The sequence below is a fragment of the Streptomyces sp. NPDC093149 genome (assembly GCF_044754145.1).
In the GTDB taxonomy this organism is placed as follows: Bacteria; Actinomycetota; Actinomycetes; order Streptomycetales; family Streptomycetaceae; genus Streptomyces.
The window spans coordinates 563,684-621,354 of sequence record NZ_JBIVON010000002.1 but is presented as its reverse complement, the minus strand read 5'-3'; the positions used below and the strand labels follow the sequence as shown (position 1 = coordinate 621,354).

The following is a 57,671-nucleotide window of genomic DNA, read 5'->3' as shown; positions in this document are numbered from 1 at the left end:
GTGCGTCCGCGACCTCGGGAAAGCGGACCCGGCGCGACTGCTTGCCCGCCTCCCGGGCGGTGTTGCGCCATTTCGCCAGGGACTTGAGGCCGCGGTCGCCCTTCCACTGCGTGATGCAGCGCGATGCCTGCCAGGGCACGATCGCGTCGACACCGGTCTCCGTCATCGTCTCGACGGCGACCTCGCCGCGGTCGCCCTTGGGCAGGGCCTGGACGACGGTGATACGGGGTGCGGGCCGGGGCTCCTCGTGAACGGCCACCAGGTCGGTGACCACGAGCCGGTCCTTCCCCTCTGCGGCCCTGACGACGCCCTCCGTCCAACGGCCGTGGCCGTCCGTCAGCACGACGTCCTCACCCGCGCGCAGCCGCTTCACCGAAACGGCGTGGCGGCCCTCGGCCCCTTCCAGGACGAACTCGGGCCCGTCGGGAACCTGTTCGACGACGAAGACCGGTGCGGTCACTGCGTACTCCCTGTGCTCACTGCCGTCCGTGCGGCGTCCAGTTCTTCGGCGAGCAGGCCGACCAGCCGGCCGGCGGGCAGCTCGCGTGCCATCCGATGTCCCTGCCCCGCCCACAGCGCCATGCCCTGGGCGTCCCCTGCCCGGGCCGCCGCCTGGCGCAGCCCGGCGGTCAGATGGTGGACCTGCGGGTAGGCGGCCGGGGCGTACGGACCGTGCTCACGCATGAAACGGTTGACCAGGCCCCGGGCCGGGCGGCCGGAGAACGCCCGGGTCAGCGCGGTCCGTACGAACAGCGGGTTGGTCAGTGCCTGCTTGTGCAGCAGATGCGCCCCGGACTCGGGGCAGACGAGGAAGGCCGTGCCGAACTGCGCCGCCTCCGCGCCCGCGGCCAGCACCGCGGCGATCTGGGATCCGCGCATCAGCCCGCCCGTGGCGATGATCGGCAGCTGTACCGTCTCGCGGACCTGGGCCACCAGGGAGAGCAGTCCTATCCCGGTGCCGTCGGTCTGCGGGTCGTCCCGGTGGGTGGACTGGTGGCCGCCCGCCTCCGTGCCCTGGACACAGACCGCGTCGGCGCCCGCCCACTGGGCGGCCTGGGCCTCCTCGGGCGTGGTGACCGTCACAACCGTGTACGTGCCGACTCCGGCGAACGCGTCGAGGGTGTCGCGGGTCGGGCAGCCGAAGGTGAAGGAGACGGCCGGGACCGGGTCCTCCAGAAGAATGGCGAGCTTGGCCTCGTAGCCGTCGTCGCCGCCGCTGGAGTCCGGGTCGCCGAGCGGGGTCTCGTACCAGGCGGCCTCACCGGCGAGCTGGTGCCGGTACACCTCGACGGCGCTCGGGTCGGCGAGCCCAGGCTGCGGCATGAAGAGATTGACGCCGAAGGGCTGACCGGTCAGCCCGCGCAGCTGTTTGATCTCGTTGTACATGCCATCCGCGGTCTTGTACCCGGCGGCGAGGAAACCCAGCCCGCCCGCTTCGGCGACGGCGGCGACGAGCTGCGGACAGGACGCGCCACCCGCCATCGGGGCCTGCACGATCGGATACCGGCAGAGATCGGTCAACACGGATGACATGACCGCATCGTGTCACGTCCCGCGCGCCTCGGCGTGCGCGGCCTGCGGTCCATTTTGCCCTTAAACGCCGGACGGGCTCGGCGAGCGAGCCCGTCCGGCGGTCAGGAACGGTGAGCGGGGACCGTCAGCGGCCGTTGAAGGCGTCCTTCAGCCGGGAGAAGAGCCCCTGCTGTCCGGGCTGGAACTGGCCGGTGGGCCGCTCCTCGCCCCGCATCTTCGCCAGGTCCCGCAGCAGTCGCTCCTGCTCCGGGTCCAGCTTCGTCGGGGTCATCACCTCGACGTGCACGATCAGATCGCCGCGCCCGCCGCCGCGCAGATGCGTGATGCCGCGTCCGTGCAACGGGACGGACTGACCGGACTGGGTGCCGGGCCTGATGTCGACCTCCTCCAGTCCGTCGAGCGTCTCCAGCGGCACCTTGGTGCCGAGCGCGCCCGCCGTCATGGGGATGGTGACCGTGCAGTGCAGATCGTCGCCGCGGCGCTGGAACACCGGGTGCGGCAGCTCGTGGATCTCCACGTAGAGATCGCCGGCCGGACCGCCGCCGGGGCCGACCTCGCCCTCGCCCGCGAGCTGGATGCGCGTGCCGTTGTCGACGCCTGCGGGGATCTTCACGGTGAGTGTGCGCCGCGAGCGGATGCGGCCGTCGCCGGCGCACTCCGGGCAGGGGGTCGGCACGACCGTGCCGAAGCCCTGGCACTGCGGGCAGGGCCGCGAGGTCATGACCTGGCCCAGGAAGGACCGGGTGACCTGGGAGACCTCACCGCGGCCACGGCACATGTCACAGGTCTGGGCGGAGGTGCCGGGCGCGGCGCCCTCGCCGCTGCAGGTCGCGCAGACGACGGCCGTGTCGACCTGGATGTCCTTGGTGGTGCCGAACGCGGCCTCCGCCAGATCGATCTCCAGCCGGATCATCGCGTCCTGGCCGCGCCGGGTGCGCGAACGGGGCCCGCGCTGCGACGACGTACCGAAGAACGCGTCCATGATGTCGGAGAAGTTGCCGAAGCCGCCCTGCCCGAATCCGCCCGCGCCACCGCCGCCGGAGGCGGACAGCGGGTCGCCGCCGAGGTCGTAGACCTGCTTCTTCTGCGGGTCCGACAGCACCTCGTAGGCGGCGTTGATCTCCTTGAACCGCTCCTGGGTCTTCGGATCGGGGTTCACATCCGGATGCAGCTCACGGGCGAGCCTCCGGAATGCCTTCTTGATCTCGTCCTGAGATGCGTCGCGGCGCACGCCGAGTACGGCGTAGTAGTCCGTGGCCACTTACGACTCCGCCAGGATCTGTCCGACGTAACGTGCCACTGCGCGTACCGCTCCCATCGTTCCGGGGTAGTCCATGCGGGTCGGTCCGACCACGCCGAGTTTGGCGACTGCCTCGTCGCCCGAACCGTAGCCGACCGCGACGACGGACGTGGAGTTGAGCCCCTCGTGGGCGTTCTCGTGCCCGATCCGTACGGTCATGCCCGAGTCCTTGGCCTCGCCGAGCAGCTTCAGCAGCACGACCTGCTCCTCCAATGCCTCCAGCACCGGCCGGATCATCACGGGGAAGTCGTGCCCGAACCGGGTGAGGTTGGAGGTGCCGCCGATCATCAGCCGCTCCTCCGTCTCCTCGACGAGGGTTTCGAGCAGGGTGGAGAGCACGGTGGACACGGTTCCCCGGTCCTCGCTCTCGAAGGATTCCGGCAGGTCCTGCACCAGTTGCGGGACGTCCGTGAAACGGCGTCCGACGACCCGGCTGTTGAGCCGGGCCCGCAGATCGGCGAGAGAGGTCTCACCGAACGGGGCGGGGCAGTCGATCATGCGCTGTTCGACCCGGCCGGTGTCCGTGATCAGCACGAGCATCAGCCGGGCGGACGCCAGCGAGAGCAGCTCCACATGCCGCACCGTGGACCGGGTCAGCGAGGGGTACTGCACGATGGCGACCTGCCGGGTCAGCTGCGCGAGCAGCCGAACGGTGCGGCCCACGACGTCGTCGAGGTCGACCGCGCCGTCGAGGAAGTTGTGAATGGCGCGACGTTCCGGCGACGAGAGGGGCTTGACGCCCGCGAGCTTGTCGACGAAGAGCCGGTAGCCCTTGTCCGTCGGGATGCGTCCCGCGCTGGTGTGGGGCTGGGCGATGAAGCCCTCGTCCTCCAGCACCGCCATGTCGTTGCGGACGGTGGCCGGGGAGACCCCCAGCTTGTGCCGCTCGGTGAGCGCCTTGGAGCCGACGGGCTCCTCGGTGCCGACATAGTCCTGGACGATGGCGCGCAGCACTTCGAGTCTGCGTTCGCTGAGCATCGCGCACACCTCCAGCTGTGTTTCCTCGGTGGTTCTCGGACCGTTCCTGTTTCTTTCCCAGGAATCCTCCTGGCACTCTGTCGATGTGAGTGCCAGCAATCCCCCGGCCAGTGTACGGCGGACGAGTGGGGGCCTAGCAAGGGCGACCGGCCACCCTGCCGCGAGACCGTGCAGGTCTTTGCGGATAGCGTCGCGGTATGAACGCCTCTTGGGAAGAGTTCGGCTGGGAGCGACTCGGTCACGGAGTGGGCCGGCGGCGGCTTCCCGGGTGGGATGCGACGGTCGCACTGGTGGCCGGGACGGACGGCGCGCTGCTCTACGACACCGGATCGACGCTGCGCGAGGGGGCGCAGGTGCGGGCCCAGGCACAGGCCCTGCTGGGCCGGAGGGTGACGCATATCGCACTCAGCCACCCCCATTTCGACCATGTACTGGGCACCGCGGCGTTCTCCGGCGCCCAGGTGTACGGAGCGGTCGGCATGGCCGGACTCCTGAAGCGCGGGGCGGACGAGCTGTGCGCCGACGCGGTGCGCCACGGGGTGCCCGAGCACGACGCGGCGGAGGCCGCCGGTGTGCTGGTGGCGCCGCACCACGAGGTGTGCGGCGAGTGGACCCTCGATCTGGGCGGCGGCCGTCAGGTGCTGCTGGCGAACGTGGGCCCCGCCCACAGCGGCCACGATCTGGTGGCGCTCGTCCCCGGCTCCCCGACGGTGGTGCTCTGCGGCGACCTGGTCGAGGAGTCCGGCGAACCGCAGGCGGGCCGGGACGCGATGCCCTCCCGCTGGCCGGCCGCGCTGGACCGGCTGCTGGCGCTCGGCGGCGAGGACGCGGTGTACGTCCCGGGGCACGGGGCGGTGGTGGACGCGGCGTTCGTCAGGGCCCAGCGCGACCGGCTGGCCGCCCTCTTCGGCGTGTCGTGAGGTGTTGTCGTCCTATCGTCATCCGATGCGCAGCTACCAGCCGGACCTGACCCCGCCGTGGAAGAGGTCCGCCCCCGTTCCCGAGGTCCCCGCCGAGCCCGACCTGGTCGTGGAGGAGGTCTCCACCGGATTCTGCGGTGCGGTGATCCGCTGTGAGAAGACGGCCCAGGGTCCGACCGTGACTCTGGAGGACCGTTTCGGCAAGCACCGGGTGTTCCCGATGGAGCCGCGCGGCTTCCTGCTGGAGGGCCGGCTGGTCACGCTGGTACGCCCGTCGGCCGCCGGTCCTGTGCGCCCCACACGCACGGCCTCGGGGTCGGTCGCGGTCCCCGGCGCGCGCGCCCGGGTGGCACGGGCGGGCCGGATCTATGTGGAGGGCCGCCACGACGCGGAGCTGGTCGAGCGGGTCTGGGGCGACGACCTGCGGATCGAGGGCGTGGTCGTCGAGTACCTGGAGGGCATCGACGACCTTCCCGCCATCGTGCGCGAGTTCTCCCCCGGCCCGGACGCCAGGCTCGGCGTCCTGGTCGACCACCTGGTTCCCGGCTCCAAGGAGTCCCGGATCGCGGACCGGGTCTCGGACGCGGACGTACTGGTGGTCGGCCACCCCTACATCGACGTGTGGGAGGCGGTGAAGCCGTCGTCCGTGGGCATTCCCGCATGGCCGGTGGTGCCGCGCGGCCAGGACTGGAAGACGGGCGTGTGCCGCTCGCTGGGCTGGCCGGAGAACACGGGGGCGGCCTGGCAGCGGATCCTTTCCACGGTGCGCTCGTACCGGGACCTGGAGCCGGCGCTGCTGGGCTCGGTGGAGCATCTGATCGACTTCGTGACGGCGCCGCCCGAGTAGCTTCTCCGGCGGCGGCGGCCGGGGGCCGGGGGCCGGGGGCGGAGTCCGCCCCGCTCCCGCCCCTCAGTCCACCAGGTCCCGCACCACCGCGTCCGCCAGCAACCGCCCGCGCAGGGTGAGCACCGCCCGCCCCGCCCCGTACGGCCCGCGTTCCAGCAGCCCGTCGTCCACCGCCCGCCCCGCCGCGGCCAGCCCCGCCGGTGCCAGCAGCGACAGCGGGCAGCCGTCCACGAGCCGCAGCTCCAACAGGATCCGCTCGACCCGGCGGTCCTCCGCGGAGAGGATCTCGCGCCCGGCGCCGGGCGACCGCCCCTCGGCCAGGGCCTGCGCGTACGCCCCCGGATGCTTGACGTTCCACCAGCGCACCCCGCCGACATGGCTGTGCGCCCCGGGACCGGCGCCCCACCAGTCGGCGCCGCGCCAGTACAGCTCGTTGTGCAGGCAGCGGCCCTCGGGCGTACGGGCCCAGTTCGACACCTCGTACCAGGAGAAGCCCGCCGCGGCCATGGCCTCGTCCGCGATCAGGTACCGGTCCGCGTGGGCGTCGTCATCGGTCATCGGGATCTCGCCGCGCCGGATGCGGCGGGCCAGCTGCGTACCCTCCTCGACGATCAGCGCGTACGCCGACACATGGTCCGGCCCCGCTCCGATCGCCGCGTCCAGCGAGGCCCGCCAGTCGTCGTCGGACTCCCCGGGCGTGCCGTAGATCAGGTCGAGGTTGATGTGCTCGAAGCCCGCCTCCCGCGCCTCGGCGACACACGCCTCGGGCCGTCCCGGCGTGTGCGTACGGTCCAGGATCTTCAGCACATGCTGCCGCGCGCTCTGCATCCCGAACGAGATCCGGTTGAAGCCGCCCTCCCGCAGCTCGGACAGATACGCCGGACCGACGGACTCCGGATTGGCCTCGGTGGTGATCTCGGCATCGTCCGCCAGCCCGAACTCCTCGCGGATCGCTCCCAGCATCCGCACCAGGTCCGCGGCGGCCAGCAGGGTCGGCGTACCACCGCCGACGAAGACCGTACGGACCGGACGCGGATCGTCGCCCAGGACCTTGCGGGCCTGGCGGACCTCGTCGATCAGATGGGCCGCGTAATTGTCGCGGGAAGCCAGGGCACCGCCGGAGCCGCGCAGCTCGGTGGCGGTGTAGGTGTTGAAGTCGCAGTAGCCGCAGCGGGTCGCGCAGTAGGGCACATGCAGGTAGAAGCCGAGCGGCCGGTCGGCAGCGCCTTCCAGGGCATGGCGGGGCAGCGCCCCGTCGTCGGGTACGGGTTCACCATCGGGCAGTACGGAAGGCATACCGCCCATTGTCGCTCGCCGCCCGGAAACCTCCGAGCCACGCCCGTGATCAGGGAACGACAGCGTGCACGGACCGCACGGCTCCCTCGGCGACCGCGCCGTCCCGCCCCGCCCGTCCCCTCGTCCTGCCCCTGCTCTCCCCTCGTCCGCTCGTTCTCGTCCTCACCCCGCCTGGAGCACCAGCAGGGCCAGATCGTCATCGGGCGGCCGCTCGGCGAATTCGTGCACGGCCCGCTTGATCCGGTCCGCGATCCCGTCCGCCGACAGGCCGGCACAGTCGGCGAGTGCGAGGGCCAGGCCGTCCCCGTCGTCGAACATGAGCGGCCCGCAGCGCCGCTCCGTCACGCCGTCCGTGACGCACAGCAGGCTGTCGCCGGGCGCCAGGTCGAAGCTCTGGCTCTCGTACGCGACGTCGTCGAAGATCCCGAGCAGCATCTGGGGCTCGGCGGCCGGGCGCACCTCGCCGTCGGGCCGCAGCAGCAGCGGCAGCGGGTGGCCCGCGCTGGCGAGGGTGCAATGCACGCCGCCGTCGGGCAGCGGCACGAGTTCTCCGTACAGCAGGGAGAGGAAGCGGGACTGTCCGGTGTCCGCCGTCTGCTGGCCGCCCGCCGCGGCCACCATGAGCGCGGCCGCCTCGGCGGCCTCCATCGCATCGTCGAGGAGCAGCCGGTTGAGCCGGTCGAGCACCTCGCCGACGCCGAATCCCTCACGGGCCAGCAGCCGGAGCCAGGGCCGGGCGAGGCCGGTGACGACGGCGGCTTCCGGGCCGCTGCCCTGGACGTCGCCGAGGACGAAGCACCAGCGGTCGCCGGGGCACGGGAAGATGTCGTAGAAGTCGCCGCCGACGACCCCGTCGTCGCTGGGTTCGTAGACCAGGGAGCTGGTGACGCCCGGTATGTCGGCCACCTTGCCGGGCAGCAGCGCGCGTTGCAGGATGCGGCTGATGGTGGCCTGCCGGGTGTAGGCGCGGGCGGCGCCCACGGCGAGGCCGACGCGGCGCACGAAGTCCTCGATCAGGGCCGTCACTTCGTCGGGGACACGTGCCAGCCCCTCCCGGCCCAGGAGCACGGCGCCGAGTGTCCGACCGCCCGAGGTGATCCGGTAGGCGAGGGCGGACCCGGCGGCATGTCCGTCGGATTCACCGTCCTCCTCGCCACCCGGCCAGGGCATGGAGACGGGTCCGGTGCCCACCCGCTCGGGCAGCCGGATCGGGCCCTGTTCCAGCGCCGCGCGCAGCGGCCCGGTCTCGGCCTCGTCCCGGTGCCAGACGCTGGCGAGCCGGGGGACGGCCGAGGGACCGCCGTTCTCGGGCTCCAGCCAGACCGCGCACCAGTCGGCGAGTCTGGGCACCAGTAACTGTCCGGCCAGCGCCGCCACGATGTCCTCGTCGAGCTGGCCGGCGAGCAGGTCCGACGCCTCGGCCAGGAACGACAGCGCGCCGCGGCCGGCCCAGTCCGCGTCGTCGCGCAGTGCCCGCCGGGCGGTGGGGGCGAGCAGTTCGGCGGCGCGCAGCCCCTGCTGGAAGCCCGGGTCGTCGGACGATCCGGGGAACGGGTTCCAGTCGTCGACGGGGAGGCGCGCCCAGACGGTCTTGAGGCCGGTGCGGTAGGTGATGCCCCAGCGCTCGGCGAGGGTGCCGACGAGCTGGAGCCCGCGACCGTACTCGGCGGGCCCGTCGGAGACGGTGAGGACCCCGTCCTGCGTCACGTCCGTCGTGCCGCCGTCGTCCTCCTTGCGTTCGCTGCGCACGGCACGGGCCGGGTGGTGGTCGGAGACCTCCAGCACCAGGGCCGCCGCCTCGTCCTCGGTGGTCCCCTCCAGTCGGCAGAGCAGCTCGACGTTGGTACCGGCGTGCACGACCGCGTTGGTGACGAGTTCGCTGACGACGACCTCCGCGTCATCGGCCAGGCGCTCGCTGAAGCCCACGGCCGCCGGCAGTCCGAGTCCGGTCCACTCGGTCAGAGCGGCCCGCACGAAGCGACGGCCGGCGGAGGGTGCGAGGAGGTTTCCGGGCAGGGACGTACGGGCGACCGGGCGTGCGTCCGCATGGTCGGCGGTGGTACCGGGACGCTGAACTATGTCCCGCTGCAAGGGAATGGGCCCCACGGTGCGGCTCCTGACCTGTTCTCGCTCTGTCTGTTCTCGTTCTGTCTGTTTCTCGCTGGGCGCCGCTGACGACACCGACAGAGTGACAGATGGACCATGCCCATAAGCGACGAGTTGCCGAAGTGAGCAGAGAAAGTGAGCGAAGAGGAACCGAGGCAGCCGCACCGTGCGACCGGTCCGCGAGGACCGGCTCCGAGGGGTGTCCCGTGATCCCTGTCGTCGCGCGCCCGCCAGGGGTTGCGGGACAGTTCTCAGGCCTCGCGGGACCCCACGTACATGTCGTCGATGAGGTCCTTGTACTCACGCTCCACGACCGGCCGCTTCAGCTTCAGACTGGGCGTCAGTTCGCCGTGCTCGATGTCGAGATCGCGGGGCAGCAGCCGGAACTTCTTGATGGTCTGCCAGCGCTGCAGCCCCTCGTTGAGCCGTCTCACGTAGCCCCCGATCAGCTCGACGACCTGTGCGGAGGCCACCACTTCGGCGTACGGTTTCCCGCCCAGGCCGTTCTCGGCGGCCCAGCCGAGGATGGCCGGCTCGTCGAGCGCGATCAGGGCGGTGCAGAAGTTGCGGTCCGCACCGTGCACCAGGATGTTGGAGACGAACGGGCAGACCGCCTTGAACCGCCCCTCGACCTCCGCCGGGGCGATGTACTTGCCGCCGGACGTCTTGATCAGGTCCTTCTTGCGGTCGGTGATCCGGAGATAGCCGTCCACGGACAGCTCTCCGATGTCGCCGGTGTGGAACCAGCCGTCCGCCTCCAGCACTTCGGCGGTCTTCTCCGGCAGCCCCTGGTAGCCCTCCATCAGGCCGGGGCCGCGCAGCAGGATCTCGCCGTCGTCTGCGATCCGTACCTCGGTGCCGGGGAGGGGCTTGCCGACGGTGCCGGTGCGGTAGGCCTCGCCCGGGTTGACGAAGGAGGCGGCGCTGGTCTCCGTGAGGCCGTAGCCCTCCAGGATGTGGATGCCGGCACCCGAGAAGAAGTGGCCGATGTCGGGGGCGAGAGCCGCGGAACCGGAGATGCAGGCGCGCAGCCGCCCGCCGAAGGCCTCGCGGATCTTGGCGAAGACGAGGGTGTCGGCGACCTTGTGCTTGGCACCGAGTGCGAACGGGACGGAGGCCGTGCCGGTGCGCCGGAAGTTGTCCTGCGAGACCACCGCGTACTCGCGGGCGACCCCGGCCGCCCACTGGAAGATCTTGTACTTGGCCCCGCCACCGGCCCGCGCCTTGGCGGCGACACCGTTGTAGACCTTCTCGAAGATCCGGGGGACGGCGGCCATGTACGTCGGCTGGACCACCGGCAGATTCTCGATGATCTTGTCGACCCGGCCGTCGACGGCGGTGACGTGGCCGACCTCGATCTGGCCCGAGGTGAGGACCTTGCCGAAGACGTGCGCGAGCGGCAGCCAGAGGTACTGGACGTCGTCCTTGTTGATCATGCCGGTCGCCACGGTGGCCTTGGCCATGTACGACCAGTTGTCGTGCGGCAGGCGCACGCCCTTGGGGCGGCCGGTGGTGCCCGAGGTGTAGATCAGCGTGGCGAGCTGGTCGGCCGTGATGGCGGCGACCCGCTCCTCGACCGCGTCGGGGTGCTTCGCCAGGTGCTCGGCGCCGCGGGCCTCCAGATCGGCGAGGGTCAGGACCCAGCCCTCCGGGTCGCCCTCGGCGGGTCCGGCGCCCTCGGGGTCGATGACGACGACATGGGCGAGGTTCGGCAGCTCCGCGCGCCGCTCACGGGCCTTGGCCAGCTGGCCGGCGTTCTCGGCGATCAGCACCCGGCTCTCGGAGTCGGAGAGGATGAACGCCGACTCCTCGGCGTTGGTCGACGGGTAGATCGTGGTGGTGGCGGCGCCCGCGCACATCACACCGAGGTCGACGAGAATCCATTCCACCCGGGTTCCGGCCGCGAGCGCGACGCGCTCCTCCGGCCGCACACCCAGATCGATCAGCCCGGCCGCGACCGCGTACACCCGCTCGGCGGCCTGCGCCCAGCTCAGCGACTTCCACTCGTCGGGCCCCTCGCCGGTGGCCGCGGGGACGGGGTAGCGGTAGGCCTCCTCGTCCGGAGTGGCCGCCACGCGGTCGACGAAGAGGTTCGCCACGGAGGGCGGTCGGTTCTCGATCAAGGTCTGTGTGTCGCTCACGACATCCTCCGGGCCTGCGGCAGTGCTTCACGACCGGCTGCTGGTTGCTGCTTGTTCCTACGAGTGTTCCTGTGTACGTCCGTGTACTCGGCGGTACGCCTGTGTTCGGTCCTGCGGTGCTCGGTCCCGCTTGTTTAACTGGCGAGTAACTACGAGGCCGTGATCAGGGTAGAGCGCCCGCGTCCGCGGCGTAAGGGGCAATGGGCCGCCGCTTCATAACGAACGGGCCCCTGTGTCGCGGCGCGGTGCGACACAGGGGCCCGTCGGGCCACCACCGGGTGGGGGCGGGGGCGGAGCCGGGGCTCCGGGGAACTCCTCGGCCCCGCGGGGGACGCTACTTCTTGCCCTTGCCGTCCCCGCCCGACTCGTCCGTCGACAGCACGGCGATGAAGGCCTCCTGCGGCACCTCCACATTGCCGACCATCTTCATCCGCTTCTTGCCTTCCTTCTGCTTCTCCAGCAGCTTCCGCTTACGGGAGATGTCACCGCCGTAGCACTTGGCGAGAACGTCCTTGCGGATGGCGCGGACCGTCTCGCGGGCGATGACCCGGGAGCCGATGGCCGCCTGGATCGGCACCTCGAAGTTCTGCCGCGGGATCAGCTCGCGCAGCTTGGCGACGAGCCGCACACCGTAGGCGTACGCCTTGTCCTTGTGCGTGACCGCGGAGAACGCGTCGACCTTGTCGCCGTGCAGCAGGATGTCGACCTTGACGAGCTGGGCGGACTGCTCGCCGGTGGGCTCGTAGTCGAGGGAGGCGTAACCCCGCGTCTTGGACTTCAGCTGGTCGAAGAAGTCGAAGACGATCTCGGCGAGCGGCAGGGTGTAGCGGATCTCGACCCGGTCCTCGGACAGGTAGTCCATGCCGAGCAGGGTGCCGCGCCGGTTCTGGCAGAGCTCCATGATCGCGCCGATGAACTCGCTGGGGGCCAGGACCGTGGCGCGCACGACGGGCTCGTGCACCTTGTCGATCTTGCCTTCGGGGAATTCGCTCGGGTTGGTGACGGTGTGCTCGGTGCCGTCCTCCATCTCGACGCGGTAGACCACGTTGGGGGCGGTGGCGATGAGTTCGAGACCGAACTCGCGCTCCAGCCGCTCGCGGATGACGTCGAGGTGGAGCAGACCGAGGAAGCCGACGCGGAAGCCGAAACCGAGAGCGGCGGAGGTCTCCGGCTCGTACACCAGGGCGGCGTCGTTGAGCTGGAGCTTGTCGAGCGCCTCGCGCAGGTCCGGGTAGTCCGAGCCGTCCAGCGGGTACAGGCCCGAGAACACCATCGGCTTGGGGTCCTTGTAGCCGCCCAGCGCCTCGGTCGCGCCCTTGTTCAGGGAGGTGATGGTGTCACCGACCTTGGACTGCCGGACGTCCTTCACCCCGGTGATGATGTAGCCCACCTCACCCACACCGAGCCCGTCGGCCGGGGTCATCTCCGGGGAGGAGACACCGATCTCCAGCAGCTCATGGGTGGCGCCGGTCGACATCATCCTGATGCGCTCGCGCTTGTTGAGCTGGCCGTCGACGACACGGACGTACGTGACCACGCCTCGGTACGAGTCGTAGACCGAGTCGAAGATCATCGCGCGGGCGGGGGCGTCGGCCTTGCCGACCGGGGCCGGGACGTCCTTGACCACGCGGTCGAGCAGCGCCTCCACACCGAGGCCGGTCTTCGCCGAGACCTTGAGCACGTCCTCCGGCTGGCAGCCGATGAGGTTCGCCAGTTCCTCGGAGAACTTCTCCGGCTGCGCGGCAGGCAGGTCGATCTTGTTGAGCACCGGGACGATGGTGAGGTCGTTCTCCATCGCCAGGTAGAGGTTGGCCAGGGTCTGGGCCTCGATGCCCTGCGCGGCGTCGACCAGCAGGATCGTGCCCTCGCAGGCGGCGAGCGAACGGGAGACCTCGTAGGTGAAGTCCACGTGGCCCGGGGTGTCGATCATGTTGAGGACATGGGTACGGCCCTGGTCCTCACCCGTTTCGGGCGCCCAGGGCAGTCGAACCGCCTGGGACTTGATGGTGATGCCGCGCTCGCGCTCGATGTCCATCCGGTCGAGGTACTGGGCGCGCATCTGCCGCTGGTCGACCACGCCCGTCAGCTGAAGCATCCGGTCGGCAAGGGTCGACTTGCCGTGGTCGATGTGCGCGATGATGCAGAAGTTGCGGATCAGCGCCGGGTCGGTACGGCTCGGCTCGGGCACGTTGGTAGGAGTCGCGGGCACGCAGGGTCCTGATTCTTGAGACGCCGAACGCCGTGTCTCGGGTCGATGTCGGTTCGGTCGGATCGATACGTAGCCTCCATCGTCCCATGGTTGCGGGGCGAAGACCGGTTTGGGCCGGTCGGAGCGGTGCTGGTACCGTTGACAGCTGTGCCTCGCGACTCTCCTGGGCCGTGGGGCGCACATCGAAGATCCAACGAACCTGAAAAGGCTCTTTTCGTGGCGAACATCAAGTCCCAGATCAAGCGGAACAAGACGAACGAGAAGGCGCGCCTGCGCAACAAGGCCGTCAAGTCCTCGCTCAAGACCGCTATCCGCAAGGCCCGTGAGGCTGCCGCCGCCGGTGACGTCGAGAAGGCCACCACGGCCGCTCGCGACGCCTCCCGCGCGCTCGACAAGGCCGTCTCGAAGGGTGTCATCCACAAGAACGCCGCCGCCAACAAGAAGTCGGCGCTGGCCTCCAAGGTTGCCTCCCTCCAGGGCTGAGCTTTTCTGATGTAACCGCCGGAACGGACCAGCGGGCCCTCTCTCCCGTCCCTGCCCGGCCCCCGCGCCGCACACCGAACCTGCGTTCGCCACGCGGGTGCGGCGCACCAAGCGTGAACCGAAGGCCCCGATCTCCGCTCTCCCCCAGAGCGAGACCGGGGCCTTCGGCGTACGGGGTCCCGGTCCGGCCCGCCATCGATCAGTGGGCGGGGTGAACCACCGCGTCCGTCCGTACGGCACCGAGCGACGCCGGCCCGCGCCGGTCGGGACGACCGCGTCAGCCAGGCCCGCGCCCGGTCTTCGGCGGACGACGGCGGTTCGACGACACGACCTACCGCCCCGACCGGGCCGCCCGCGCCACCGCGACCACGGCCTTCTCCAACGCGTACTCGGGGTCGTCGCCGCCCCCCTTGACGCCCGCGTCCGCATCGGCGACCGCCCGTAGCGCCACCGCCACGCCGTCCGGCGTCCAGCCGCGCATCTGCTGGCGCACCCGGTCGATCTTCCACGGAGGCATGCCCAGCTCACGCGCGAGGTCGGCGGGCCGGCCCCCGCGCGCCGACGACAGCTTGCCGATCGCGCGTACGCCCTGTGCCAGCGCACTGGTGATCAGTACGGGCGCCACCCCGGTCGACAGCGACCAGCGCAAGGCTTCCAACGCCTCCGCCGCCCGACCCTCCACCGCCCGGTCGGCGACCGTGAAGCTCGAAGCCTCCGCACGGCCCGTGTAGTAGCGGGCCACGACCGCCTCGTCGATCGTGCCCTCGACATCCGCGACGAGCTGCGAGACAGCGCTGGCCAGCTCCCGCAGATCGCTGCCGATGGAGTCGACCAGCGCCTGGCACGCCTCGGGGGTCGCCGAGCGCCCCAGCGCCCGGAACTCCGACCGTACGAACGAGAGTCGCTCGGCCGGCTTCGTCGTCTTCGGACACGCGACCTCCCGCGCCCCGGCCTTGCGCGCCGCGTCCAGCAGCCCCTTGCCCTTGGCGCCGCCGGCGTGCAGCAGCACGAGAGTGATCTCCTCGACCGGATCGCCCAGGTACGCCTTGACGTCCTTGACCGTGTCGGCGGAGAGGTCCTGCGCGTTGCGCACGATCACCACTTTGCGCTCGGCGAAGAGCGACGGACTCGTCAGCTCCGCGAGGGTGCCGGGCTGGAGCTGGTCGGAGGCGAGGTCGCGGACGTCCGTGTCGGGATCGGAGGCGCGGGCCGCCGCCACCACCTGCTGCACGGCACGGTCGAGGAGCAGGTCCTCCTGTCCCACGGCGAGCGTGACGGGGGCGAGCGGGTCGTCGGTGGAATTCTTTCTGGTGGCCATCGCAGTCCAGCATCCCATGGGGCACTGACAGCCACCGGACTCCCTTGCCCGACCCGTCCCCGGCACGAAGCGCCGCACGACGCCGGAGGAGAACCCCGCCGCCACGGAACTCGCACCGGCCCCGGACGACCTGCGACGCCCGGACACCGCACTGCCGCCTTCGGCGGTCGCCGGTACCCGTGCCCCGAGAGCGTCATGCACATGAACGGCCGTCGGGCGCCCGGCGCCACCCTCCCGGCGAGGCCGTGCCGGTCGGACCGCACGGTGTACGCCGTACGGGAGAATGAGCAGGTGAGCGATGTGAGACATGTGCTGGTGCTGCCCGACCGCGAGGCCGCCGAGGAGGTGGCCGGGGAACTCGCCGACCGTTTCGGGGTGCCCGAGGAGCCTCAACTCGTACGCGACGCGCTGGCGGGCGAGGACGATGCCGAGGACGCCCAGTGGCTGGTGGTCGTGGAGGACCCGGCGGGGCGGCTGGACGCCTCGGCACTGGACGCGTTCGCCGCGGAGTACGAGGGCTGGCTCGAAGCCCCTTAGGGCGCGTATCGAAAGTCCCGCCTGCCAGGCGGCGTCCGGCACGCACGCTCGCTGCGTTGCCGGGCTCGCCCCGATACGACCGGTATCGGGGCGACCCTCCGCCTTGCGATCGCACGCACGAGACGCCGCTTGGCCCGCCCTGCGGGCGGACGACGCTCCTTTCGAAACACGCCCTGGACGTCGTCCTGGGCAGGCGCCGGGTACCTCCGCTCAGCTCTTGGGGACGATCTGGATGTCCATGTCGATGGAGATGCTGGAGCCGACGGCCGCGATGCCGCGTGCCAGCATGGTCTGCCAGGTGAGGGTGAAGTCCTCGCGGTGCAGTTCCGTGGTGGCCCGGCAGGCGGCGCGGGTCTCGCCCTCCAGGCCGTTGCCCAGACCGAGGTACTGGGTGTCCAGCGTGACCGTGCGGCTGACGCCGTGCAGTGTGAGCGCGCCGGTCACGCCCCAGCGGGTACCGCCGCGGTGGACGAAACGGTCGCTGTAGAACTCGAGCGTCGGGTAGCGGCCCACATCGAGGAAGTCGCTGGAGCGCAGGTGGTCGTCGCGCATCTGGACGTTCGTGTCGATCGACGCGGCGTCGATGACCACGTGCATCGCCGAGTCCTCCATGCGGTCGGCGATCCGGATGGCCCCGGCGAAGGTGTTGAACCGGCCGTGGATGCGCGCCATGCCGATGTGCCGGGCCGTGAAGCCGATCTGCGAGTGCATCGGCTCGACCTCCCACTCGCCCGGATCGGGCAGTTGCGGGGGCGTGGACAGTTGCAGGGTCACATCGCCGAGGCTCGCGTGGCCGCCCTCGACGACCGTGGCCGCGCCGTGGAACGGAGTGAAGCCCTCAGCCGTGACGGCCAGTCGGTACTCACCGGCGGGGACTGTGGCGAGGACGCTGCCGTACGGGTCCGTCTCACCGCCGACGACCTTGCGGCCCGCGCCGTCCGTGATGACGAACTCGGCCTGCGGCACCATCTCGTTGACCGGGTCCAGCACTCGGCAACTGAGCACTCCGGCGGTGCGCGGCACCTCAAGTCCGGAGAGGGCGTTGCCGCGCGCGGCACCCGCCGCTCCCTTGTTTCCCAGCCAACGACCGAACATCTTCCACCAACCCCCGGGGGCGATTCACCTTGGGGCCTGGCGGCTGGACGTCCTCGTCAAAGCAGCGGCCCACCGACGAGCATGCATTCGATCACTCTTGTGGCGTTCGAGGCAAACAGAGCGGCTCGCAGGAGCTTGAGTAGAGGTGTTACCGAAGGTCCGAATTGGCCGTTCCGGCTGTGTGCGTCACCGGTCCGTCGCGTCCCGCCGGTGCTGCGGCCGGAAGGATCCGCCGGGTGGCTCGCGGCGTCCGGTGCGGTGCGACGCACGGCGGAGGAGGAAGTCATGGCGGCGCCATGGCGGCCGACGGCGAAGCGGCGAGGCGTGGTGCCGGGGCACGCGAGCCCGGCGCGATCCGAACGAGATCGGGCGACGCCTTCGCGACAAAGCCGAACCGGGATCTGCGGGGCCGCACCACGTGGGTCCACCTCCGTTTCACCCCGTACGCGGTCAAGACGTGGCGGGAGGAGAACGAACCGGCCGGGCGGGACCTCATGGCCGTCGGGGTCCGGCTCGCCCGAGCCGCGGCGACCGCACGCCTGCACGCCTGCACGGCCTCACGCGCGACCGCGCAGGCGGTCGCCGGGGTGGGGCTCACGACCGGCTCACCGCCCTCAGCCCGGCCCCGGCACCCGTCACGGCGATCGCGCCGTCCGTGTCCGTGCGCAGCACCACCGCACCGCCCGCTCCGAGCGCGTCGACGGTGCGTGGGGCCGGGTGACCGTACGGGTTGTCCCTGCCGACGCTCACCAGGGCCAGTCTCGGGTGCGCGCTGCGCAGCAGAGCGGGGTCCTGATGGGCGGAGCCGTGATGGGCGACCTTGAGGACGTCCACCCGTGGCAGCGCGGGACGGCTGCGCAACAACCCCTGCTGGGCGGGAGGTTCGAGGTCGCCCAGCAGCAGCAGGGTCAGCCCGCCGGTCCGGACGTACAGGGTGACGCTGGCGTCGTTCGGCTCCTGCGGCACGGGCCAGGCCCCCGGGACCGCCGATGAGCCGCCCGCCCCGATGGCGCCCGCCCCCGTACCGCCCGTCGGCCAGAGAACCCGCCAGTCGAGCGGCCCGATCCGGCGGCGCTCACCGGGAACGGCCCGCACCAGAGGGACGCGCGACACGGCAGCGGTTCTCCGTACGAACGCGACCTGGTCCGGTGGTTCGTCCAGGCTCGTCGTCTGGATCGCTCCCACCGCCCGGCCCCGCAGCACGCCGGGCAGACCCCGCACATGGTCCGCGTGGAAGTGCGTGAGCACCAGGAGCGGCACCTCGGTGATGCCCAGGTCGCGCAGGCACCGATCGGCGAGCCGGGGATCGGGGCCGGTGTCGACGACCACGCCCGTGCCGTCCCCCGCGGCCAGCACCAGCGAATCGCCCTGCCCCACGTCACACATCGCGAACGCCCAGCCCGGCGGCGGCCATCCGGACAGCACCCGGGTGAGGGGGACGGGGCGCAACACCGCGAGGAGCAGCAGCAGTACGGCGGCCGAACAGACCCAGGGACGGCGCACGACACGACGGGCGCACAGCACCACGAGAGCCGTCAGCGCGGCGAGCAGCAGCGCGCCCCTCCCGCCGCCGGGCCAGTCGATCTCCGCACCGGGCAGGGCCGCCCCGGTGCGGGCCACCGAGGCGATCCACCCGGCCGGCCACCCCGCGATCCGGGCAAGCAGCTCTGCCACCGGCATGGCCACCGGTGCCAGGGCGAGTGCGGCGAACCCGAGAACCGTGGCGGGCGCCACCGCGAACTCGGCCAGCAGATTGCACGGGATCGCCACCAGGCTGACCCGGGAGGCGAGCAGGACGACCACCGGCGCGCACACCGCCTGCGCGGCGGCGGCCGCGGCCAGCGCCTCGGCAAGCCGGGGCGGAACCCGACGCCGCTGCAGTGCGTCGCTCCATTTCGGGGCGATGGTGAGCAGGGCTCCGGTGGCCAGGACGGAGAGGACGAAGCCGTAACTGCGCGCCATCCACGGGTCGTACAGGACCAGCAGGAGGACCGCGGCGGCCAGCGCGGGGATCAGTGACCTGCGGCGTCCCGTGCCGATGGCGAGCAGCGTGATCAGTCCGCAGGCCGCGGCCCGCAGCACGCTCGGCTCGGGTCTGCAGACGATGACGAAGGCGAGCGTGAGTCCGCCGCCGAGCAATGCGGTCGTCCGCAGCGAGATGCCCAACCTGGGTGCCAGGCCTCGACGTTCGGCGCGCGTCGCCGTGCCCGGCGGTCCGATCAGCAGGACGAGCAGGATCGCCAGGTTGGCACCGGAGACCGCCATCAGGTGGGTGAGGTCGGTCGCCTGGAAGGCATCGCGCAGTTCCGGGGTGACCCGTGAGGTGTCGCCGACCACCAGGCCCGGCAGGAGAGCCCGCGCATCGGGATCGAGCCGCTCGGTCGCCTGCCGCAGCCCGCCACGCAGAGCACCCGCCGTGCGCTGGACCGAGGAAGGCGGCCCGGTGACGCGGGGCGGGCCTTTGCCCTCCGGCCGCAGCACGGCGGCATTGCGTTCCCCGTCGTGCCGCGAAGGTGCCAGCCGGCCGCCGACGCGCACGCGCGTGGAGGGGAGCAACTGCTGCCACTGGGCCGTCGATCGGCCGGGCGGGACGATGAGCAGCACCGGCGTGCTCAACCGGGTGACCGCCCCGTCGGGCCCGGTCAACGCCGTGATCTCGGCGTCCATGAGGAGCGAGGCGGGCATGCTGTGATCGCCGCGCACCCGGGGCAGGGTCCACCGGGCGTCGGACGTCACCGTCACCTCCGCCTCGACCCTCGCGAATCGCTGGGCCAGCCCCGGGACCGGCCCCTGCCGTGCCTCGGCACGGTGCAGCCCGGCCGACGCGGCCCCGGCCGCCGCGCAGAGGAGCGCCGCAGCCGCGGCCGTCACGGTTGTGGTCGCGTTGCCGCGCGGCCGCCGATCGCGTACCGCGTCTTCGCCCCGTGCGGCCGCTCCCCCGGTACCGGCCGACCGGCTGCGCATCGCACGGGTCGCCGACAATCCCCGCATCGCCAGGAGCACCATGGCCGCACCGACGCAGAGCACCACGCCCGCCGTCGTCCACCGCCCCGGCGCGCTCAGCGCGAGCGACGCTCCGGCCCAGGCCGCCATGGCCGGCGGGACCAGTCGGAGGTCGAGCGGGCCCTCGTGCCGCGGGTCGGAGGCACCCGACCGCCGGCCCGATGCCGCCGCATGGACATCCGGGGGACTCACGGCCCCACCAGCGGCCGGAGGTCGGCGAACCGGCGGTCGCCGATCCCGTTGACCTCGCGGAGTTCGTCGACGGACCGGAATCCGCCGTGCTGTGTGCGGTAGTCGATGATGTGCTGGGCGAGAACCGGGCCGACACCGGGCAGGGTGTCGAGTTGCTCGACGGTCGCCTGGTTGAGACTGACCGGTCCGGCCACGGGCCCGCTGCCGGCGCCCGGGGCGACTCCTCCCGCACCGCCGGTGCCGACGGGGCCAGGTGGGACACCCACCACGATCTGCTCTCCGTCCATGAGCACGCGAGCCCGGTTGAGGCCTGCGAGATCGGCACCCGGCCTGGCTCCGCCCGCCGCTCGCAGCGCATCGGCGACCCTTGAGCCGGACGGCAGTCGAAGAACCCCCGGCTTTCGGACCTTTCCGCTCACATCGACGACGACGTGCCCGTCCGGCCCTGTCGCGGGTGGCAGCCCGGGTGTCGGTTCGGGCAGTGCGTCGCCCGCCGCCACCGGTTTCGAAGTCCTGCCGGACGCACCCTCGTTGACCGGATCAGGAACGCGTACGGAATGAGGGCGCGCGGACCAGAAATGCACCGCGGCGAAGACCGCGGCCGCGACCAGGACAACGGCCAGCGCGGCGAGGGTCCGCGGCTGCACGCCGCATCTGAGCTGCAGCCACATCGGAATCCGCTCCCGCAACGCGGGAATCGTCCGCTCCCACCGCCCCGGTGCCGCGGAGCCGGACACCGAGGTCGGGATCGGGGTCGGCGACGACGACGGCGACGGCGACGGCGACGGCGACGGCGACGGCGTCAGGGTGGCTGTCGAGGTCGCCGACGGGGCAGCCGTCGAGGGCGACGCGGAAGCCGTGGCTGTCACCGCGGCCATGGTCATGGCCCTGCCGACAGCGGAACTCGCCGTCGGAATAAGGCCCGGGGGCCGAGCCGGGGCGAAAGCGGCAGCAGGAACCGCAGCAGGGACAGAAGTGAAAGAGGGCGCAGGCGCCGCAGCGGAGGCGGAGAGGGAAGAAGGGCCCCGAGCGGAAGCGGGCGCCGAAACCGGAGCCACTGCCGTCCCCGACGCGGGCCGCGCCACTCGTCCGCCGTACGCCCCTGTCATGAGGGCGTCCGCCCGACCGCGCGAAGCCGCCGCTACGTCCTCCGCGCGCCCGCGCGAGGACCGCCGTCGCCCGGGGCCCGGACCGGGGCCGTTACCGGCGCGGCCGGGACCGCTGCCGCTTCCTCTGGTTGCACGATGTGATCGGGGAGCCATGCCTCACGACGGTAGGCACATTCGTCCGCACTTGCCGAACAGGCCCAATTCCGGTGGACAACCCACCAGTTGTGGACAACTCGACCACCCCGACGAGTGAATGCCGATGAGCTGGGTCGTCGGACCGGCTTCAGCGCGGTGAGACCACGGCCCCGAGCAGACCGGGCCCGGTGTGCGCTCCGATCACCGCACCCACCTCGCTGACATGCAGTTCGACGAGGCCGGACACCCGCTCGCGCAACCGCTCCGCCAGCCGCTCGGCACGCTCGGGTGCCGCCAGGTGATGTACGGCGATGTCCACCTGGTCACCTCCCGCCCGCTCCGTGACGATCTCCTCCAGGCGCGCGATCGCCTTCGAGGCCGTCCGTACCTTTTCCAGCAGTTCGATGCGGCCTCCGTCCAACTGGAGCAGCGGCTTCACGGCGAGCGCCGAACCCAGCAGTGCCTGCGCGGCCCCGATACGGCCGCCGCGGCGCAGATAGTCCAGCGTGTCGACGTAGAAGTACGCGGAGGTGCCCGCGGCCCGCTTCTCCGCCGCCGCGACGGCCTCGTCCAGGCTTCCGCCCGCCTCCGCCGTCTCCGCGGCCGCCAGGGCGCAGAATCCGAGGGCCATGGCGACCATCCCTGTGTCGACGACCCGTACCGGGACCGGCGCGTCCTTCGCCGCGAGCAGGGCGGCATCGTACGTACCCGAGATCTCGGCCGAGAGGTGGAGCGAGACGATGCCCTCGGCTCCTGCCTCGGCGGACGCCCGGTACGCGGCGGCGAAGACTTCCGGGCTGGGCCGGGAGGTCGTCACGGGGCGACGCTTCTGGAGTGCCAGGGCGAGGGAGCGGGCCGAGATCTCGGTGCCGTCCTCCAGAGCCTGATCACCGAGGACGACGGTCAGCGGCACCGCGGTGATGCCGTGCCGCTCCATCGCCTCGGGCGGCAGGTAGGCCGTGGAATCGGTGACGATCGCGACATGGCGGGACATGAGCGGGAGGTTACCTGGCGAGTCCGCGGCTCGGCAGTCCGACCCCGACCGAATGATCGCTCCCGATCTCTTCGAACCGCATCCTGTCGCCGCCGGTCGACGAACGTCTCAGTCGGTTCGTCATTTCGAGCCAGGCTCGGCCCGCCGTTTCAGGCCGGGCTCGGTTCGCCGTTCCGGGCCGGGCTCGGTTCGCCGTTTCGAGCCGGGCTCAGTTCGTCGTTTCGGGCCGGGCTCAGTTCGTCGTTTCGGGCCGGGCCGTCTTCTGCCACGGGTACGCGGCCCGTCCTCGCGGGTCCGGAGCCGTGATCGCCTGTGCCGCGTCGTCGGCCGGCCCGGCCCCCTGCTCCCGTCGGCTCCCCCGCGCTTGTCCCTGCGCCTGCCCGGTCCCCGGCTCATGCCGCTCGCCCTGCGGCTGTCCCTGTCCGCGGACAGGCTCGTCCGGCTCCACCGTCCAGTGCCGCAGCGCCCCCGCCTCCACGTCGATCTGCGCGTTCAGCGCGTCCAGATCGTCCTCGATGAACTGCCGCGCCCGGTCGCGCGCGGCCCAGCGCAGCGAATCCGCCGAGTGCGTGATCCGCTCCGTACGCTGCTTCAGACCCGGCAGCAGCGAGGCGACCGTCGCACGGTCGGGTTCGCGCTCCAGTCTCTTCAGGTCGTCGTCCAGCTCCCGACCGTGCGCACTCAGCCGCTGGAAGAGGCCCAGCGACTCCGAGAGCGACGCATCCTCCACGACGCCCGTCCGCAGCGCCTCCTGTGTGGCCCGCATGGACGTGCGCAGCGAGAGCCGCAGCTGGGCCAGCTCACCGGCCACGCCCGGCTGACCGTAGCTCTTCGCCCGCAGCGTGGTGTCCTCGACGGTGCGGCGTGCCTGGGTGATCGTGCGATCCACGCCCCGCTTCGCGGCGCCGATGGCCTTGACGCCCGCATAGACGCCCAGGGCCACGAACGCGAAAAAGAGCAACCCCAGAATCAGGATCACGGCTTCCATGAGCGCCCCTCGGATGTCGTTTCGGCTGCCGGGTGCCGGCCCCTCCACGGTAAACGGAAAGGGCAGGCCGCGGGTTCCTTCGGAACCCCCAACCTGCCCGTAGGGGAACGCCCCCACATCGCCGTACGCCATCATGCGGCTACGCGACGGACGTCACGCGAGAACGATGCACACCCTCGCGCGGCGACCGTCGGCGCCGTCATGCCGGAACGATGTTGACCAGCTTCGGCGCGCGCACGATCACCTTGCGGATGCCCGCGCCGTCCAGCGCCGTGACCACGGCCGGGTCGGCCAGGGCCAGTGCTTCCAGCTCCTCGTCGGTGATCGACGGGGAGATCTCCAGGCGTGCCTTCACCTTGCCCTTGACCTGTACGACACAGGTCACGGTCTCGTCCACGACGTATGCCGGGTCGGCGACCGGGAAGTCCTGGTGCACGACCGACTCGGTGTGGCCCAGGCGCCGCCACAGTTCCTCGGCGATGTGCGGCGCCAGCGGCGCCACCAGCAGCACCAGCGACTCGGCGACGCTCCGGGACAGCGGGCCGCCCGCCTTGGTCAGGTGGTTGTTCAGTTCGGTGACCTTGGCGATCGCCGTGTTGAAGCGCATCCCGGCCATGTCCTGGCCGACGCCGTCGATCGCCTTGTGCAGCGCACGCAGCGTCTCCTCGCCCGGCTCCGTGTCGACGACGGTGACCTCGCCGGTCTCCTCGTCGACGACATTGCGCCACAGCCGCTGCAGCAGTCGGTACTGGCCGACGACGGCGCGCGTGTCCCACGGCCGCGACACGTCCAGAGGGCCCATCGCCATCTCGTACAGGCGCAGCGTGTCCGCCCCGTACTCGGCGCAGATCTCGTCCGGCGTGACGGCGTTCTTCAGGGACTTGCCCATCTTGCCCAGGACGCGGCTGACCTTCTCGTCCCGGTAGTAGAACTTTCCGTCGCGCTCCTCGACGTCCGCCGCCGGGACCGCGATGCCGCGGCTGTCCCGGTAGACGAACGCCTGGATCATGCCCTGGTTGTACAGCTTGTGGAACGGTTCGGCGGACGAGATGTGCCCCAGGTCGTGCAGCACCTTGGACCAGAAACGGGCGTACAGCAGATGCAGCACGGCGTGCTCGGCGCCGCCGACGTACAGGTCGACGCCGCCGGTCGGCTGCCCCTCCCGCGGGCCCATCCAGTACTGCTCGATCTCCGGGTCGACCAGCTTGCGGTCGTTGTTCGGGTCCAGGTAGCGCAGCTCGTACCAGCAGGAGCCGGCCCAGTTGGGCATGGTGTTGGTCTCGCGGCGGTACTTCCTGGGGCCGTTGCCGTCGCCCAGGTCCAGGGTGACGTTGACCCAGTCGGCGTTCCGGGACAGCGGGGTCTCGGGCTGGGTGTCGGCGTCCTCGGGATCGAAGGTGCGCGGCGAGTAGTCGTCGACCTCCGGCAGTTCCAGGGGCAGCATCGACTCGGGCAGCGGGTGCGCGATGCCGTCCTCGTCGTAGACGATCGGGAAGGGCTCTCCCCAGTAGCGCTGGCGGCTGAACAGCCAGTCGCGCAGCCGGAAGTTGACGGTGCCCTCGCCGACACCGTGCGTCTTCAGCCACTCGGTGATCCTCGCCTTGGCGTCGACGACGCCCAGACCGTCCAGCGAGATCTCGTCATTGGCGGAGTTGACCAGCTTCGCTTCGTACGAGGCGAAGGCGTCGTCCCAGGTCGAGGGGTCCGTGCCACGGTCGTCCGACGGCTCGACGACACAGCGCATCGGCAGCTCGAAGGCGCGCGCGAAGGCGAAGTCCCGCACGTCGTGTGCCGGTACGGCCATGATCGCGCCGGTGCCGTAGCCCATCAGGACGTAGTCCGCGATGAATACGGGCACCTTCTCGCCGCTGACCGGGTTGGTCGCGTACGCGCCGGTGAAGACACCGGTCTTGTCCTTGGCCTCGGCCTGCCGCTCCACGTCGGACTTGGCGGCGGCCAGCTTGCGGTACGCGGTGACTGCCTCGGCCGGGGACGCGTGTCCGCCGGTCCACACCGGGTGGGTGCCCTCGGGCCAGGCGGCCGGGATGATCCGCTCGACCAGCTCGTGCTCGGGCGCCAGCACCATGTAGGTGGCACCGAACAGGGTGTCCTGGCGGGTGGTGAAGACGGTGATGTCGCCCGCGCCGTCGACCGGGAAGTCGACGCGCGCCCCCTCGGAACGCCCGATCCAGTTGCGCTGCTGCAGCTTGATGGCCTCGGGCCAGTCCAGCGCGTCCAGGTCGTTCAGCAGCCGGTCGGCGTAGGCGGTGATGCGCATGTTCCACTGGCGCAGCTTGGCCTTGAAGACGGGGAAGTTGCCGCGCTCGGAGCGTCCGTCGGCCGTCACCTCCTCATTGGCCAGGACGGTGCCCAGGCCCGGTGACCAGTTGACGGGCGCGTCGGAGGCGTACGCCAGGCGGTACCCGCCCAGGACGTCCGCGCGCTCGACGGCGCTCAGCGCGCTCCAGTCACGGCCGTCCGGGGTGGCACGCGAACCGCTCTCGAACTGCGCGACCAGCTCGTCGATCGGACGGGCCCGGTCGGCCTCGGTGTCGTACCAGGAGTTGAAGATCTGCAGAAAGATCCACTGGGTCCACTTGTAGTACTCCGACTCGATCGTGGCGAACGAGCGGCGCTTGTCGTGCCCCAGGCCCAGCCGGCGCAGCTGAGCGGTCATGTTCTCGATGTTGGCCTCGGTGGAGACCCGCGGGTGCGTGCCGGTCTGCACGGCGTACTGCTCCGCGGGCAGGCCGAACGCGTCGAAGCCCAGGGTGTGCAGCACGTTGTGCCCGGTCATCCGCTGGTGACGGGCGAAGACATCGGTGGCGATGTAGCCCAGGGGGTGACCGACGTGCAGGCCCGCACCCGAGGGGTACGGGAACATGTCCATGATGAACTTCTTCGGCTTGGCGGCCAGTTCCGGATCGTCGGCCAGGTCACCGGTCGGATTCGGCGCCTCGTACGTGCCCTCGGCGTCCCAGAAGTCCTGCCAGCGTGCCTCGATGTCGGCGGCCATCGCCGCCGTGTAGCGGTGCGGCGCAGCCGTCTCGGCTGCGGAATTCGTCTCGCTCATGATCCTCAAAGCTCCATCGATCGTCATCTGCCGGCGCCCACGTCTACGGACACGCGTCTACGGAAACGAAAAATCCCCTCGCACAGGAGGGGACGCCGCGCCGATTCCGACCAGGCATTCTCACCGGTCGGGACTGATCAGCGCGGCTCGCTAAGCAGAAGGCGTACGGCACGCATGGCGCCAGGGTACCGCACGGACCCGGAGCCGGTCCGGGCACGGCCGCGCCGCGACCGGATCGGCGCACGCGCAACCTCGGCCCGCCGAGCGCGGGACGGACGGCGGAGCTGATCGGATTCGGTCCGCCGGACGGGCCCGCCGCTGCCGGTCACCGCGACCGGGACGCCGCGCAAGGCCTTCCGGGCAAGGGCGGCGCGTTCACGGCCCCGGACGCGCGGTGCACGCCGAACCGAAGGCTCGCGGCAGCGGGCGCAATTGACGCGCATACACAAGAAGCGGGTCACCCTCGAAGGATGACCCGCTTCTTGTTTCTTCACTGTGGAGCTAAGGAGAATTGAACTCCTGACCTCCTGCATGCCATGCAGGCGCTCTACCAACTGAGCTATAGCCCCTTGCCGTGTGCCGCCCGGTTTCCCCTGGCGACATCGAGAACATTACCGGTGACCCCGCCACTCCACCAAATCGATTCCCACCTGGCCCGATTTGACCGATTCACAACACCGCGACCATGCGTTGAGGCAGGGTCTCAGGCAGTGGCGAAGGAGTAGAAGCGCTTGAGGGTGCAGTGCTCCTCCAGCAGCCGTCCGTAGATCGGCTCCCCCTCCAGCTCGCGGTAGGTCTCGATCGGGTCGCCTTTTATGACCAGCGCCCGCGCGCACTCCTCGCACCAGTACTGGTAGTCCGGATTGATCGGATCCATGTCCCTGACGATGGGCGTACCGCTGCCGCACCAGTCGCATTTCCGCCTGTGTGCACCCATGAGTCAGCTCCGGCTTCGGCCGCGGGCAGTGCACACGCAGAGGGCTCCGCCGTTCCCGCCGGGCACGCGGGCCGCACGGGACGGGCCAACGGCAGGACGGCCGGTACGGGCGCGACATCGGGGGACAAGGAGCAGGTCCGGGACCTCGTGGCGGCTCGCAGGCATCGCGCGCTCCCTCCCGTTCGGTCCGTCGCCCCCTCCGGCGGTCCGATTCTGCCATGACCCCGCAAGGGGGTCAGCCCACCGGATGTCCGGCTGGTCACAGGCGCCGCACGAGACCCGCGCACGCGCCTGTCGTCGCGGCCCCGACAGCGCGGGAGCCCATCCCCACCGCGCATGCCCGGCCTCTGTCTCCCGGGCGTATCAAGGCGGTTGAGAGGGAGCGAGCCGAACACCGCGGCACCGATCAGCCCGCCTCTCCGAGTGACGGTCACCCGGACACCGCCCACGTCGGCAGCCTCTTCAGAACGCGCACTCGCCAACACGCCCATGGGGGCGGGACCTGGTGCGGCCGGCCTCGACGAATCGCCCAGCGGCGGCCGCCGGAGGGGATCGCCACGGTGCCACCGGCCGCCGACGGGCTGCCCGACGACTTCGATGCCACTGACCGTCAACGGGCTGCCGGAGCGCCGGATCGTGGTCCGTGCCCCGGCCTACGAGGGGAGCCGACAGCAGATGACGGCGCGGTGGCACCGGGAGATGCGACCGGAGAGAGTCAGGGGAAACGAAAATCCCGCCCCCTGACGGGGACGGGATCTTGATTGTGGAGCTAAGGAGAATTGAACTCCTGACCTCCTGCATGCCATGCAGGCGCTCTACCAACTGAGCTATAGCCCCGCTGCTCGCTGTTTTTCTCTGCGTTTCCGCGCTGCGAACAAGAAGAACTTTAGCCTGTGACCAGCCAGAAAGTGAAATCCGGCCTACGCCGCCCGGAGGTGGCCTCCGAGCACCGCCCCCGAACACCGAAATGACAGGCCCCGGCTCTCCCCGCCACGCCGCCGCCCACACTCCGTCGGCACTCCGAGCCCGGCGTGATCCGAACGAAAGACCCTGGCCAAGAGCCAAGAGCCAAGAGCCAAGGGCCCAGGGATCACGGGACAGCTCTTGGTCAGGTGTCGTCGCCGAGCACCGGCTGGGGCAGAGTGCCGGCATTGTGCTCCAACAGGCGCCAGCCGCGTGCCCCCTCGCCCAGCACCGACCAACAGCAGTTGGAGAGCCCGCCGAGTCCTTCCCAGTGGTGCGACTCCAGGCCCAGCAGCCGACCGATGGTGGTGCGGATGGTGCCGCCGTGGCTGACCACGACGAGCGTGCCGCTGTCGGGCAGTTTGTCGGCGTGTCCGAGCACGACCGGGGCGGCCCGGTCGGCGACCTCGGTCTCCAGCTCACCGCCGCCGCGGCGCACGGGCTCGCCGCGCTTCCACGCGGCGTACTGCTCGCCGTACTGCCCGACGATCTCCTCGTGCGTGAGGCCCTGCCAGGCGCCCGCGTAGGTTTCGCGCAGTCCCGCGTCGTGCGCGACTTCGAGGCCGGTGATCGCGGCGAGCTCGGCGGCCGTGGCCGTCGCCCGCTGAAGATCGGAGGCGACGATCGCGTCCGGCTTCAGCGAGGCGAGCAGCCGGGCGGCCCGCTGAGCCTGTCCGACACCGGTCTCGGTGAGCGCGATGTCCGTGGAGCCCTGGAACCGGCGCTCCAGATTCCATGCCGTCTGGCCGTGCCGCCAGAGAACGATCCTGCGGCCCCTGCCGCTTCCGGTGCCGTTCAGCTCTGCTCACCTTCCGTGCTGCCGGTGAGCCTGGCGTGCTCCTCGGCCTTGCCGCGGGTCTTGACGGCGTCCTCGGGGAGCGCGATCTCGGGGCAGTCCTTCCAGAGGCGCTCCAGCGCGTAGAAGACCCGCTCCTCGCTGTGCTGGACGTGGATGACGATGTCGACGTAGTCGAGGAGGATCCAGCGCGCGTCGCGGTCGCCCTCACGGCGTACCGGCTTGGCGCCCAGCTCCTTCTGGAGCCGTTCCTCGATCTCGTCGACGATCGACTTGACCTGGCGGTCACTGGGGGCCGAGGCCAGCAGGAAGGCGTCCGTGATCGACAGCACGTCGCTGACGTCGTACGCGATGATGTCGTGCGCGAGCCGGTCGGCGGCCGCCTGGGCGGCGGCGTTGATGAGCTCGATGGAGCGGTCCGTGGCGGTCACAAGCAGGCTTTCGTCGGCGGTCAGATCAACCCCTAGGGTCTCACGGACCGCCGACAGCCCACGCAGCGAACGTTCGACGATCGAATCGACGTCATCCGGGCAGTGCGGACCCGGTCATTTGATGACGTAGTCCTGGCCGATCACGACGGAGACATCGGCGTTCGCGGCGGGCTTGCCCTGCTTCACCGCGCTCGTCGGCAGGCCCAGGGTCTTCGCGGCCTGTGTCGCCTTGTCCTTGTCCGCCGCGGTCTTGTAGACGACCTCGGACAGTGCCAGGGTCTCGGCCGTTCCGCCGCCGACGAAGGTGTAGCCGCCGTTGACCAGCTTGATCCGGGCGGACTCCATGCCGTCCTTGTCACCGGTGGCGTTCTTGACTGCGACCCGCACCGCCGCGTCGGCGTCCGGGGCCTTCACCGTGCCGCCGAGGACGTCCTTGACGACGCTCTCGGTGGCCGCGTCGGTGAGCGTGCCGTCGGCCTGCACCGGCAGGAGTGCCGTCTTGTAGTCGCCGATCTTGGCGCGCTGCGCGAGCTTCGCCAGCGAGGCACCGAGGTCCTTCTCGGGGAGGGACGGGTCGAGGATCTGCGCCAGCGTCTGCACGGTGACCGTGGCGGCCTTCGGGTCGTCCGAGATCTTCCGCAGGACGCCCCGCAGAACCTCTCCGAACCGCATGAGCTGCTTCGTCTCGGCCTCACCGGGCGGCCGGTAAGTGGCGTACGCGACGGCCATCCGACCGCTCAGCGTCTGCGCCTCGCCCTTCTTCACCAGGGGCGAGGCACCCTTCTTCGTGTCGGGCACCTCGGTGTCGGTGTCGATCTCGATGTTGCCGACCAGATCGACGAGGGTCTCCAGATAGGGGGTGTCGAGCCGCCACGTACCGCTGATCCTGGTGCCGAGCAGGGTGTCGATGGAGCCGCGGGTGCCGGTGGCGCCGTCGTCCTCGACGGACTTGCCGAGCGTGGTCGTGACGCCTTCGTCGTCGGAGACCGCGAGCGAGTTGGGGAGCAGGACGGTGGTTCCCTGTTTGGTCGTCACATTGTCGACGAGCAGCGCCGTGGAGGTGCCGCCCTTCTTGGTGTCGTGCAGATGGACCACGATGACGTCCCGCTTCTGCGGGCCCGTCGAGGCCGTGTTGTCCTTCTCCGAGCCGGAGAGGCCCGGCAGCTTTCCGGCGGACCAGAGGTAGCCGACACCGCCGACCACCACCAGGGCCACCACGACTATCAGTGCGACCATGCGGTTGCGGCCGCGACGCCGTGCCTCCTCGCGCCGCTCACTGCGGCTCTCGGTGAACTTCAGCCAGTCGATGACGTCTTCGGAGTCCTCGTCGGGCTCTTCGATGAAGGAGAACTGTTCGGTGCGGTAGTCGGCACGGCGCTGTCCTGGAACGGCCGGTTCCGGCTCGGTCTCAGCGTCGGGCTCCGGCTGGGGCTCCGGCGTGACCGGTGCCGGTGCGGGCGTGGTCTGCTGCGCGGCGGCCTGCTGCGGGACGTTCCACTGCTGGGTGGTGTCGACCGCGGCGGGCTGCCCGCCGGTGTCGTAGCCGTAGCCGTCGTAATCGCCATACGTCTGCTGGGGCTGTTGCGGTTGCTGGGGCTGCTGGGAGCCGTACGGGTCGTACTGCTGCTGCGGCTGCCCGGGGTGCGGCTGCTGAGGCTGCGCGTACGGGTCGTATCCGTACCCCTGATCGGCCTGATGTGACTGCTGCTGCGGCTGCGCAGGCGCATACGGGTCGTACGCCTGCTGTCCGGGCTGCTGGTACACCGGCTGCCCGTACTCGTCGTAGCCGATGATCTGCGGCTGCTGGTAGTACGGGTCGTACGGGTTCTGTCGGTCGTTCACCGGTGCCCCTCTGCGTGGCTCAGTCGCCGCGGTACAGCTGGCGCTTGTCGATGTAGCGGACCACGCCGTCCGGCACCAAGTACCAGACCGGATCCCCCTGCGCGACCCTCTCACGGCAGTCCGTGGACGAGATCGCGAGCGCGGGAACCTCCACGAGCGAGACCCCGCCCTCCGGCAGCCCGGGGTCCGCGAGCACATGCCCCGGTCGGGTCACACCGATGAAGTGGGCGAGCGAGAACAGTTCGTCGGCGTCCCGCCAGGTGAGGATCTGGGAGAGCGCGTCGGCGCCGGTGATGAAGAAGAGGTCCGCGTCGCCGTGGATCGCGCGCAGGTCCCGCAGCGTATCGATCGTGTACGTCGGCCCGCTGCGGTCGACGTCGCTCCGGCTGACCGAGAACTGCGGGTTGGACGCCGTCGCGATGACCGTCATCAGATAGCGGTCCTCGGCCGGGGAGACGTGCTTGTGGCTCTTCTGCCACGGCTGCCCGGTCGGAACGAAGATCACCTCGTCGAGGTGGAACTGGGCGGCCACTTCGCTGGCCGCCACCAAGTGTCCATGATGAATCGGGTCGAACGTCCCGCCCATCACGCCGATTCGGCGCTTTCCCCGGCCGGTAGGCATTTCCTGCTCTCCCATGCGTGCAGAGCCTACTGGCACAGCTGTACGCCTTTGCCTCAGCGGTCGCGGTTGAAGCGGGTGGTGATCCACAGCAGGAGCAGCAGCACGACGAACGCACCACCCCCGGTCATGTACGGGCTGAGGCTTTCGTGGTTGCCACCGTGCTCGCCCTCGGCGGCGAGAGTGACCAGCTGGTGCGCGGTGCTCGTGAGGCTCATCTTCGGCAGGACCTATCGATCGGGAGTCGGAAGGGAGATGTCGCGCACATCGTATGCGGGCGCCCCGGGCACGCTCACGCCGACTCAGTCGTTGGGGTCGTCGTTGCGGTATCCGCGGAGCAGGAACCAGGCGAGCAGGCCGGCTCCGACGAGCGAGGCGAGCAGCACGATACGGAGCGTGTTGCCGGGCCCCTGGTCCTCGGATGCGGCGGCGAGCAGAGCAACGGTGTGCGGCATGTCGGGCGTCTCCTCAGTTATCCACAGCCCCCCGCACACCGTAGCCCCAGCACCTACGCTGGGATTTGTCAGGGGGGCGAGCGACGTCTCGTACGAACAGGGGGCCCAATTCATGACCGAACGCAGCCACGAGAGCCACGAGGGCGTGCCGAGCCGCCAGCGCAGGCGATTCGCCGGAATCTCGTCCCGGGCCTACGAACACCCGGCGGACCGCTCGGCCCTGGTGGCCCTGCGCAAGCTGAGCGGTTTCGACACCGTGTTCAAGACATTGAGTGGTCTGCTGCCGGAGCGCAGCCTGCGACTGCTCTTCCTCTCCGACTCCGTCCGTGTGAGCGACGCGCAGTTCGTCCATCTCAACGACATGTTGCGAGACGCCTGTTACATCCTGGACCTGGAGAAGGTCCCGCCGATGTATGTCAACCAGGACCCGCAGCCCAATGCCATGTGCATCGGTCTCGACGAGCCGATCATCGTGGTGACGACGGGGCTGGTGGAGCTGCTCGACGAGGAGGAGATGCGGGCCGTCATCGGCCACGAGGTGGGGCACGCCCTCTCCGGCCACGCCGTGTACCGCACGATCCTGCTGTTCCTCACCAGTATCGCGCTGAAGGTCGCCTGGATCCCGCTCGGCAATGTCGCAATCATGGCGATCGTGACGGCGCTGCGCGAGTGGTTCCGCAAGTCGGAGCTGTCGGCCGACCGGGCGGGGCTGCTCGTCGGCCAGGACCTGCAGGCGTCGATGCGCGGTCTGATGAAGATCGCGGGCGGCAATCATCTGCACGAGATGAATGTGGACGCCTTCCTCGCCCAGGCCGACGAGTACGAGAAGGGCGGCGATCTGCGCGACTCCGTGCTCAAGATCCTCAATCTGCTGCCCCGCTCGCACCCCTTCACCACGGTGCGCGCCGCCGAGCTGAAGAAGTGGTCCGAGAGCCGCGATCACCAGCGGATCATGGACGGTCACTACCCGCGGCGCGACGAGGACAAGGACACCTCGGTGACGGACTCCTTCCGCCAGTCCGCGGCCCACTACGCGGACTCTGTGCGGACCAGCAAGGATCCGCTGATGAAGCTGGTCGGCGACATAGCGGGCGGCGCCGGGGACCTCGGCGGCAAGCTCCGCGACAGATTCACCGGTCAGGGCGGCGGTGCCACCGGCAAGGGCGGCGCTACGGGCGGCTCGGCGCGGCCGGAGGAGCCCCGGAACCCTGATCGGCCCGAGCCGGGGTCTGCGGAGAGCTGACCGCCAGCGTCCCGCAGACCGCTGCCGTGGGCCGGCCCGTCGCATACGGGTCGGTGCCCGCGGGGCCGTGGGCAAGGGGCCGCTGCCCGGCGAGCAGTGGCCGCAGCGCACCGGTGGTGTCCGTCGGGCACGCCTGCGGTCCGGCCTGTACGTAGCTGGTGCGCAGCTCCAGCCGGTGCAGCCGCAGGTCCTCCCGGTCGAAGCGGAAGTGCAGCTCGCGCCGTACGGTGAAGAGCGAGGCACCGCCCGCGCGTTGGGGCCCCGAGGTGGCCGGGCGGAGCGTGTAGGTGAAGGTGTGATCGGACACCACCTCCAGGGTGTCCGACCCCGTCTCGGTGTAGCTCAGGGTGCCCCGGACCCGTATGTCCGGACCGGCCAGCGCCACTTTCGCCGGGTCGAACCGGACCAGCCAGCCGGTCGCGGCGTGCTGTCCGTCGTCGTCGGGTCGGCTCATGCTGCGGTTGAACTGGGCCGTCTGGTCCGGGTCGAGCAGCAGCTCCACCGGTCGCACGGCGTGTCCCGTGAGGACGTCGGGGTCGAGCGAGGACGCCACCAGGTAGTCCTTGACCGTGGTCAGGGCCGCCGCCACCTCACTGTCCGAGAAGTGGTCCGTCCCCCGGATCGCCGGCAGATTGATGCCTGCGGCACCCATTGCGAACTGTGCGGCGGGGCTCCGCGCGAGGAGGCCGGCGGCGGTTCCACCGGGTACGGCGTCCCGGGGGGCCAAGGGCACGACGGTCGACCTCAGAGGCTCGGCCCTTCGGCCGACGGGTGCGGTGTAGGGGTTTCGGAAGCCCATGTACACGGCCGTTCCGAAGGCCAGAGCGATGAGGAGCACCAGGGCGATGACGGCCCTGGAGCCCGCTCGCAGGCTCCGGGGCGGAAGACTGCGCACGGCGGGGGCATGGTCCTCCATGCGCTCCTCGGCGGAGAGCTCCTTCAGGCGGGCAGCACGCACGAACGACTCGTCGAAGACGAGCGACCTGTACTCGTCCTCACCGCCGCCCGGCGCGTTCTCGGGCGGACCTTCTGGTGGTTCTCCGCGGTCTGCCATGACTTCTCCCGACTCCACGTCACCGGCCGGGGCCGAAACGCTTCGCTCTGCTTCGGCCGAACGGCTTCGGACAGGGCCCGCCCGCCATGAACTCGCATGACGTCGTACGACTACGCATACGGACGAGTGAGAAGCCCCCTCGGAGAGAGGGGTCACACCTTCAGGGTAGGTCGATTGGGACCTGGGTAAACGCCGGGCGGCAAGAGAACCGTCCGAGAGTTGCCCCGGAGCCCGGGGAACCGCCCCGCGGACGGTCTCCGGGCAGTCCCCGAACGGTCGTGGGCCCCGGGGGCCGTCGCGGGATGCCGGGAGCGCGTGCGCGACGGGCGCACGGGAGACGCGGCGTGCGCCGGATCGCCGCCGCGGGGGACGCGGCCTCGGACAGAACCTCCGCCGACGGGACCCGCGGCCTCAGCCCGTGCGGGGGACCGCCGAGACCGTGGGTCGGAGATGTCCGACCGAGGTCGACGGGATGGCGCTGGGGACGGGCCCCGGGGCGCTGTCCACACCCGTGGTGGCGGGCGGCGGGGCAGGGTCCTGACGGCTGCTGCCCGAGGTGTTGCGGTAGACGGCGCTGAAGGCCAGCGCGACCATTCCGATGCCCATCAGCACGGCGAGCAGCCAGGCCACCGGCCGGTGCCAGCGCGCCGCGCCCCGGTAGGGGCGCAGAGCACCGCCGTGGCGCCCGTAGGGGCCGCTGCCGTACGCGTCGTCGTCAGGGTCCAGCGGGTCGTCGTAGGCGCTCCCGCGGCCGTACAGGCCGCCCGGCCCGTCGTGGAGTTCGTCGTCCAGCGGGCCGCCGCCCGCCCGCGCACGGGACGCCTCTGCCTCGGCACGCGCCTGCGCCGCCGCCAGCAGCCGCTCCACCGCGGTGGGTTCATGGAACTCGGCGGCCCGTACGAAGTCCTCGTCGAACACCACGGAGGCGAAGTCCTCGTCCGCGCCCCCGCGGTCGTCGTCGGGCTCCCAGCCGTCCGGGAACGGCCTGCCCCCCACGTCGTCCGGCACGGCTCCAGACTAGCCCCGCCCGGTCGTTCTGGGCAGGGAGCTCGCAACATTCACCGCACCCGGACCGTCACCGCACGTGGCCGTCGCCCGTGACGATGTACTTCGTCGAGGTCAGCTCCGGCAGCCCCATCGGGCCCCTGGCGTGCAGCTTCTGCGTGGAGATACCGATCTCGGCGCCGAAGCCGAACTGACCGCCGTCGGTGAAGCGGGTGGAAGCGTTCACGGCCACCGTGGTGGAGTCCACCAACTGGGTGAAGCGGCGGGCCGCGGCCTGGGAGGTGGTCACGATCGCCTCGGTGTGCCCGGAGGACCAGAGCCGGATGTGCGCGACAGCCGCGTCCAGCGACTCGACGACGGCCGCGGCGATGTCGTACGAGAGGTACTCGGTCTCCCAGTCCTCCGGCGTGGCCGCCACCACGGTGGCCTTGGACCCCTCGGCGTGTTCGAGCACCCGCTCGTCGCCGTGCACGGTCACCCCGGCCTCGGCCAGCGCGTCCAGGGCGCGGGGCAGGAACTGCGCGGCGACGTCCTTGTGGACCAGGAGCGTCTCGGCCGCGTTGCAGACGCTCGGGCGCTGCGCCTTGGAATTGATCAGAATGTCGACGGCCATGTCGAGATCGGTCTGCGCGTCCACGTACACATGACAGTTGCCGGTGCCCGTCTCGATGACCGGAACGGTTGATTCCTCGACCACCGTGCGGATCAGCGAGGCGCCGCCGCGCGGGATGAGGACGTCGACGAGGCCACGGGCCCGCATCAGTTCCCGCACCGAATCGCGGCTCTCGCCCGGCACCAGCTGCACCGCGTCGGCGGGGAGACCGGATCCCCCGACCGCGTCGCGCAACACCCGGACCAGTGCGACGTTGGAGGCGTAGGCCGAGGACGAGCCGCGCAGCAGGACGGCGTTGCCCGACTTCAGGCAGAGGGCCGCGGCGTCGACCGTCACGTTGGGCCGGGCCTCGTAGATGATCCCGACGACGCCGAGCGGCACCCGGACCTGCCGCAGGTCGATGCCGTTGGGCAGGGTCGAGCCGCGGACGATCTCGCCGACCGGGTCGGGCAGCGCCGCCACGTCCCGGACGTCGGCGGCGATGGCCCGGATCCGCTCCGGGGTGAGGGTGAGCCGGTCGACGATCGACTCGCTGGTCCCGGCCTCGCGGGCGCGGGCGACGTCCTCGGCGTTGGCCGCGACGATCTCGTCCGTCCGCACCTCCAGCGCGTCCGCGATCGCCAGCAGCGCGTCGTCCTTCGCCGCGCGCGGCAGCGGCGCGATGTCGGCGGCGGCGGAGCGTGCCCGGTAGGCGGCCTGGGCGACCGGGGACATGTTGTCGTACGGCGAGAGCGTGGTCATGCCCGCAGAGTAGTGCGCACACTGCGGGCATCCGTCACGTATCCCGTGATGCGAGACAACTGTCCGGGCCTGTCCCCCCAGGACCGTCTCCGTGCTCAGTACGGGTGGACGCCGACCGGGGTCGCCGGGGGCGGCCCGTATCCCTCGGCGACGCGTTGGTGGTACGTCTCGCGGTCGATGACCTCCAGGCCGACGATCTCCCAGGGCGGAAGCCCGGCGGTGGAGCGGTGCTCCCCCCACAGCCGCAGCGCGACGGCCGCCGCGTCGTGCAGATCGCGCGCCTCCTCCCAGTAGCGGATCTCCGCGCGGTCGTCGGCGTACCGGCTGGTCAGCAGGAAGGGGTGGTCATGCGCGAGTTGTTCGAGACCGCGTCTGACCTCCTTCAGCGGGATCGCGGCGCCCGAGACACTGAGCGTGACGTGCCAGAGTCTCGACGGGGTACGTCGCTCCCCCGCCGTCGTCGGCTCCGGTCCGGTGGTCCGGTCGTCCCTGCGGTCCATGGACCGGCTCCCGTCGAAGCCGGCACCTGCTCCGACGCTGGTCAGGGCCCGGCCACCCGTTCCTCGGGGTGGCGCCCCCGGGCGCGCTCGTCTCACCGGCGGCCTCCTGTGAATGCGTTCACTGTGCTGTACCCCGCTGTGTCCCCGTTACAAAGTTGACCAGTCCTCGGCCGAGAATGGGGCGGTTTTGGTGAAGGTCTCCGTCCTGAGGCTGGACTTTCAGCCGTTTCAGGGGGTCTGTCAGGGGTGCAGGAGGACGAGATCGTCCCTGTGTACGACCTCGCGCTCATATGCCGGACCGAGTTCCCGCGCCAGATCACGGGTGGAGCGGCCGAGCAGCTGCGGGATCTCCTTGGCGTCGAAGTTGACCAGTCCGCGGGCCACGGGGCGGCCTTCGAGATCGCGCAGTTCCACCGGGTCGCCCGCGGTGAACTCGCCCTCGACCGCCGCGATTCCGGCGGGCAGCAGCGAGCTGTGCCGCTCGACGACCGCTTGGACGGCCCCGTCGTCCAGGGTCAGCGAGCCCTGCGGGGTGGAGGCGTGGGCGAGCCAGAGCAGCCGGTCCGCCGAGCGGCGTCCGGTGCGGTGGAAGTACGTACCGGTGTCGCGGCCGGCCAGGGCGTCGGCGGCCCGGCTCGCCGAGGTGAGGACGACCGGGACTCCGGCGGCCGTGGCGATCCGGGCGGCCTCGACCTTGGTCACCATGCCGCCGGTGCCGACGCCCGCCTTCCCGGCGCTGCCGATGGTGACGCCCGCGAGGTCCTCGGGACCGGCCACCTCGGCGACCCGCGACGTGCCCGGCCTGCTGGGGTCGCCGTCGTACAGGCCGTCCACGTCCGAGAGGAGGACCAGCAGATCGGCGCGGACCAGATGGGCGACCAACGCGGCGAGCCGGTCGTTGTCGCCGAACCGGATCTCGTCCGTGGCAACGGTGTCGTTCTCGTTGACGATCGGCAGCGCACCCATGTCCAGCAGCTGGTCGAGCGTGCGGCAGGCGTTGCGGTAGTGGGCGCGGCGGCTGGTGTCGTTGCTGGTGAGCAGCACCTGGCCGACGCGTACGCCGTAACGTGCGAAGGAGGCGGTGTAACGGGCGACGAGCAGTCCCTGGCCGACGCTGGCCGCGGCCTGCTGTCTGGCCAGGTCCTTGGGCCGGCGGTGCAGGCCGAGCGGGGCGAGTCCGGCCGCGATGGCGCCGCTGGAGACGAGCACGATCTCGCGCTCCCCACCGCTGCGCACCTTGGCCAGTACGTCCACGAGCGCGTCGACGCGGTCCGCGTCGAGGCCGCCCGACGCGGTCGTGAGGGATGAGGATCCGACCTTGACCACGACCCTGCGGGCCTCTGTGACGCCCTGCCTTGCCCCTGACACGTACATCCCCAATGATTCGGCCTCGCCCAGCCCTCGCAATCTACGCGAGCGGAGGAAGGTGCGCCCGTGCGTTTCGCCCTCTGGACCGAGGCCTCCCGACCCGAGCCCCGGAGCCCGCGCCACCCGGCCGAAGCCCGGGAACCCGCACCTCCGGACCCGAGCCCCCGCGGCCGGACCTCCGGGCCGGAGCCCTGGGATCCGGGCCTCCCCGGCCACCGGATCCCGGCAGCACGGCCAAGCCACCGGAATCACATATTCCGAAAGTAGCGCTTCCGGATCCGGGTGCCCGCCCCCTCCATTCAGCGATCGAACGTAAATATCGAATAAATCTTCAGAGCCTTGGACGGCATCCGCGCACTGTCGGGAGAATCACTGTGCGCGCGGCCGTGCAACCATCCGGGCGTCCCGGTCATCTAATAGCCGATAGGGTGCACGGCGGGCGACTTCCTCTGCCCATTCTCAGCAGCGCAGGCCCTCGCACCCGCCGCCAGTCAGAGGGACCTCTACCAGACATGGGACAGCAGCGATGCCAGTCAAAGTAAGTGTCGTCATTCCTGTATACAACCCGGGCAAGTACATCGACCCCTGCATCGACTCACTTCTGAAGCAGACCCTCCCTGCAGGGGATTTCGAAGTTCTCTTCGTCAACGATGGCTCGACGGACGACACTCGTGAACGGCTTGAGAAGCTGGCCGTGGAGCACCCGCATTTCCGTGTCATCACCATCCCGAATTCCGGCTGGCCCGGAAAGCCCCGCAACATCGGTGTGGCCGAGGCGAAGGGTGAGTACGTCCAGTTCGTCGACCAGGACGACTACCTCGCCTCCGGCGCCCTGCAGCGTCTGTACGACATGGGCCACCGCAACGGGTCGGACATCGTCATCGGCAAGGTGGCCAGCAACTTCCGCGGGGTGCCGCACGGCGTCTTCAAGACGGACCGCGAGAAGTGCACCCTGCACGACGCGCCCCTGTACGACAGCCTCACCCCGCACAAGATGTTCCGTACGGAGTTCCTCCGCGAGAACGGCATCGCCTACCCCGAGGGCAAGCGCCGGCTCGAGGACCAGCTCTACATGATGCAGGCGTACTTCCCCGCCAAGGTCGTCTCGATCCTCGGCAGCTACACCTGCTACTACTACTCCCGGCGGGACGACGGCCAGAACGCCGGCTCCGCGAAGATCGTCCCGTCCGGCTACTACGGCAACCTCCGTGAGGTCCTCGACGTCGTCGTGGACAACACCGAGCCCGGCGAGTTCCGGGACAGGCTGCTGCGCCGCTTCTACCGCGTCGAGATGCTCGGCCGCCTCAGCGAGCCCGCGGTCCTCAAGTACGAGCCGGACTACCTCGACGAGATGTGCGACGCCGTCCAGGGCCTGGCCGCGGACTTCATGGACGACGGTGTGCACAACGGACTCGGCCCGGTGCTCCGGCTGCGCTCCACGCTGCTGCGCGACAACGACCGCCAGGGCCTCGTCCGGATCTCCCAGTTCGCCGCGTCCGTCAAGGCCGCGGCCCGCCTGGAGGACTTCGCCTGGCAGCCGAACGGCAGGATCACCCTCACCATCAGCGGCCGACTGGTCCACGGCGACGACCAGGCCCCGCTGACCCTGCTGCGCCGCGACGGGCGCTACTTCCTGCACCCCGACATCACCGAGGGCCTGCTGCCCGACGATGAGCTCCTGGACGTCACCGACGACATGGACGGGTTCTCCGCCGAACTGGCGATGCGCAACCGCGAGACGGCCGTGGAGTGGTCCTGCCCCGCGACCTTCACGGCCCGGGTCGAGGAGCTCGGCGACGACGTCTGCGAGGTCGTCCTGCACGGCAGCGGCCAGATCTCCTCGGAGGCGGTCAAGGGGCGCGGCCGCGTATCGCGCGGCTTCTGGGACGTGTGGGTGCCGCTGCGCGGCCTCGGCCTGGTCCGCAAGGCCCGGCTCGGTGCCGACCGGGCGCCGGAGGTGGACGCGGCCTGCGTGCCGGCCTCGCTGGGCTCCCCGGCCCGCGCGGTGATCCCGTACTTCACCGACCCGCACGGCAACCTCACCCTCGATGTCGCCCGGCGCAGCAAGAAGCTGGCCGACCATCTCGAAGGCCGTCCGGTCCGGCGGACCCCCGGTGGCCGCACCGAACTCCGGCTGGACCTCTTCACGACCCCCGCCACCGAGCCCTTCACGACCACGCTCGTGCTGAGCCCGGCGGACGGGGCGGACGGGGCCTCGCACCAGCTGCGCACCGTGCTGCGCCCCACCGAGGGCCGGGCCCATCTCACCGTGCCCGACCGAGCGCCCGGCGTCCGGCCCGGCACCTGGAAGCTCTCGGTGCGGCTGGACGGCGACAAGAACCCCCCGTTTCACCTCTGTGACGTCACCGTCGGCAAGAACGGCCGGATCGGCATCGCCTCCGAGCTGCCCGCGGTCGAACCCGCGATCATGCTCGGGATCACCACCAAGCGCAGGAAGGCCAGGCTCCGCCGGGCACTGCGTGCCGTCGGCGGTCCGATCGTGCGCAGGCTGCCGGCCAAGGGCCGCAAGCGGGCGCGTCGCCTCGCCGCCCGGTTCACCGGCTGAACCGTCCGTGTACCGCCGTACGCTTCCCATCGGCGGACACCGGCACGCGCCGGCACCCATCAGCAGACATCGGCCGAGAACCTCGGCCACGAGCAACAGAACAAGGACGTGATCGCATGCGGCAGCTCTCCATCGCAGGGGCCTGGGTGCACGAGCCCAAGGTCTTCCCGGACAGCCGCGGCAGCTTCCACGAGTGGTTCAAGGCGTCGGAGCTCGACGAGGCGGCCGGACACACGCTGCGGCTCGCGCAGGCCAACTGCTCCGTCTCCAGCCGGGGAACACTGCGCGGTGTCCACTTCGCCGATGTGCCGCCGAGCCAGGCGAAGTACGTCAAGTGCGTACGCGGCGCGGTGCTCGACGTCATCGTGGACATCCGGGTCGGCTCCCCCACGTACAAGCAGTGGGAGGCGGTCCGCCTCGACGACGTGGACCATCACGCCGTCTATCTCTCCGAAGGGCTCGGCCACGCCTTCATGGCCCTGACGGACGACGCGACGGTCGTCTATCTCTGCTCCGAGGGCTACGCCCCCGGTCGCGAGCACGGCATCGATCCGCTCGACCCCGAGCTCGGCATCGAGTGGCCGCAGGGGATCACTCCGCTCCTGTCCGAGAAGGACGCCGCGGCCCCCTCGCTGGCCGAGGCCGAGGCGCAGGGCCTGCTGCCGTCCTACGAGGACTGCCAGGCCTACTACGCCGAGCTGCGCGCCCGCGGCTGAGCCCGGACAGCCCGAAGCCCCCGTGGTTCCGTACGGATCACGGGGGCTTCGGGCTGTCCGGGCGGGTCAGCCCGTCACGGCCTCGATGCGTCCGCGCAGCGGTGCGAACGCCGAACGGGGACGGCGCAGATTGCGTGCGCGTGCCAGGGCCGGCCAGAAGTCGGCGCCGAGCAGCGCCTCGGGCCGGACGGCGTTCTTGCGCACCAGCACCTCGTCGGGAACGTCCTGCGGATCCGGAACGACATATTCCTCGATGATCTTGTCGTACGCGTTCTTCAGGACGTCGCTCTCCGGGTCGGCGCCGAACACGACGACGACTCCGGTCGGTGCCGTGTCCACCTCGACGACGACCAGATCGGGGCGGAAGCGGCGCAGCACCTGCACCACCTTGTACACGTCACCGGTCCAGTACTTGGTGTGCCGGTCGCGGGCCGCCTCGTCGACATCGCGCGGCAGCATGTCGTCCAGCACGATCACGCTCGACCAGCGGGAGTGCTTCTCGACATTCATGAAGTCGCGCAGGGCGTACTCGAAGAGGTGCATGCCGTCGATGAAGGCGAGTTCCAGCTTCGGGTCGCCGCCGAGCACATTGAGCGGATCGCGACGGGCCAGGGCGCGGAACGGGTTGCGGCCGTTGCGCAGGTGCAGCAGCGGGTCCTTGCGGGCGAAGAAGTCGTCGCTCGTCGCCTTGACCAGGTGAACGTCGCAACTGATGTCCGTCACCACTTTGAAGGCGGGGTCGACGGCGACGGAGGGCACTCGCGAGAGGGCCAGGCTCCTGCCGTCGTTGACCCCGATCTCCAAATAGTTGCGAGGACGGTAGACACGGTGCAAATGACGCAGAAAGTCATGGCGGTTCACGTGGAGCAGCCCTTCGGAGAAAACCAACTGGTCTGGTCCCCGGCGAAGTTACCGCATGACCGCACTGTGATGTAAGCGTTTCCCCGTATGTAAACCTCCGCTGTTCACTTCTTTGGAATTCGATTGGATTCGACCCTCAATACGATCATTCGACCATCATGATCGCTGTGCGGCCCTGAGGGCCGGAAATGCCTCCTCCAGCGCCGCCCGCCAGTCCCGGATCGGTTCGATCCCGGCCGTCGCCCAGCGGTCGTGTCCCAGCACGCTGAACGCGGGCCGGGGGGCCGGCCGCACGAAGGCCTCGCTGTTCGTGGGGCGGACGCGCTCCGGGTCGGCGCCGAGCAGCCGGAAGATCTCCCGGGTGAAACCGAACCAGGTCGTCTCGCCGCCGCTGGTGCCGTGGTAGACGCCCGCGGGGGCACTGCCCGCGAGGGCGGCCCGGCCGAGCCGGACCAGCCGGTCGGCCAGATCGACGGTCCAGGTGGGCTGTCCGCGCTGGTCGTCCACCACGTCGAGGGTGTCCTTGACACCCTCCAGCTTGATCATCGTACGGACGAAGTTGCCTCCGCCCGCGCCGTACAGCCAGGCGGTACGGACCACGTAACCGGTGTCCGGAAGGGTGTCCAGCACGGCCCGTTCCCCGGCCAGTTTGGTGCGGCCGTAGGCGCTGCGCGGTCCGGTGGGGTCGTCCTCGGCGTACGGCTTCTCGCCGTCCCCGGCGAAGACGTAGTCGGTGGAGACCTGGAGGAGGACGGCCCCGTGTTCGCGGCAGGCCGCGGCGAGGACCTCGGGCCCCGTGCCGTTGACCCGCAGCGCGGCGTCCTCCTGGGACTCCGCGTCGTCGACGGCGGTCCAGGCGGCGCAGTTCACCACGACGGCGGGACGGTGCTTCTCGAAACCGGCGCGCACCGACCCGGGGTCCGCGATGTCCATGGCCGCCCGGTCCGCGGCGATCGCGGTGACGTCCTCACCGGCGAGCCGCGCCAGGACGTCCCGGCCCAGCATCCCGGCGGCTCCGGTGACGAGCCAGACGGCGCTCACAGCGCGGCCCGGTCCTTCAGCGGCTCCCACCAGGAGCGGTTGTCGCGGTACCACTGCACGGTCTCGGCGAGGCCGGTGCGGAAGTCCTTGCGGGGCTCGTAGCCGAGCTCCTCGCGGATCTTGGTGCAGTCGACCGAGTAGCGGCGGTCGTGACCCTTGCGGTCCTCGACGTAGGTGACGCTGGTGTCCCAGTCGGCGCCGCAGGCGTCCAGCAGCAGGCGGGTGAGCTCCTTGTTGGACAGCTCGGTGCCGCCGCCGATGTTGTACACCTCGCCCGCCCGGCCCTTCGTGCGGACCAGCTCGATGCCCTGGACGTGGTCGTCGATGTGGAGCCAGTCACGGACGTTGGCGCCGTCGCCGTACAGCGGGACCGTCTTGCCGTCCAGCAGGTTGGTGACGAAGAGCGGGATGACCTTCTCGGGGAAGTGGTGGTGCCCGTAGTTGTTGGAGCAGCGGGTCACCCGCACGTCGAGGCCGTGGGTGCGGTGGTACGACAGCGCGATCAGGTCGCTGGACGCCTTGGCCGCGGAGTACGGCGAGTTGGGCGCGAGCGGATCGGTCTCGGGCCAGGAGCCCTCGTCGATGGAGCCGTAGACCTCGTCGGTGGAGATGTGCACGAAGGTCCTGATGCCGGCCAGGTGCGCGGCGTGGATCAGGGTGTGGGTGCCCACGACGTTCGTACGGACGAACTCGGCGCCGCCGTCGATGGAGCGGTCCACATGGGACTCGGCGGCGAAGTGCACCACCTGGTCGTGTTCGGCCATCAGCTTGGAGACCAGCTCGGGGTCGCAGATGTCGCCCTGCACGAACCTGAAGCCGGGGTGGTCGCGCACCTCGTCGAGGTTGGCCGGGTTGCCCGCGTAGGTGAGCTTGTCGAGAACGGTGACGGCGATGTCGCCGGGGCCCTCGGGGCCGAGCACCGTACGGACGTAGTGCGAGCCGATGAAGCCGGCGCCGCCGGTCACCAGGATGTTGGTGGTCATGAAGAGATCTGCACCTTGCTGTGGTCGCCGAGCACGAGTCGGTGGGCGGACGGGGAACGGGGCGCGGGGGTCACTTCGACGTCACGGCCGATGAGCGAGGCCTCCACGCGGCGGACGCCGGCGATGGAGGCGCCCCGCAGGACGATGGAGTACTCGATCTCGCTGTCCTCGATCCGGCAGTCCTCGGAGACCGAGGTGAACGGACCGACGTACGCGCCGCTGATCACCGACCGGGCGCCGATGATCGCCGGCCCGACGATGCGGCTGCCGCTGACCTTGGCCCCCGCCTCGATGCGGACCCGGCCGATGATCTCGCTCTCCTCGTCGACCTCGGCCTCCTCGTGGGACGGCTCGATGGTCTCCAGGACGGTCCGGTTGACCTCCAGCATGTCGGTGACGTTGCCGGTGTCCTTCCAGTAACCGCGGATCGTGGTGGAACGGACGTCGCGCTTCTGGTCGATCAGCCACTGGATGGCGTGCGTGATCTCCAGCTCGCCGCGCCAGGAGGGCTCGATCGAGCGGACGGCCTCGTGGACAGCGGGAGTGAAGAGGTAGACGCCGACGAGCGCCAGATCGCTCTTGGGCTCCTTCGGCTTCTCCTCCAGGGCCGCGACCCGGCCGTCGGCGTCGAGTTCCGCGACCCCGAAGGAGGTCGGGTTCGGCACCTGGGTCAGCAGGATCTGCGCATCGGGCCTGTCCGTGCGGAACTCCTCCACCAGCCCGGTGATCCCGCCGACGATGAAGTTGTCACCGAGGTACATGACGAAGTCGTCGTCCCCCAGGAAGTCACGGGCGATCAGCACCGCGTGGGCAAGGCCGAGCGGCTCGTCCTGCGGGATGTACGTGACCTCGATACCGAGCCGGGATCCGTCGCCGACCGCCTCGCGGATCTCCTGGGCGGTGTCGCCCACGATGATGCCGACCTCCGTGATGCCCGCTTCGGCGATGGCTTCCAGGCCGTAGAACAGCACGGGCTTGTTCGCCACGGGCACCAGTTGCTTGGCCGAGGTGTGGGTGATGGGACGCAGGCGGGTGCCGGCCCCTCCGGACAGTACGAGAGCCTTCACGTGACCAGTCCTCATGGTGAGATGTCGGTCCTGTCGCGGGAGCGCGACGTCCGGACGAATTTTACTGAGTTTCTCGGTTTGCTCTTCGGTGAATCACTCGTGCGGGCCCGGCGTGGGTACCCGCACGGTGCGGGAGTGTCGGCTATCCCATGCTCAGCCGCGCCTTCCAGCGGCGTACGTCCCGGCGCATCCTGCGCGCCACACGCCTGGACAGGGAGGCCCTGCGGGCCGCGACCTGCGGCCGCTCGATGCGCTTGCCGTCGTGCCAGTCGGGCACGGTGACCTCGTAGGTGGAGTCGGCCAGACCGGCCGACCTCTCACGGAAGTGCGGGTACGCGAGGTAGAGCTTGTCGCCGGAGCGCGAGGCGACCACATCCGGGACCTTCTTCGCCCGGAGGTACCGCAGTACGTCGACCAGCAGGTCCATGCGGCCCCGTGCCACGCAGGCGAGCCGCAGCCGCTCGCCCACCTTGATCAACCGGGCCACTCCGTCGTCCCAATAGGCGTCCATCAGCGGAGCCGCGAGTTCCATCTTGTGCCGCCGGACTTCCTCGGAATTCTTCAGCACGCCCGGTCCGAACTGTTGCAGCATACCGACCGTGAAAGGCCGGACCATGAGGAAGTCGCGCTTCGGCCCCGCCGGCTCGAGCCGGTGAATGAGCGCCATCATGGCGCGCATCGACTCGAAACGCCATTCATAGGTGCCGCTCTTCGTGACGTGCTTCCCGTCGTCGCGGCCCACCAGGTAATAGCAGACGTAGTTGGATATCACGGAGACTCCCGCACCGCGCAGATACGCCTCCATGGTGAAGAGGGCGTCCTCGCCGGTCCTGAGATTCTCGTCGAACCTCAAGGAGAGACGCTCCAGTAAATCCCGCCGAAAGAGCTTCTGTGCACTCAGCGTGTATATGACCTTGGAGTTGTAGACGTCGACGCGCGTCCTGGTGGCCCCCCACATCGACTGCGGCGCGCCCCTGTTCACGCCGACCACCTTGCCCAGCACCACATCGGTGCCCGCGCGGTCGGCCATGGCCACCATCCGCTCCAGTGCCTCTTCGCCGAAGTAGTCGTCCGCGTCGAGGAAGAACACATAACGTCCGCGCGCCAGGCCGAGGCCCACATTGCGCGGTCCGCTGGGGCCGCCGGAGTTCTTCTGTCTGATCACTCGGGTCGGGACCCTGGACCGGGCTGCGAACTCCTCCAGATACTCGCCTGTGCCGTCGGTGGAACCGTCGTCGACTGCGACAATTTCGATCCGCTCGGCGCCTATGGTCTGCGCCTCCACGGATTCGAGACAGCGAATGAGGTAGGGCATCGCCTCATACGCACCGACAACCACAGTCACATCAGGAATTTGCGTCTCGTTCACACAAACACAAGACAGGTTGACCGCCGCATTGGTTGTCTACTGCCCTGCATTCAAATGGTGACGCTCATCACAAAGGCCCGGCACAACCTTTTGCGAGGTGTGCCGGGCCTTATTCGATCATGTAATGCGGATGGCGGACGCTCAGCCGCCGACGGGCTCGCCCAGGCTCTTCGCCACCCCGGCGTTCCGCGCCTCCGACTTGGCCGCGAGCGCCTTCACAGCGGCGTCGAACTGCATGAGCGACGTGGGCTCGTCCGGGCCGAGGAGGTACCGCTTGAGCTCGCGCCGGTCCTCGGCGAGGGTGTCCGCACCGGGGTCCTTCACCGCGGCGAGCAGGGTGTCCAGCTCGACCGCCGAGTTGGAGAGGATCACTGCGGCGCGCACCGCGGTGTTCTGCCGTCGGAACTCCTCCACGCCCAGCTCCGCCGAGTCCGTGACCGCGTACGGCTTGCCGCTCGCGATGAAGTCCGACACCACGCTGGAGATGTCCGAGACCATGGCGTCCGACTCGTTGAAGCAGTCGTACAGCCGCATCTGGGCACCAGTGATGACCCGGTGCTCCCACCAGCCCTGAGCACGCCAGGACGCGGCGTTCCACTCGTCCTTGAGCCGTGCGGTCTCGGCCTCGCGCGCCGGGTCGGCCAGCGAGTCCCGGGACAGCTCCGCCTCGTCCCGGGCGATGCGACCGCCGCTGGAGAGCTCGGCCAGCCGCGCCTCGATACGGGCCATCTCGGCCCGTGCCTCGGCCTGCTCGCCCCGCAGAGCGGACGATTCCGCCGCCCAGCGGGGGTCGGTGGCGCGCTCGGCGGCGGCCCGCTCGATCATCTCGGTGATGCGCAGGTGCACGGCCTTGGCCTTGGCGCTGCGGGTGCCGGTGAAGGGGTGCGGCTTGTAGAGCAGGCGGATCGGCTGTGCGGAGTCCAGCAGCCGCTTGACGATGTTCTCGCCGGCCAGCAGCAGCGAGGTGTTGCCCGGGTTGTCGTCCCAGCCCTCCCAGGTGGGGGCATACAGCACGGTCGGAATCGGGTTCCCCGGCGCACCGGACCACGGCTGGATGGCGGCCAGCTGCGGGCGGCCCACCTCGACGATGTCCTCGTCGCGCACGCCGACGTCGGCCAGGGCGTAACGGTCGCGGCCGGCCCGGCCCGCGGTCCAGACCTCGTCGTAGGCCTTGCTGTACGGGTTGACGCTGGCGAGCTTGTCGCTGTCGCCGTGGCCGATGAAGACGTGCTTCATCGTCGGCACCCGGAGCAGATGGATGTTCTTGCCGACGTTGGCCGCGTAGAGCGCGACGCGTACCGACGAGAGGTCCAGGTTCATGAGGTGCACACCACCGGGCACGCAGAGCACGGGCACCGATGTGCCGGCAAGCTGCGGGACGATGTTGCGCTCACGCAGACAGATCAGCGGCCGTCCGCCGAGCCGGGCCATCGTCTCCAGCCACATGTTGACCTGGTAGGCCGAGTCCTTGGAGCCGGAGAAGTACAGCATCACGGTCGGCCGGTACTCGGCGAGCCAGTCGCCCACCGCGTTGAGGACCTTGGTCTCCGGCGGTACGAGTCGGCTCGGCCGGACGTACGGCAGGAGCGCCGCCAGATAGCCGACCGCGAGGACGAGCGTGAGACCCAGGCCTGCATAGGCGATGACGTACTTGCCGGTCTCGACCGCGAGCAGCACCCCCACCATCGAGAAGATGTCCAGGTGCAGCATCTTCTCCGCGGGCCTGCTCATCAGGATCTGCGGCGGCGCGTCCCCTATCCGCACCGACCTGAGGTCGATGTTGCGGGTGACGACCGGAAGCTTGCGACGCAGCCGGATGAGGGTGACCATCGCGCTCTGCGGCGCCTGGAGTCCGTAGAAGGCCAGCAGGCAGGCGACCGTCACGTAGAAGAGCGTCTGCTCGCCGTATCCCATGCGGGAGAGCAGCAGGATGAGCAGCAGCTGACGGACGAGGAAGCGGATCGACAGTCCGGCGCGGACTGCGGCGAGCCGGTTGATCAGATAGCTGCCGCAGTGGTGCAGATATCGGTCCGCCAGATAGGTGACCGCGGTCGCCGCGGCGAAGAACCAGAGATTGGGGATTATCGCCGCGAGCATGACGCACGGGAACCCCACAGCCACCAGGAGAGCGGCGGCCAGTTCCGAACCACTGCCCACCCGAGCCAAGCGCATGGCTTTCGAAATCACGAAGTACCGCTTCCGAGGGTGCCGACTGATTACCTTGCGAGGGAAATGTGAAGCCAGAGCTTCACGAATTCGGACCCCTGCAGTTCGCACATGGCGAACTGCAGGGGTCCGAATAGTCGATTACCAAGAAGTATTACACATCGGCCTGTCGGTCCAGGACAGCGGCCAGCGCCTGCTCGAAGCCCGACGCCTCGGAGGCGCCGCGGGTCGGGTCCTGCTGCCGTACGTCGATGACATGGCCGGTCATCTCGGAGAGCAGGACGTCGAGGGAGGTCCTGGCGACCGCCTCGGAGGAGAGCAGCGTGCCCGCGGGCTCGTCGCCGAACGCCTTGGTGCGCATCGGGGTGGCGGTGCGCTCCGGGTTCACGCAGTTCACCCGCACTCCGTCGCCCGCCCACTCGTCCGAGAGCGCCTGGGTGAGGTTCACCATGGCGGCCTTGGTGGACGAGTAGAGGCTGTACTCCGCGCGGCCCCGGGTGTAGCTGCTGGAGGTGTAGAGGAGCAGCTGGCCCTTGGTCTCGGCGAGGTACTTGTAGGAAGCACGGGCGATCTGCACGGGTGCCAGGTAGTTGACGTTCAGCGCTTCCTGGATGGTCGTGTTGTCCGTCTCGGCCAGCTTGCCGATGCGGAGCACGCCCGCGGTGTTGATCACGTAGTCGATGCGGCCGGTGTCCGCGTACGCCTTGGAGAGCGCGTCGTCGACGTGCTCCGGGTTCTCCACGTGGGTACCGGTGGTGGAGCGGCCCAGGGCGTAGACGGTGGCGCCGTAGGACTCGGCGAGCGTCGCGATGTCCGCACCGATGCCGTACGAGCCGCCGAAGACGACGAGGGTCTTGCCCGTCAGCAGCTCGCGGTAGGCGGCGTCGTCCGTCGGCTGCGGGACGGCCGTGGACGCCAGCTGGAAGAGCTTGTCCGCGATGAAGACGTCGACCGGCTGAGTGACCTTCATGTTGTACTCGTCGCCCGCGACGACGTAGATCGGCACGTCGGGGAGGTACTTCAGGACGACCGAGCAGTCGTCGGTGGCCTGGAAGTTCGGGTCGCCCGCGGCGACCTCGTAGGCCCGGCGGATCGTGGAGAGCTTGAAGGCCTGCGGCGTCTGGCCCCGGCGCAGCCGGGAACGGTCGGGCACGTCGGTGATGAACTCGCCGTCGCCGCCGTGGGTGCGGGTCACGATGATCGTGTCCGCGGAGGGGATGGCGACGTCGACCGCCTGGTAGCGGTCGAGGGCGTCGACGCAGTCCTTGATGACCCGCTGCGAGAGCAGGGGGCGCACGGCGTCGTGGAACAGGACGTTGCGGTCCTCCCCCTCGGCCAGGCCCTCACCGAGGGCCGCGATGGCGCGCTCGGTGGTCTCGTTACGGGTGGAGCCGCCCTCGATCACCTTGGTGACCTTGGTGAGTCCGGCCTTCGCGACGATCTTCTCCACGTCGGGCACATAGCCCGGAGCCATCAGCACGATGACGTCGTCGATGGAGTCGGCCTGCTGGAAGATCGACAGCGTGTGCTCGATGACAGCCTTGCCTGCGATCTTCAGCAGCTGCTTGGGGATGGACAGTCCCACGCGCTGGCCGGTACCGCCGGCGAGCACGACTGCTGTGGTTCGGGCTTTGGCTATGTGCTGAGCAGACACAGACGACCTACCTTGCGAGGGCTGGGAGATACAGCGATGGTTGCACTCTCCGTTACCGTCTCGCAAGGTGGACGTCGGCCGCCGCATGCCCTGTCGAAACCTTGTGGTGCCTTGCGATCAGGGCGAATACCCGAATTGATCCGTCCCGACCGGGTGACCGACACCACACGGTTGAGCGGCATGAATCACCCTTGAGCGGGTTCGGATCCCCCGTTTGCGCGACGCGGAGGGCATGCCGCACCGTCGGACGGGCCGGTGGAGCAGGCCCGTCCGACGGGGTCGACCACGGCGGACGGCCCGGAGAGCAACTGCCGCGACGGAACGGTCCGGTGCCGCGCCCGGGGGCACCAGTGCCGCGGAAGGCAATGTTTGCCCGTGAAGGAGCGGTGTCCGGTGCGTGCTCCCGACGTGCCGGACAGAAGCCCTCGTACTGGACGTACTTGGGCTTCCGGCCGGTGCGGCGAGAGTGCGTGCCGGGCGTCGTGACAGGGCGAACGTTGCCTGTTGCGGCACTAGAACGGATTGAAGTCGTCGAACTCGCGCTGCGCCTCGTCGCGTTCGGCCTCACGGTCGCGGCGGCGCTGCGCCGCCGGGCGCGGCGCTTCGAGACGGTGGTCCTCGCCGCGTCGCCCGAGCATCTCCGCGCCCGCCGCCAAGGTGGGCTCCCAGTCGAAGACGACCGCGTTGTCCTCGGCACCGATGGCCACACCGTCGCCCGCACGGGCACCGGTCTTCATCAACTCGTCCTCGACACCGAGACGGTTGAGCCGGTCCGCCAGGTAGCCGACGGCCTCGTCGTTGTTGAAGTCGGTCTGCCTGACCCAGCGTTCCGGCTTCTCGCCGCGCACCCGGTAGAGGCCGTCCTCCTCCTTGGTGACGGTGAAGCCCGCGTCGTCGACGGCCTTGGGGCGGATCACGATACGGGTCGCCACTTCCACGGGCTTGGCCGCACGCGCCTCGGCGACGACCCCCGCGAGCGCGAAGGAGAGCTCCTTCAGTCCGGTACGGGCGACCGCGGACACCTCGAAGACCTGATAGCCGCGCGCCTCCAGGTCCGGGCGGATCATGTCGGACAGGTCCTGGCCGTCCGGGATGTCGATCTTGTTGAGGACGACGATGCGGGGCCGGTCCTCCAGTCCGCCGTACTGCTTCAGCTCCTCCTCGATCATGTCGAGGTCGGAGACGGGGTCGCGGTCGGACTCCAGCGTCGCGGTGTCCAGCACGTGCACGAGCACCGAGCAGCGCTCCACGTGCCGCAGGAACTCCAGACCGAGACCGCGGCCCTGGCTGGCGCCGGGGATCAGGCCCGGGACGTCGGCGATGGTGTAGACGGTGCTGCCCGCGGTGACCACGCCGAGATTCGGGACGAGGGTCGTGAAGGGGTAGTCGGCGATCTTCGGCCTGGCCGCGGACAGGACGGAGATCAGTGAGGACTTCCCGGCGCTCGGGTAACCCACCAGGGCGACGTCGGCGACGGTCTTGAGCTCCAGGACGATGTCCCGGGCCTCGCCGGGCTCGCCGAGCAGCGCGAAGCCGGGGGCCTTGCGCCGGGCGGAGGCGAGCGCGGCGTTGCCGAGGCCGCCGCGGCCGCCCTGGCCGGCGACGAACGTGGTGCCCTGGCCGACCAGGTCGGCCAGCACGTTGCCGTTCCGGTCGAGCACGACCGTGCCGTCGGGCACCGGCAGGACGAGATCCTGGCCGTCCTTGCCGGAACGGTTGTCGCCCGCGCCGGGCTGGCCGTTGGTGGCCTTGCGGTGGGGGTGGTGGTGGTAGTCGAGGAGCGTGGTGATGTCCTGGTCGACGACCAGGGTCACATCGCCGCCGCGGCCGCCGTTGCCGCCGTCCGGACCGCCGAGCGGTTTGAACTTCTCACGGTGTACGGAGGCGCAGCCGTGGCCTCCGTTACCCGCGGCGACATGCAGCTCGACGCGGTCCACGAAGGTGGTCATGGTGGGAACCTCCAGTTACATACATGCAGAAATGTCTCACTCGCGCTGTCCCGCATAGGAGAAAGCCGTCTCTCATGGGAGAAACACGCGAAAGGCGGACCCGCTTCCCGTACAGGAAGTGAGGTCCGCCTCCGCAGAAACCGCTCGACGAGCGCCGAAAATCAGCCGGCGATCGGAACGATGTTCACGACCTTGCGGCCACGGTGCGTGCCGAACTCGACCGCACCGGCGGCGAGTGCGAACAGCGTGTCGTCGCCGCCACGGCCGACGCCCGTGCCCGGGTGGAAGTGGGTGCCGCGCTGGCGGACCAGGATCTCACCGGCGTTGACGGCCTGACCGCCGAAGCGCTTCACGCCGAGCCGCTGAGCATTGGAATCGCGCCCGTTCCGGGTGGACGATGCGCCCTTCTTGTGTGCCATGTCTCCTCAGTCCCTTACTTCGCAGCCGCGGGGATACCGGTGACCTTGATCGCCGTGTACTGCTGGCGGTGACCCTGGCGACGGCGGTAGCCGGTCTTGTTCTTGTAGCGAAGGATGTCGATCTTCGCGCCCTTGTGGTGGTCCACGACCTCGGCCTGGACCTTGATCCCGGCCAGCACCCACGGGTCGCTGGTCACGGCGTCGCCGTCGACCACGAGCAGGGTCGAGAGCTCGACCGTGTCGCCAACCTGGGCAGTGGAAATCTTGTCAACCTCAACGATGTCACCGACAGCAACCTTGTGCTGGCGGCCACCGCTGCGCACGATGGCGTACACGCGGATCTCTCTCTCGCTCGGAACGGAGCCCCTGATGCCAGCCGCTCACGCGGGCCGGGGCCCGAGGTGATCCGAATGGACGAGCGGCCTCTCACCGATGACGGGAGGGGGTTGCTCAGGGACAGGCGCATACGGAAACACGCCGATGGGCAAGGTTACGGGCCACCGACCGGAGGGTCAAACCGGGCCCCGTCTCCCACCCCGCGTTCTCCGGCTCGTTCCTTCCCGGGTCCATGGGCTCACCCCTGTCCGGCCGCGGACGGCCCGCCGACGCCGCTGACGGCCTCCTGACCGGCGTCAGCGGGGCAGGGACGCCGCAGGGCTCCTCGGGCGCCCGCAGGGCCGTGCACCGGGCCGTTGGGCCGGTCGGGCCGGTTCGGGCCGACGGACGGGTCCTGAGCAGTCACCGGGGTCACGCACGACGGCCGGTGGGCCGCACCCCTTGTCGAGGTGCGGCCCACCGGCCGTCGTGTCATGTCGTACGGCTGCGGAGAAGGTCCCTCCGCAGCCGTACCTCGCTGCCGCCTACGCCTCGGTACCGGCCGAGACGGCGGCCTGCGCCGGCTTCTCCGCGGCGACCGTCTTCTTCGCCGCCGCCTTCTTGGCCGTCGTCTTCTTCGCGACGGTCTTCTTGGCAGCCGTCTTCTTGGCAACCGTCTTCTTGGTGGCTGCCTTCTTGGCGGTGGCCTTCTTGGCCGTCTTGCGGGCCGCCTTCTTGGCCGGGGCCTCCACCTTCGAAGCTTCCGGGGCTTCGCCGGCTTCGACGGTCCCGGCCGGCTCGGCCTCGGGCTTCGGCTCGGTGGAGCCGGTCACCACGACGACCTCCGCACCGTCCGCACCTGCGGGCGAACCGGCGGGGGCAGTGACCTTGCGGGTCACCCGGCGACGGGCACGCGGCGGGGCGGCCTCGGGGACCACCTCCTCGGGTGCCGCCTCGGGCTGCGGGGCCTCGACGACCGGGGCCGCAGCCGGCACCGGCTCCTCGACCTGCTCGACCGGGGCCGGCGAGCCCGCCGGGGCGGTGGCCTTACGGGTCGCACGACGGCGCGTACGGCCCTGAGGGGCCTCGGCAACCGCCTCGGGCTCCACCACCGGCTCCACGACCGGCTCCGGCTCCACGGCCTCCACCACCGGCTCCGGCTCGACGACCGGGGCGGGAGCCGCGGCCTTCGGGGCACCGGCCGGAGCCGATGCCTTACGGGTCGCACGGCGCCTGCCACGGCCACGCGAAGCGGCTGCCTCGGCCTCGGCCGGGCTGCTGTACAGCTCCTCGTCCGGGACGAACTCCGGCTCGGGCAGCGCCACCGGGGCGGCCACCTCCGCGGCCAACTCGGCCTCGGTCTCGCCCTCCGCGATGTGCGCGTGGTCCAGTTCGACGATCTGCTCGTGCTCGTGCTCGTGGCCCGCACCGCCCCGGCCGCGCTTCTTGGCACGCTTGCCGTTGCCGCCGCCACCGACCGAGGTCGGCTGCTCCATGTGCACGATCACGCCGCGCCCGTTGCAGTGGACACAGGTCTCGGAGAAGGACTCCAGCAGACCCTGGCCCACCCGCTTGCGGGTCATCTGGACCAGGCCCAGCGAGGTGACCTCGGCGACCTGGTGCTTCGTACGGTCGCGTCCCAGGCACTCCAGCAGTCGGCGCAGCACCAGGTCCCGGTTGGACTCCAGCACCATGTCGATGAAGTCGACGACGACGATCCCGCCGAGGTCGCGCAGCCGCAGCTGGCGCACGATCTCCTCGGCCGCCTCCAGGTTGTTCTTGGTGACGGTCTCTTCGAGGTTGCCGCCCTGACCGGTGAACTTGCCGGTGTTGACGTCGACGACGACCATCGCCTCGGTCTTGTCGATCACCAGCGAACCGCCGCTCGGCAGATAGACCTTCCGGTCCAGCGCCTTCATCAGCTGTTCGTCGATCCGGTACGTCGCGAAGATGTCGACCTCTGAGGTCCATCGCGACAGACGGTCCGTCAGGTCGGGCGCCACGTGCGAGACGTAGCCGTGGATGGTCTCCCACGCGCCGTCGCCGCTGACGATGACCTTGGAGAAGTCCTCGTTGAAGATGTCGCGGACGACCCGGACGGTCATGTCCGGCTCGCCGTAGAGCAGCGTCGGCGCGTTGGAGCTGCCGGTGCTCTTGGACTTCTTCTGGATGTCCTCCCACTGCTGCTGCAGCCGCTCGACGTCGCGGCGCAGCTCGTCCTCGCTCGCGCCCTCCGCCGCGGTGCGGACGATGACGCCCGCGTCCTCGGGAACGATCTTCTTGAGGATGGTCTTCAGCCGGGCCCGCTCGGTGTCGGGGAGCTTACGGCTGATACCGGTCATCGAGCCCTCGGGCACATAGACCAGGTAGCGGCCGGGCAGCGAGACCTGGCTGGTCAGGCGGGCGCCCTTGTGGCCGATCGGGTCCTTGGTCACCTGGACGAGGACGGACTGGCCGGACTTGAGCGCGGTCTCGATACGACGCGGCCCGTGGGCCATGCCGAGCGCCTCGAAGTTCACCTCGCCGGCATACAGGACCGCGTTGCGTCCCTTGCCGATGTCGACGAAGGCGGCCTCCATGGACGGCAGTACGTTCTGCACCTTGCCCAGGTAGACGTTGCCAACGTAGCTGGTGGCCTGCTCCTTGTTGACGTAGTGCTCGACGAGCACGTTGTCCTCGAGGACGCCGATCTGGGTGCGCTCGCCGTTCTGGCGGACGACCATGACCCGCTCCACGGCCTCGCGGCGGGCCAGGAACTCGGCCTCGGTGATGATCGGGACTCGGCGGCGACCCTGCTCACGACCCTCGCGGCGGCGCTGCTTCTTCGCCTCCATACGGGTCGAGCCCTTGATCGACTGGACCTCGTCGAAGCCGGTGCCGGGCTCCCGCTCCTCCTTGCGGCGGGGCTCGCGGACCTTGACGACCGTACGCTCCGGGTCGTCCGCGCCGCTCTCGGTGTCGGCCACGACATCACCGCTGCGACGGCGACGGCGGCGACGACGTCGGCTGCTGCTGGATCCCGCGGCGGACGCCTCGTGCTCCTCGTCCTCCTCCTCGGGCTCCTGAGCGCGCTCCTGGTCGTCCTCGGAAAGGTCGGCGGCGGCCTCGTCACCGTGCTGCTCGGCGCCCTCGTCGCCCTCGCTGGTCTCGCCACGACGGCGGCGACGGCCACCCCGACGGCGACGGCGCGAGGGCCGGTCCCCGTACTCGTCCGTCTCCTCGTGCTCGCCCTCGGGCTCGGCCTCGCCCTCGTGCTCGTGCTCGTCCTCGACGTGCTCCTCCACCGCGGGAGCGGCGGCCTGCTCGGGCTCGGCGGCCTCGCCGCGACGACGGCGGCGGCGACGCGAACCCGCCTGCGGCGCGGCCTCGGCGGCCGGGGCCTCGGTCGTGGCGGTCGACTCCTCGACCGTCTCGGGCTCTTCCTCGATCTCCTCGCGACGCGAGGCGGCAGCGGCGGCGGCCGCGGTCTCCGGCGTCTGGAACATCGGCTCGGCGAAGACCGGCGCCTGGAACACGGCCACGGCGGGGCGCGTCGCGCGACGGCTCTTGCGTACGGGCTCCTCGACCTTGCCGGTGAACTCGGGCCGGCCGGCGGCCGCGGTGGCCCGGCGGCGCTGACGACCACGCGGCGCGGTGCCCTCGGCCTCGGTGGGCTCGACGGTCTCGGCGGCGGGCTCGACGGCCTCGATGGCCTCGGCGGTTTCGGCAACCGGTTCCTCGGCCTCGACAACCGTCTCGGCG

45 protein-coding genes and 2 tRNA genes (1 of these 47 cut by a window edge) are annotated in these 57,671 nt (G+C 70.3%); 7 read left to right on the top strand and 40 right to left on the bottom strand.

Annotated elements, in window-relative coordinates; all coding sequences use genetic code 11:
- The 4 genes from ACIQCZ_RS09265 to hrcA form a co-directional block, all read right to left on the bottom strand.
- Window positions 1-460 carry the 5' portion of a 16S rRNA (uracil(1498)-N(3))-methyltransferase gene (locus ACIQCZ_RS09265; protein ID WP_402280928.1) on the bottom strand. Its footprint begins 287 nt before the window's first position, so 460 of the gene's 747 nt are visible here — the first part of the coding sequence; its start codon is at window positions 458-460; the stop codon falls past the left edge of the window.
- Complete coding sequence (locus ACIQCZ_RS09260) at window positions 457-1,533, bottom strand: nitronate monooxygenase (RefSeq protein WP_402280926.1); 1,077 nt, start codon at window positions 1,531-1,533, stop codon at window positions 457-459. The genes ACIQCZ_RS09265 and ACIQCZ_RS09260 overlap by 4 nt, the downstream gene beginning before the upstream one ends.
- A gap of 124 nt (window positions 1,534-1,657) precedes the next feature.
- Entirely contained in the window at window positions 1,658-2,794 is a 1,137-nt protein-coding gene (gene dnaJ / locus ACIQCZ_RS09255) for a molecular chaperone DnaJ (RefSeq protein WP_402280924.1), read from the bottom strand.
- On the bottom strand, window positions 2,795-3,811 hold the full coding sequence (hrcA, locus tag ACIQCZ_RS09250) for a heat-inducible transcriptional repressor HrcA (RefSeq protein WP_376210749.1): 1,017 nt from the start codon (window positions 3,809-3,811) through the stop codon (window positions 2,795-2,797).
- A gap of 197 nt (window positions 3,812-4,008) precedes the next feature.
- Here hrcA and ACIQCZ_RS09245 point away from each other — a divergent pair, with 197 nt between their 5' ends.
- Together ACIQCZ_RS09245 and ACIQCZ_RS09240 are read left to right on the top strand one after the other, a co-directional pair.
- Complete coding sequence (locus ACIQCZ_RS09245; protein ID WP_402280922.1) at window positions 4,009-4,731, top strand: MBL fold metallo-hydrolase; 723 nt, start codon at window positions 4,009-4,011, stop codon at window positions 4,729-4,731.
- Window positions 4,732-4,756: 25 nt separating this feature from the next.
- Window positions 4,757-5,578 (top strand): DUF3097 domain-containing protein, encoded by an 822-nt coding sequence (locus ACIQCZ_RS09240; RefSeq protein WP_402280920.1) that lies wholly within the window; start codon window positions 4,757-4,759, stop codon window positions 5,576-5,578.
- 63 nt (window positions 5,579-5,641) lie between these two features.
- On the opposite strand, the gene hemW is transcribed toward ACIQCZ_RS09240, so the two are convergent.
- The 4 genes from hemW to lepA form a co-directional block, all read right to left on the bottom strand.
- Window positions 5,642-6,874, bottom strand: coding sequence for a radical SAM family heme chaperone HemW (hemW, locus tag ACIQCZ_RS09235; RefSeq protein WP_402280918.1), 1,233 nt, complete (start codon window positions 6,872-6,874; stop codon window positions 5,642-5,644).
- Between the two features lie 162 nt (window positions 6,875-7,036).
- Window positions 7,037-8,965, bottom strand: a complete 1,929-nt coding sequence (locus ACIQCZ_RS09230; protein WP_402281268.1) for a SpoIIE family protein phosphatase — start codon at window positions 8,963-8,965, stop codon at window positions 7,037-7,039.
- A gap of 266 nt (window positions 8,966-9,231) precedes the next feature.
- Window positions 9,232-11,121, bottom strand: a complete 1,890-nt coding sequence (locus tag ACIQCZ_RS09225; protein WP_402280917.1) for an AMP-dependent synthetase/ligase — start codon at window positions 11,119-11,121, stop codon at window positions 9,232-9,234.
- A gap of 334 nt (window positions 11,122-11,455) precedes the next feature.
- Window positions 11,456-13,330: a translation elongation factor 4 gene (gene lepA, locus ACIQCZ_RS09220; protein ID WP_402280916.1), complete on the bottom strand. Its 1,875-nt coding sequence runs from the start codon at window positions 13,328-13,330 to the stop codon at window positions 11,456-11,458.
- A 216-nt stretch (window positions 13,331-13,546) separates the two neighbouring features.
- Here lepA and rpsT point away from each other — a divergent pair, with 216 nt between their 5' ends.
- Window positions 13,547-13,813 (top strand): 30S ribosomal protein S20, encoded by a 267-nt coding sequence (gene rpsT, locus ACIQCZ_RS09215; RefSeq protein ID WP_124717766.1) that lies wholly within the window; start codon window positions 13,547-13,549, stop codon window positions 13,811-13,813.
- Window positions 13,814-14,144: 331 nt separating this feature from the next.
- On the opposite strand, the gene holA is transcribed toward rpsT, so the two are convergent.
- On the bottom strand, window positions 14,145-15,131 hold the full coding sequence (gene holA, locus ACIQCZ_RS09210; protein ID WP_402280915.1) for a DNA polymerase III subunit delta: 987 nt from the start codon (window positions 15,129-15,131) through the stop codon (window positions 14,145-14,147).
- Window positions 15,132-15,422: 291 nt separating this feature from the next.
- On the opposite strand from holA, the gene ACIQCZ_RS09205 reads away from it, so the two are divergent.
- On the top strand, window positions 15,423-15,668 hold the full coding sequence (locus tag ACIQCZ_RS09205; protein WP_351079066.1) for a hypothetical protein: 246 nt from the start codon (window positions 15,423-15,425) through the stop codon (window positions 15,666-15,668).
- A gap of 210 nt (window positions 15,669-15,878) precedes the next feature.
- On the opposite strand, the gene ACIQCZ_RS09200 is transcribed toward ACIQCZ_RS09205, so the two are convergent.
- From ACIQCZ_RS09200 to ACIQCZ_RS09130, 15 genes are all read right to left on the bottom strand, one after another.
- Window positions 15,879-16,763, bottom strand: a complete 885-nt coding sequence (locus ACIQCZ_RS09200) for a YceI family protein (RefSeq protein ID WP_402280913.1) — start codon at window positions 16,761-16,763, stop codon at window positions 15,879-15,881.
- 594 nt (window positions 16,764-17,357) lie between these two features.
- Window positions 17,358-19,958 carry a ComEC/Rec2 family competence protein gene (locus tag ACIQCZ_RS09195; protein WP_402280912.1) on the bottom strand — a complete coding sequence of 867 codons (2,601 nt, stop codon included), beginning with the start codon at window positions 19,956-19,958 and terminating at the stop codon, window positions 17,358-17,360.
- Window positions 19,955-20,647, bottom strand: coding sequence for a helix-hairpin-helix domain-containing protein (locus tag ACIQCZ_RS09190; RefSeq protein ID WP_402280911.1), 693 nt, complete (start codon window positions 20,645-20,647; stop codon window positions 19,955-19,957). The genes ACIQCZ_RS09195 and ACIQCZ_RS09190 overlap by 4 nt, the downstream gene beginning before the upstream one ends.
- 703 nt (window positions 20,648-21,350) lie before the next feature.
- Window positions 21,351-22,196, bottom strand: coding sequence for a DegV family protein (locus ACIQCZ_RS09185; protein ID WP_402280909.1), 846 nt, complete (start codon window positions 22,194-22,196; stop codon window positions 21,351-21,353).
- Between the two features lie 232 nt (window positions 22,197-22,428).
- Window positions 22,429-23,184 carry a hypothetical protein gene (locus tag ACIQCZ_RS09180; protein WP_402280907.1) on the bottom strand — a complete coding sequence of 252 codons (756 nt, stop codon included), beginning with the start codon at window positions 23,182-23,184 and terminating at the stop codon, window positions 22,429-22,431.
- 199 nt (window positions 23,185-23,383) lie between these two features.
- On the bottom strand, window positions 23,384-26,257 hold the full coding sequence (leuS, locus tag ACIQCZ_RS09175) for a leucine--tRNA ligase (protein WP_402280906.1): 2,874 nt from the start codon (window positions 26,255-26,257) through the stop codon (window positions 23,384-23,386).
- 496 nt (window positions 26,258-26,753) lie between these two features.
- A tRNA-Ala gene (locus ACIQCZ_RS09170) sits at window positions 26,754-26,826 on the bottom strand.
- 134 nt (window positions 26,827-26,960) lie between these two features.
- On the bottom strand, window positions 26,961-27,194 hold the full coding sequence (locus tag ACIQCZ_RS09165; RefSeq protein ID WP_259927460.1) for a hypothetical protein: 234 nt from the start codon (window positions 27,192-27,194) through the stop codon (window positions 26,961-26,963).
- A gap of 764 nt (window positions 27,195-27,958) precedes the next feature.
- Window positions 27,959-28,031 (bottom strand) — tRNA-Ala (locus ACIQCZ_RS09160).
- A gap of 271 nt (window positions 28,032-28,302) precedes the next feature.
- Window positions 28,303-28,956, bottom strand: coding sequence for a histidine phosphatase family protein (locus tag ACIQCZ_RS09155; RefSeq protein ID WP_402281267.1), 654 nt, complete (start codon window positions 28,954-28,956; stop codon window positions 28,303-28,305).
- Window positions 28,953-29,384, bottom strand: a complete 432-nt coding sequence (rsfS, locus tag ACIQCZ_RS09150; RefSeq protein WP_376210714.1) for a ribosome silencing factor — start codon at window positions 29,382-29,384, stop codon at window positions 28,953-28,955. The genes ACIQCZ_RS09155 and rsfS overlap by 4 nt, the downstream gene beginning before the upstream one ends.
- 114 nt (window positions 29,385-29,498) lie before the next feature.
- Complete coding sequence (locus ACIQCZ_RS09145) at window positions 29,499-31,226, bottom strand: LCP family protein (RefSeq protein ID WP_402280903.1); 1,728 nt, start codon at window positions 31,224-31,226, stop codon at window positions 29,499-29,501.
- 19 nt (window positions 31,227-31,245) lie between these two features.
- Complete coding sequence (nadD, locus tag ACIQCZ_RS09140) at window positions 31,246-31,863, bottom strand: nicotinate-nucleotide adenylyltransferase (protein WP_351079047.1); 618 nt, start codon at window positions 31,861-31,863, stop codon at window positions 31,246-31,248.
- Between the two features lie 38 nt (window positions 31,864-31,901).
- Window positions 31,902-32,063 carry a hypothetical protein gene (locus ACIQCZ_RS09135; RefSeq protein WP_402280902.1) on the bottom strand — a complete coding sequence of 54 codons (162 nt, stop codon included), beginning with the start codon at window positions 32,061-32,063 and terminating at the stop codon, window positions 31,902-31,904.
- A gap of 84 nt (window positions 32,064-32,147) precedes the next feature.
- Window positions 32,148-32,300, bottom strand: coding sequence for a hypothetical protein (locus tag ACIQCZ_RS09130; protein ID WP_402280900.1), 153 nt, complete (start codon window positions 32,298-32,300; stop codon window positions 32,148-32,150).
- Window positions 32,301-32,412: 112 nt separating this feature from the next.
- On the opposite strand from ACIQCZ_RS09130, the gene ACIQCZ_RS09125 reads away from it, so the two are divergent.
- Entirely contained in the window at window positions 32,413-33,543 is a 1,131-nt protein-coding gene (locus ACIQCZ_RS09125) for a M48 family metallopeptidase (RefSeq protein WP_402280898.1), read from the top strand.
- Here ACIQCZ_RS09125 and ACIQCZ_RS09120 read toward each other — a convergent pair.
- The 5 genes from ACIQCZ_RS09120 to proB form a co-directional block, all read right to left on the bottom strand.
- Window positions 33,470-34,597, bottom strand: coding sequence for a hypothetical protein (locus ACIQCZ_RS09120; protein WP_402280897.1), 1,128 nt, complete (start codon window positions 34,595-34,597; stop codon window positions 33,470-33,472). The two genes, ACIQCZ_RS09125 and ACIQCZ_RS09120, sit on opposite strands and share 74 nt — an antisense overlap.
- A gap of 411 nt (window positions 34,598-35,008) precedes the next feature.
- On the bottom strand, window positions 35,009-35,605 hold the full coding sequence (locus ACIQCZ_RS09115; protein ID WP_376281634.1) for a hypothetical protein: 597 nt from the start codon (window positions 35,603-35,605) through the stop codon (window positions 35,009-35,011).
- A 67-nt stretch (window positions 35,606-35,672) separates the two neighbouring features.
- Window positions 35,673-36,956, bottom strand: a complete 1,284-nt coding sequence (locus ACIQCZ_RS09110; RefSeq protein WP_402280896.1) for a glutamate-5-semialdehyde dehydrogenase — start codon at window positions 36,954-36,956, stop codon at window positions 35,673-35,675.
- A 95-nt stretch (window positions 36,957-37,051) separates the two neighbouring features.
- Entirely contained in the window at window positions 37,052-37,552 is a 501-nt protein-coding gene (locus ACIQCZ_RS09105) for a hypothetical protein (RefSeq protein ID WP_402280895.1), read from the bottom strand.
- 144 nt (window positions 37,553-37,696) lie between these two features.
- Window positions 37,697-38,830: a glutamate 5-kinase gene (proB, locus tag ACIQCZ_RS09100; RefSeq protein ID WP_402280893.1), complete on the bottom strand. Its 1,134-nt coding sequence runs from the start codon at window positions 38,828-38,830 to the stop codon at window positions 37,697-37,699.
- Window positions 38,831-39,350: 520 nt separating this feature from the next.
- Between proB and ACIQCZ_RS09095 the strand changes: the two genes are divergently transcribed.
- Complete coding sequence (locus tag ACIQCZ_RS09095) at window positions 39,351-41,390, top strand: glycosyltransferase family 2 protein (RefSeq protein ID WP_402280891.1); 2,040 nt, start codon at window positions 39,351-39,353, stop codon at window positions 41,388-41,390.
- Window positions 41,391-41,506: 116 nt separating this feature from the next.
- Window positions 41,507-42,106 carry a dTDP-4-dehydrorhamnose 3,5-epimerase gene (gene rfbC, locus ACIQCZ_RS09090; protein ID WP_402280890.1) on the top strand — a complete coding sequence of 200 codons (600 nt, stop codon included), beginning with the start codon at window positions 41,507-41,509 and terminating at the stop codon, window positions 42,104-42,106.
- Window positions 42,107-42,172: 66 nt separating this feature from the next.
- Here rfbC and ACIQCZ_RS09085 read toward each other — a convergent pair whose 3' ends face one another.
- The 11 genes from ACIQCZ_RS09085 to ACIQCZ_RS09035 all read right to left on the bottom strand — a co-directional run.
- Window positions 42,173-42,967 carry a class I SAM-dependent methyltransferase gene (locus ACIQCZ_RS09085; RefSeq protein WP_402280889.1) on the bottom strand — a complete coding sequence of 265 codons (795 nt, stop codon included), beginning with the start codon at window positions 42,965-42,967 and terminating at the stop codon, window positions 42,173-42,175.
- A gap of 156 nt (window positions 42,968-43,123) precedes the next feature.
- Window positions 43,124-44,008 (bottom strand): dTDP-4-dehydrorhamnose reductase, encoded by an 885-nt coding sequence (gene rfbD / locus ACIQCZ_RS09080; protein WP_402280887.1) that lies wholly within the window; start codon window positions 44,006-44,008, stop codon window positions 43,124-43,126.
- On the bottom strand, window positions 44,005-44,991 hold the full coding sequence (rfbB, locus tag ACIQCZ_RS09075; protein WP_402280885.1) for a dTDP-glucose 4,6-dehydratase: 987 nt from the start codon (window positions 44,989-44,991) through the stop codon (window positions 44,005-44,007). Before rfbB ends, rfbD begins: the two co-directional genes overlap by 4 nt.
- Window positions 44,988-46,058 carry a glucose-1-phosphate thymidylyltransferase gene (locus tag ACIQCZ_RS09070; protein WP_351086814.1) on the bottom strand — a complete coding sequence of 357 codons (1,071 nt, stop codon included), beginning with the start codon at window positions 46,056-46,058 and terminating at the stop codon, window positions 44,988-44,990. The genes rfbB and ACIQCZ_RS09070 overlap by 4 nt, the downstream gene beginning before the upstream one ends.
- Window positions 46,059-46,200: 142 nt before the next feature.
- Entirely contained in the window at window positions 46,201-47,412 is a 1,212-nt protein-coding gene (locus tag ACIQCZ_RS09065; RefSeq protein WP_402281265.1) for a glycosyltransferase family 2 protein, read from the bottom strand.
- A 156-nt stretch (window positions 47,413-47,568) separates the two neighbouring features.
- Window positions 47,569-49,599 carry a hypothetical protein gene (locus ACIQCZ_RS09060; protein ID WP_402280883.1) on the bottom strand — a complete coding sequence of 677 codons (2,031 nt, stop codon included), beginning with the start codon at window positions 49,597-49,599 and terminating at the stop codon, window positions 47,569-47,571.
- 148 nt (window positions 49,600-49,747) lie between these two features.
- Window positions 49,748-51,247: a D-ribitol-5-phosphate cytidylyltransferase gene (locus ACIQCZ_RS09055; protein WP_376222118.1), complete on the bottom strand. Its 1,500-nt coding sequence runs from the start codon at window positions 51,245-51,247 to the stop codon at window positions 49,748-49,750.
- Between the two features lie 512 nt (window positions 51,248-51,759).
- Window positions 51,760-53,196 (bottom strand): GTPase ObgE, encoded by a 1,437-nt coding sequence (obgE, locus tag ACIQCZ_RS09050; RefSeq protein WP_402280880.1) that lies wholly within the window; start codon window positions 53,194-53,196, stop codon window positions 51,760-51,762.
- Window positions 53,197-53,357: 161 nt separating this feature from the next.
- Window positions 53,358-53,615, bottom strand: a complete 258-nt coding sequence (rpmA, locus tag ACIQCZ_RS09045; RefSeq protein ID WP_018103204.1) for a 50S ribosomal protein L27 — start codon at window positions 53,613-53,615, stop codon at window positions 53,358-53,360.
- A gap of 14 nt (window positions 53,616-53,629) precedes the next feature.
- Window positions 53,630-53,950: a 50S ribosomal protein L21 gene (rplU, locus tag ACIQCZ_RS09040; RefSeq protein ID WP_030921216.1), complete on the bottom strand. Its 321-nt coding sequence runs from the start codon at window positions 53,948-53,950 to the stop codon at window positions 53,630-53,632.
- A 525-nt stretch (window positions 53,951-54,475) separates the two neighbouring features.
- The coding region (locus tag ACIQCZ_RS09035; protein ID WP_402280877.1) for an Rne/Rng family ribonuclease at window positions 54,476-57,671 on the bottom strand (3,196 nt) is incomplete at its 5' end.

Bases quoted from the DNA above. Each gene is read 5' to 3' on its own strand.
- ACIQCZ_RS09260 (WP_402280926.1), bottom strand. From the start codon at position 1,533: ATGTCATCCGTGTTGACCGATCTCTGCCGGTATCCGATCGTGCAGGCC.
- hrcA (WP_376210749.1), bottom strand. From the start codon at position 3,811: ATGCTCAGCGAACGCAGACTCGAAGTGCTGCGCGCCATCGTCCAGGAC.
- ACIQCZ_RS09245 (WP_402280922.1), top strand. From the start codon at position 4,009: ATGAACGCCTCTTGGGAAGAGTTCGGCTGGGAGCGACTCGGTCACGGA.
- ACIQCZ_RS09240 (WP_402280920.1), top strand. From the start codon at position 4,757: ATGCGCAGCTACCAGCCGGACCTGACCCCGCCGTGGAAGAGGTCCGCC.
- hemW (WP_402280918.1), bottom strand. From the start codon at position 6,874: ATGCCTTCCGTACTGCCCGATGGTGAACCCGTACCCGACGACGGGGCG.
- holA (WP_402280915.1), bottom strand. From the start codon at position 15,131: ATGGCCACCAGAAAGAATTCCACCGACGACCCGCTCGCCCCCGTCACG.
- ACIQCZ_RS09200 (WP_402280913.1), bottom strand. From the start codon at position 16,763: ATGTTCGGTCGTTGGCTGGGAAACAAGGGAGCGGCGGGTGCCGCGCGC.
- ACIQCZ_RS09185 (WP_402280909.1), bottom strand. From the start codon at position 22,196: ATGTCCCGCCATGTCGCGATCGTCACCGATTCCACGGCCTACCTGCCG.
- ACIQCZ_RS09180 (WP_402280907.1), bottom strand. From the start codon at position 23,184: ATGGAAGCCGTGATCCTGATTCTGGGGTTGCTCTTTTTCGCGTTCGTG.
- leuS (WP_402280906.1), bottom strand. From the start codon at position 26,257: ATGAGCGAGACGAATTCCGCAGCCGAGACGGCTGCGCCGCACCGCTAC.
- ACIQCZ_RS09165 (WP_259927460.1), bottom strand. From the start codon at position 27,194: ATGGGTGCACACAGGCGGAAATGCGACTGGTGCGGCAGCGGTACGCCC.
- nadD (WP_351079047.1), bottom strand. From the start codon at position 31,863: ATGGGAGAGCAGGAAATGCCTACCGGCCGGGGAAAGCGCCGAATCGGC.
- ACIQCZ_RS09135 (WP_402280902.1), bottom strand. From the start codon at position 32,063: ATGAGCCTCACGAGCACCGCGCACCAGCTGGTCACTCTCGCCGCCGAG.
- ACIQCZ_RS09130 (WP_402280900.1), bottom strand. From the start codon at position 32,300: ATGCCGCACACCGTTGCTCTGCTCGCCGCCGCATCCGAGGACCAGGGG.
- ACIQCZ_RS09125 (WP_402280898.1), top strand. From the start codon at position 32,413: ATGACCGAACGCAGCCACGAGAGCCACGAGGGCGTGCCGAGCCGCCAG.
- ACIQCZ_RS09120 (WP_402280897.1), bottom strand. From the start codon at position 34,597: ATGGCAGACCGCGGAGAACCACCAGAAGGTCCGCCCGAGAACGCGCCG.
- ACIQCZ_RS09110 (WP_402280896.1), bottom strand. From the start codon at position 36,956: ATGACCACGCTCTCGCCGTACGACAACATGTCCCCGGTCGCCCAGGCC.
- proB (WP_402280893.1), bottom strand. From the start codon at position 38,830: ATGTACGTGTCAGGGGCAAGGCAGGGCGTCACAGAGGCCCGCAGGGTC.
- ACIQCZ_RS09095 (WP_402280891.1), top strand. From the start codon at position 39,351: ATGCCAGTCAAAGTAAGTGTCGTCATTCCTGTATACAACCCGGGCAAG.
- rfbC (WP_402280890.1), top strand. From the start codon at position 41,507: ATGCGGCAGCTCTCCATCGCAGGGGCCTGGGTGCACGAGCCCAAGGTC.
- rfbB (WP_402280885.1), bottom strand. From the start codon at position 44,991: ATGACCACCAACATCCTGGTGACCGGCGGCGCCGGCTTCATCGGCTCG.
- ACIQCZ_RS09060 (WP_402280883.1), bottom strand. From the start codon at position 49,599: ATGCGCTTGGCTCGGGTGGGCAGTGGTTCGGAACTGGCCGCCGCTCTC.
- obgE (WP_402280880.1), bottom strand. From the start codon at position 53,196: ATGACCACCTTCGTGGACCGCGTCGAGCTGCATGTCGCCGCGGGTAAC.
- rpmA (WP_018103204.1), bottom strand. From the start codon at position 53,615: ATGGCACACAAGAAGGGCGCATCGTCCACCCGGAACGGGCGCGATTCC.